The 52920-nt window shown below is 70.9% G+C and carries 58 protein-coding genes and 1 pseudogene; 29 read left to right on the top strand and 30 right to left on the bottom strand.

From position 1 onward, the window contains the following. The 7 genes from K4G64_RS13040 to K4G64_RS13010 all read right to left on the bottom strand — a co-directional run. On the bottom strand, window positions 1-1104 hold a 1104-nt coding region (locus tag K4G64_RS13040; RefSeq protein WP_221756191.1), incomplete at its 3' end, for a ricin-type beta-trefoil lectin domain protein. A gap of 491 nt (window positions 1105-1595) precedes the next feature. Beyond that, on the bottom strand, window positions 1596-2069 hold the full coding sequence (locus K4G64_RS13035; protein WP_221756190.1) for a hypothetical protein: 474 nt from the start codon (window positions 2067-2069) through the stop codon (window positions 1596-1598). A 437-nt stretch (window positions 2070-2506) separates the two neighbouring features. Beyond that, a complete protein-coding gene (locus K4G64_RS13030) occupies window positions 2507-3463 on the bottom strand; it encodes a transposase family protein (protein WP_221756189.1) in 957 nt (318 codons plus the stop codon). Window positions 3464-3554: 91 nt separating this feature from the next. Then, window positions 3555-3908, bottom strand: coding sequence for a VOC family protein (locus tag K4G64_RS13025; RefSeq protein WP_260460393.1), 354 nt, complete (start codon window positions 3906-3908; stop codon window positions 3555-3557). A gap of 206 nt (window positions 3909-4114) precedes the next feature. Further along, a complete protein-coding gene (locus K4G64_RS13020; RefSeq protein WP_221756188.1) occupies window positions 4115-5383 on the bottom strand; it encodes a hypothetical protein in 1269 nt (422 codons plus the stop codon). Window positions 5384-5532: 149 nt separating this feature from the next. After that, a complete protein-coding gene (locus tag K4G64_RS13015) occupies window positions 5533-6102 on the bottom strand; it encodes a GNAT family N-acetyltransferase (protein WP_221756187.1) in 570 nt (189 codons plus the stop codon). After that, window positions 6099-6866 (bottom strand): GntR family transcriptional regulator, encoded by a 768-nt coding sequence (locus tag K4G64_RS13010; protein WP_221756186.1) that lies wholly within the window; start codon window positions 6864-6866, stop codon window positions 6099-6101. Before K4G64_RS13010 ends, K4G64_RS13015 begins: the two co-directional genes overlap by 4 nt. Before the next feature lie 456 nt (window positions 6867-7322). On the opposite strand from K4G64_RS13010, the gene K4G64_RS13005 reads away from it, so the two are divergent. From K4G64_RS13005 to K4G64_RS12950, 12 genes are all read left to right on the top strand, one after another. Beyond that, the gene (locus K4G64_RS13005) at window positions 7323-7589 is read left to right on the top strand and encodes a DUF6284 family protein (RefSeq protein ID WP_221756185.1); all 267 of its coding nucleotides are present in this window, start codon (window positions 7323-7325) and stop codon (window positions 7587-7589) included. After that, entirely contained in the window at window positions 7586-7915 is a 330-nt protein-coding gene (locus K4G64_RS13000) for a hypothetical protein (RefSeq protein WP_221756184.1), read from the top strand. The genes K4G64_RS13005 and K4G64_RS13000 overlap by 4 nt, the downstream gene beginning before the upstream one ends. Then, complete coding sequence (locus K4G64_RS12995) at window positions 7912-8442, top strand: hypothetical protein (protein ID WP_221756183.1); 531 nt, start codon at window positions 7912-7914, stop codon at window positions 8440-8442. The genes K4G64_RS13000 and K4G64_RS12995 overlap by 4 nt, the downstream gene beginning before the upstream one ends. Next, window positions 8439-9449, top strand: a complete 1011-nt coding sequence (locus K4G64_RS12990; protein ID WP_221756182.1) for a DUF2637 domain-containing protein — start codon at window positions 8439-8441, stop codon at window positions 9447-9449. Before K4G64_RS12995 ends, K4G64_RS12990 begins: the two co-directional genes overlap by 4 nt. Further along, complete coding sequence (locus K4G64_RS12985) at window positions 9449-9787, top strand: RRQRL motif-containing zinc-binding protein (RefSeq protein WP_221756181.1); 339 nt, start codon at window positions 9449-9451, stop codon at window positions 9785-9787. The genes K4G64_RS12990 and K4G64_RS12985 overlap by 1 nt, the downstream gene beginning before the upstream one ends. 76 nt (window positions 9788-9863) lie before the next feature. Continuing rightward, window positions 9864-11474 carry a hypothetical protein gene (locus tag K4G64_RS12980; protein ID WP_221756180.1) on the top strand — a complete coding sequence of 537 codons (1611 nt, stop codon included), beginning with the start codon at window positions 9864-9866 and terminating at the stop codon, window positions 11472-11474. Window position 11475: 1 nt separating this feature from the next. Beyond that, window positions 11476-13590 (top strand): hypothetical protein, encoded by a 2115-nt coding sequence (locus K4G64_RS12975; RefSeq protein ID WP_221756179.1) that lies wholly within the window; start codon window positions 11476-11478, stop codon window positions 13588-13590. Window positions 13591-13824: 234 nt separating this feature from the next. After that, window positions 13825-14133, top strand: a complete 309-nt coding sequence (locus K4G64_RS12970; protein WP_221756178.1) for a hypothetical protein — start codon at window positions 13825-13827, stop codon at window positions 14131-14133. Window positions 14134-14221: 88 nt separating this feature from the next. Beyond that, window positions 14222-15085: a bifunctional DNA primase/polymerase gene (locus tag K4G64_RS12965; RefSeq protein ID WP_221756177.1), complete on the top strand. Its 864-nt coding sequence runs from the start codon at window positions 14222-14224 to the stop codon at window positions 15083-15085. Window positions 15086-15087: 2 nt separating this feature from the next. Continuing rightward, window positions 15088-16563, top strand: a complete 1476-nt coding sequence (locus K4G64_RS12960) for a virulence-associated E family protein (RefSeq protein WP_221756176.1) — start codon at window positions 15088-15090, stop codon at window positions 16561-16563. 489 nt (window positions 16564-17052) lie between these two features. Next, the gene (locus K4G64_RS12955) at window positions 17053-17304 is read left to right on the top strand and encodes an AlpA family transcriptional regulator (protein ID WP_221756175.1); all 252 of its coding nucleotides are present in this window, start codon (window positions 17053-17055) and stop codon (window positions 17302-17304) included. An 85-nt stretch (window positions 17305-17389) separates the two neighbouring features. Further along, window positions 17390-18625 (top strand): tyrosine-type recombinase/integrase, encoded by a 1236-nt coding sequence (locus tag K4G64_RS12950; protein ID WP_221756174.1) that lies wholly within the window; start codon window positions 17390-17392, stop codon window positions 18623-18625. A gap of 78 nt (window positions 18626-18703) precedes the next feature. Here the strand turns inward: K4G64_RS12950 and K4G64_RS12945 are convergent, their stop codons facing one another. Beyond that, a complete protein-coding gene (locus K4G64_RS12945; RefSeq protein ID WP_221756173.1) occupies window positions 18704-19465 on the bottom strand; it encodes a phosphoglyceromutase in 762 nt (253 codons plus the stop codon). A gap of 194 nt (window positions 19466-19659) precedes the next feature. Here K4G64_RS12945 and K4G64_RS12940 point away from each other — a divergent pair, with 194 nt between their 5' ends. Then, window positions 19660-20925: an MFS transporter gene (locus K4G64_RS12940; RefSeq protein WP_221756172.1), complete on the top strand. Its 1266-nt coding sequence runs from the start codon at window positions 19660-19662 to the stop codon at window positions 20923-20925. On the opposite strand, the gene K4G64_RS12935 is transcribed toward K4G64_RS12940, so the two are convergent. Beyond that, window positions 20888-21424, bottom strand: a complete 537-nt coding sequence (locus K4G64_RS12935) for a GNAT family N-acetyltransferase (RefSeq protein WP_221756171.1) — start codon at window positions 21422-21424, stop codon at window positions 20888-20890. The genes K4G64_RS12940 and K4G64_RS12935 overlap by 38 nt on opposite strands. Window positions 21425-21641: 217 nt before the next feature. After that, a pseudogene (locus K4G64_RS12930) lies at window positions 21642-21893 on the bottom strand (DUF6233 domain-containing protein); the annotation flags it as partial. Between the two features lie 184 nt (window positions 21894-22077). Between K4G64_RS12930 and K4G64_RS12925 the strand changes: the two are divergent. Further along, window positions 22078-22509, top strand: coding sequence for a nuclear transport factor 2 family protein (locus tag K4G64_RS12925; RefSeq protein WP_221756170.1), 432 nt, complete (start codon window positions 22078-22080; stop codon window positions 22507-22509). Window positions 22510-22576: 67 nt separating this feature from the next. Here K4G64_RS12925 and K4G64_RS12920 read toward each other — a convergent pair whose 3' ends face one another. Together K4G64_RS12920 and K4G64_RS12915 are read right to left on the bottom strand one after the other, a co-directional pair. After that, complete coding sequence (locus K4G64_RS12920; RefSeq protein ID WP_260460392.1) at window positions 22577-23275, bottom strand: hypothetical protein; 699 nt, start codon at window positions 23273-23275, stop codon at window positions 22577-22579. Between the two features lie 136 nt (window positions 23276-23411). Next, window positions 23412-23849 (bottom strand): DUF2000 domain-containing protein, encoded by a 438-nt coding sequence (locus K4G64_RS12915; protein ID WP_221756168.1) that lies wholly within the window; start codon window positions 23847-23849, stop codon window positions 23412-23414. Between the two features lie 49 nt (window positions 23850-23898). Between K4G64_RS12915 and K4G64_RS12910 the strand changes: the two genes are divergently transcribed. Beyond that, window positions 23899-24708 (top strand): AraC family transcriptional regulator, encoded by an 810-nt coding sequence (locus K4G64_RS12910; RefSeq protein ID WP_221756167.1) that lies wholly within the window; start codon window positions 23899-23901, stop codon window positions 24706-24708. A gap of 25 nt (window positions 24709-24733) precedes the next feature. Here K4G64_RS12910 and K4G64_RS12905 read toward each other — a convergent pair whose 3' ends face one another. Together K4G64_RS12905 and mshA are read right to left on the bottom strand one after the other, a co-directional pair. After that, window positions 24734-25246 (bottom strand): YbjN domain-containing protein, encoded by a 513-nt coding sequence (locus K4G64_RS12905; protein ID WP_221756166.1) that lies wholly within the window; start codon window positions 25244-25246, stop codon window positions 24734-24736. Continuing rightward, window positions 25239-26576, bottom strand: a complete 1338-nt coding sequence (gene mshA / locus K4G64_RS12900; protein WP_221756165.1) for a D-inositol-3-phosphate glycosyltransferase — start codon at window positions 26574-26576, stop codon at window positions 25239-25241. The genes K4G64_RS12905 and mshA overlap by 8 nt, the downstream gene beginning before the upstream one ends. A gap of 356 nt (window positions 26577-26932) precedes the next feature. Here mshA and K4G64_RS12895 point away from each other — a divergent pair, with 356 nt between their 5' ends. The 4 genes from K4G64_RS12895 to K4G64_RS12880 all read left to right on the top strand — a co-directional run bounded on the left by K4G64_RS12895 (window position 26933) and on the right by K4G64_RS12880 (window position 31166). After that, entirely contained in the window at window positions 26933-27361 is a 429-nt protein-coding gene (locus tag K4G64_RS12895) for a CPCC family cysteine-rich protein (RefSeq protein WP_221756164.1), read from the top strand. A gap of 30 nt (window positions 27362-27391) precedes the next feature. Continuing rightward, a complete protein-coding gene (locus K4G64_RS12890) occupies window positions 27392-28210 on the top strand; it encodes a class I SAM-dependent methyltransferase (RefSeq protein WP_221756163.1) in 819 nt (272 codons plus the stop codon). Window positions 28211-28440: 230 nt separating this feature from the next. After that, window positions 28441-29529 (top strand): C40 family peptidase, encoded by a 1089-nt coding sequence (locus K4G64_RS12885; RefSeq protein WP_221756162.1) that lies wholly within the window; start codon window positions 28441-28443, stop codon window positions 29527-29529. A 290-nt stretch (window positions 29530-29819) separates the two neighbouring features. Next, a complete protein-coding gene (locus tag K4G64_RS12880; RefSeq protein ID WP_221756161.1) occupies window positions 29820-31166 on the top strand; it encodes a PP2C family protein-serine/threonine phosphatase in 1347 nt (448 codons plus the stop codon). Window positions 31167-31199: 33 nt separating this feature from the next. Here K4G64_RS12880 and K4G64_RS12875 read toward each other — a convergent pair whose 3' ends face one another. The 3 genes from K4G64_RS12875 to K4G64_RS12865 all read right to left on the bottom strand — a co-directional run bounded on the left by K4G64_RS12875 (window position 31200) and on the right by K4G64_RS12865 (window position 33046). After that, a complete protein-coding gene (locus K4G64_RS12875) occupies window positions 31200-31532 on the bottom strand; it encodes a DUF2516 family protein (RefSeq protein ID WP_221756195.1) in 333 nt (110 codons plus the stop codon). 107 nt (window positions 31533-31639) lie between these two features. Continuing rightward, complete coding sequence (locus K4G64_RS12870) at window positions 31640-32308, bottom strand: hypothetical protein (protein ID WP_221756160.1); 669 nt, start codon at window positions 32306-32308, stop codon at window positions 31640-31642. Window positions 32309-32395: 87 nt separating this feature from the next. Continuing rightward, window positions 32396-33046: a helix-turn-helix domain-containing protein gene (locus K4G64_RS12865; protein ID WP_221756159.1), complete on the bottom strand. Its 651-nt coding sequence runs from the start codon at window positions 33044-33046 to the stop codon at window positions 32396-32398. Window positions 33047-33302: 256 nt separating this feature from the next. Here K4G64_RS12865 and K4G64_RS12860 point away from each other — a divergent pair, with 256 nt between their 5' ends. Beyond that, complete coding sequence (locus K4G64_RS12860; protein ID WP_221756158.1) at window positions 33303-34199, top strand: aminoglycoside phosphotransferase family protein; 897 nt, start codon at window positions 33303-33305, stop codon at window positions 34197-34199. Window positions 34200-34335: 136 nt separating this feature from the next. On the opposite strand, the gene K4G64_RS12855 is transcribed toward K4G64_RS12860, so the two are convergent. Continuing rightward, the gene (locus K4G64_RS12855) at window positions 34336-35454 is read right to left on the bottom strand and encodes an NAD(P)/FAD-dependent oxidoreductase (protein ID WP_221756157.1); all 1119 of its coding nucleotides are present in this window, start codon (window positions 35452-35454) and stop codon (window positions 34336-34338) included. A 53-nt stretch (window positions 35455-35507) separates the two neighbouring features. Here K4G64_RS12855 and K4G64_RS12850 point away from each other — a divergent pair, with 53 nt between their 5' ends. Continuing rightward, entirely contained in the window at window positions 35508-36200 is a 693-nt protein-coding gene (locus K4G64_RS12850; protein ID WP_221756156.1) for a TetR/AcrR family transcriptional regulator, read from the top strand. Window positions 36201-36385: 185 nt separating this feature from the next. After that, window positions 36386-36922, top strand: coding sequence for an MFS transporter (locus tag K4G64_RS12845; RefSeq protein ID WP_221756194.1), 537 nt, complete (start codon window positions 36386-36388; stop codon window positions 36920-36922). Window positions 36923-37321: 399 nt separating this feature from the next. Here K4G64_RS12845 and K4G64_RS12840 read toward each other — a convergent pair whose 3' ends face one another. Further along, complete coding sequence (locus K4G64_RS12840) at window positions 37322-38263, bottom strand: aromatic alcohol reductase (protein WP_221756155.1); 942 nt, start codon at window positions 38261-38263, stop codon at window positions 37322-37324. 15 nt (window positions 38264-38278) lie between these two features. Here K4G64_RS12840 and K4G64_RS12835 point away from each other — a divergent pair, with 15 nt between their 5' ends. Together K4G64_RS12835 and K4G64_RS12830 are read left to right on the top strand one after the other, a co-directional pair. After that, window positions 38279-38764: a MerR family transcriptional regulator gene (locus tag K4G64_RS12835; RefSeq protein ID WP_221756154.1), complete on the top strand. Its 486-nt coding sequence runs from the start codon at window positions 38279-38281 to the stop codon at window positions 38762-38764. 190 nt (window positions 38765-38954) lie between these two features. After that, window positions 38955-39737 (top strand): class I SAM-dependent methyltransferase, encoded by a 783-nt coding sequence (locus K4G64_RS12830; protein WP_221756153.1) that lies wholly within the window; start codon window positions 38955-38957, stop codon window positions 39735-39737. A gap of 5 nt (window positions 39738-39742) precedes the next feature. Here the strand turns inward: K4G64_RS12830 and K4G64_RS41045 are convergent, their stop codons facing one another. From K4G64_RS41045 to K4G64_RS12810, 4 genes are all read right to left on the bottom strand, one after another. Then, window positions 39743-40282, bottom strand: coding sequence for a helix-turn-helix transcriptional regulator (locus K4G64_RS41045; RefSeq protein WP_221756152.1), 540 nt, complete (start codon window positions 40280-40282; stop codon window positions 39743-39745). A 168-nt stretch (window positions 40283-40450) separates the two neighbouring features. Then, entirely contained in the window at window positions 40451-41047 is a 597-nt protein-coding gene (locus tag K4G64_RS12820; protein WP_221756151.1) for a GNAT family N-acetyltransferase, read from the bottom strand. Window positions 41048-41113: 66 nt separating this feature from the next. Then, window positions 41114-41485 carry a VOC family protein gene (locus K4G64_RS12815; protein ID WP_221756150.1) on the bottom strand — a complete coding sequence of 124 codons (372 nt, stop codon included), beginning with the start codon at window positions 41483-41485 and terminating at the stop codon, window positions 41114-41116. Next, window positions 41482-42030: a DUF6817 domain-containing protein gene (locus K4G64_RS12810; protein WP_221756149.1), complete on the bottom strand. Its 549-nt coding sequence runs from the start codon at window positions 42028-42030 to the stop codon at window positions 41482-41484. Before K4G64_RS12810 ends, K4G64_RS12815 begins: the two co-directional genes overlap by 4 nt. A gap of 84 nt (window positions 42031-42114) precedes the next feature. Here K4G64_RS12810 and K4G64_RS12805 point away from each other — a divergent pair, with 84 nt between their 5' ends. Beyond that, window positions 42115-42837 carry a hypothetical protein gene (locus K4G64_RS12805; RefSeq protein WP_221756148.1) on the top strand — a complete coding sequence of 241 codons (723 nt, stop codon included), beginning with the start codon at window positions 42115-42117 and terminating at the stop codon, window positions 42835-42837. Window positions 42838-42860: 23 nt separating this feature from the next. Here K4G64_RS12805 and K4G64_RS12800 read toward each other — a convergent pair whose 3' ends face one another. Next, window positions 42861-43205 (bottom strand): hypothetical protein, encoded by a 345-nt coding sequence (locus K4G64_RS12800; RefSeq protein ID WP_221756147.1) that lies wholly within the window; start codon window positions 43203-43205, stop codon window positions 42861-42863. Beyond that, the gene (locus K4G64_RS12795) at window positions 43205-43543 is read right to left on the bottom strand and encodes a hypothetical protein (RefSeq protein ID WP_221756146.1); all 339 of its coding nucleotides are present in this window, start codon (window positions 43541-43543) and stop codon (window positions 43205-43207) included. Before K4G64_RS12795 ends, K4G64_RS12800 begins: the two co-directional genes overlap by 1 nt. Before the next feature lie 158 nt (window positions 43544-43701). On the opposite strand from K4G64_RS12795, the gene K4G64_RS12790 reads away from it, so the two are divergent. Next, entirely contained in the window at window positions 43702-43998 is a 297-nt protein-coding gene (locus K4G64_RS12790) for a GntR family transcriptional regulator (protein ID WP_260460389.1), read from the top strand. Window positions 43999-44017: 19 nt separating this feature from the next. Here K4G64_RS12790 and K4G64_RS12785 read toward each other — a convergent pair whose 3' ends face one another. After that, a complete protein-coding gene (locus K4G64_RS12785) occupies window positions 44018-44665 on the bottom strand; it encodes a class I SAM-dependent methyltransferase (RefSeq protein WP_221756145.1) in 648 nt (215 codons plus the stop codon). 110 nt (window positions 44666-44775) lie between these two features. Here K4G64_RS12785 and K4G64_RS12780 point away from each other — a divergent pair, with 110 nt between their 5' ends. The 3 genes from K4G64_RS12780 to K4G64_RS12770 are packed head-to-tail and all read left to right on the top strand — an operon-like array spanning window position 44776 to window position 47108. Next, the gene (locus K4G64_RS12780) at window positions 44776-45288 is read left to right on the top strand and encodes a DUF2269 domain-containing protein (protein WP_221756144.1); all 513 of its coding nucleotides are present in this window, start codon (window positions 44776-44778) and stop codon (window positions 45286-45288) included. 48 nt (window positions 45289-45336) lie between these two features. After that, complete coding sequence (locus tag K4G64_RS12775) at window positions 45337-45924, top strand: TetR/AcrR family transcriptional regulator (protein ID WP_097217427.1); 588 nt, start codon at window positions 45337-45339, stop codon at window positions 45922-45924. A 5-nt stretch (window positions 45925-45929) separates the two neighbouring features. Continuing rightward, window positions 45930-47108: a GDSL-type esterase/lipase family protein gene (locus K4G64_RS12770; RefSeq protein WP_221756143.1), complete on the top strand. Its 1179-nt coding sequence runs from the start codon at window positions 45930-45932 to the stop codon at window positions 47106-47108. Window positions 47109-47133: 25 nt separating this feature from the next. On the opposite strand, the gene K4G64_RS12765 is transcribed toward K4G64_RS12770, so the two are convergent. The 4 genes from K4G64_RS12765 to K4G64_RS12750 are packed head-to-tail and all read right to left on the bottom strand — an operon-like array spanning window position 47134 to window position 52690. Further along, window positions 47134-47760, bottom strand: a complete 627-nt coding sequence (locus tag K4G64_RS12765) for an RraA family protein (RefSeq protein ID WP_221756142.1) — start codon at window positions 47758-47760, stop codon at window positions 47134-47136. A gap of 31 nt (window positions 47761-47791) precedes the next feature. Continuing rightward, window positions 47792-49810 carry an AAA family ATPase gene (locus K4G64_RS12760; protein WP_221756141.1) on the bottom strand — a complete coding sequence of 673 codons (2019 nt, stop codon included), beginning with the start codon at window positions 49808-49810 and terminating at the stop codon, window positions 47792-47794. Window positions 49811-49850: 40 nt separating this feature from the next. Next, on the bottom strand, window positions 49851-50474 hold the full coding sequence (locus K4G64_RS12755; RefSeq protein ID WP_221756140.1) for a TetR family transcriptional regulator: 624 nt from the start codon (window positions 50472-50474) through the stop codon (window positions 49851-49853). Beyond that, window positions 50471-52690 carry an aminoglycoside phosphotransferase family protein gene (locus K4G64_RS12750; protein ID WP_308122348.1) on the bottom strand — a complete coding sequence of 740 codons (2220 nt, stop codon included), beginning with the start codon at window positions 52688-52690 and terminating at the stop codon, window positions 50471-50473. Before K4G64_RS12750 ends, K4G64_RS12755 begins: the two co-directional genes overlap by 4 nt. Between the last annotated feature and the right edge of the window lie 230 nt (window positions 52691-52920).

The raw sequence follows: 52920 nt of genomic DNA, 5'->3' as shown, positions 1-52920 counted from the left end.
CGGGTGGGGGCTGCGGCTCGGGGGCCGTGTCGTCGGGCTCGGGCTCCGCGTGGGAGACGGGGACCTGGAGGTCCCAGACGGCGACGGTGTCGCGGACACCGTCGCCGTGACCGTGACCGGCGGCGCGGTCGTGGGCGTGCCGACGGCGCCCGCTGAGCGGTGGTCCGCGGAGTCGCCCGAGGGCAGCATGAGGATCGCCAGGGGGACCAGGGCCACGCCGAAGGCCGCGGAGGCCAGCAGTAAGCGGCGGGACGGAGGGCGCCGCGGCCCCGTGCCGTCGGCGACGACGCGAGGCTCGGGGTCTTGACGGGTCGTGTACGCCGAACCGGACCAGGGCAGCAGGCCCTCCGCCAGGGCCGCGCGCGGGGTGTCCCGCAGGCTCGTCAGCTCCTCGTGTGCGGCCGTGCAATGCGGGCATTGCGCCATGTGCGCGTGCAGGTCGGCACTGTGGCGGGGGGCGTCCGCCCGTGTCGACTCCTCGATCAGGCGGCGGAAGTCCGCGCAGCGCGGGTCGTCGGAGGCGGCCAGGCGCGACCTGAGACAGGCCTGGGACATCGCCTGGAGGGCCTGCGTCGTGCCGTACACCACGTCCTGGGGGGCGAGGTCGAGGAAGGCGGCCGTGCGGCCCTCGGGCTCCTCGTCCACGACGGCGTACCAGAGCAGGCCCTGGGTGCGGGAGGGCAGGGCGTGGAACGCGGCCAGCAGGGGCGGCAGCGGGCCCCCCGGGGTGCCGGTGGTGTTCAGGACCAGCAGCAGGCCGGGGTCCAGGCCCGCGGAGCGGTCGTCGCGGGCCCAGGAGGCGGCCAGCCGGGCGGTCAGCAGCAGGAGGTGGTGGCGGAGCGGGACGCGGGGTTCCACACCGTGTGCCGTCTCGCGGGCCGCCACCGTGAAGGTCTCGGCCACCAGCCGCCGGGCCGCCGACTCGCTAGCGGTGCACAGCCGGGCGTAGCCGAGGGCCGCCGGGCGGTGCCGTCGGTGGAGCTCCCGCAGCGCCGCGTAGGCGGTGGCGGTGTCGCCGCGCAGCAGGACGGTCAGCCGCGCGTCCGGCGCCTCGTCGTACGGCCCGTGGCCCGCGTCCCCGGCAGTGTCGCCGCCCTGAGCCATCCTCGCCCCTCCTCGCCCGCCACCCATCCCCTGTCCTGACGTACCAGCCAGTTTGGGGTGCCCACATGGTGGCGGAGGCGGCCCTTTCGGAAAAGGGAGTTACCTGGGGTAACTGATCGGGGCTTCGGTAACCGGGAAGCGGACCTCCGAAAAGCGGAGCGGTCCGGCGTCGTGGGCCGGACCGCAACCGCTCGCGGAGGTCACCCGGAGAAGCCGGAAACCCGTACGGGTTCGTGCGGACTTACTTCTTCTTGCCCTGGGTCTGGCGGGCCCGATTTTTGGCCCTGGTCAGAGGGGTGGCCACCCCAACTGACCAGCAGTCGGGTGGTCGTTAGTGATCGTTGTCTGTCGTCGTTGGTCGTCCTCGGAGGGCCCAGAGTGGGCCCGGAGGCGCCGTCCTGGGTCTCATTGACGAAGAGGAGCAGCGGCCGCGGCCGGCCTGCGAGCGCAGTCGTCACTGCGCAGGCAGGTCCGGCACCAGCGCCTCTGCGTCAATAGTTGCGGTCCACAGCAAGGTCACGCTTGTCGTTTGTCTCTCCCTGGATAGTCAGGAAGACTGCCGGCGGCTCGTCGTCTTCGCTCCGGGCCGTCTCTTCCAGAAGAGTTAGCAATCGCTCTGCCGCGTTCAGCTCGAACCACTCGCTAGTACCTGTGGCGACGGTCAACCACCTATCAGCAGTGGACAGGCCAGGAACGAAAACCTCTAGGACGAACTGTCCATCCGCATCGTCGTCAGCCTCGCGCACGCGGGCGCTCACGATGTCCTCGCCCCGAACCCACGTGCTGACTGATGAGCCTCGCGTGTCCAACCAGACACGTGGCCTCTGGGCCAAGAATGCGCCCCGTAGCACTGCGTACGTCACGGCAGCGAGGCCCTCTCCAACCGCGTCTGTCAACTGGCCGTCGCCCGTCCGGTTCTCGGCCCGCTTGGCCTGCGCTGCAGCCTTCTGCTCCCATGCCGACACGAATCGTCCCCTCCGTTGTTTGCCTGTCGGTCCTGCTCTCCCCACCGACACGACCGACACACCTGCCGGGGGCGGCGATTCCCCAGAGACCCGACACCACAGCCGTTTTCAAGACCAGCCACCTTCTGGGGCCGATAAGGCCTCTGACCTGGTCGCCCTCCGCCAGCTAGAGGCCGGCTGGCGGGCTTCTGGCCACAAGATGGCCGCACTCCACACGCCCGCGAGATCGAGCCTCGCCCTTGTCAGGTTGATCGCTGCCCCCTCTTCGGGGAAGCCATGGGCGAGGGCGGGCGTGACGGCCGCCCCCAACGACCTTCCGCTTCTCAAGCCGTGTCCTGCCGAGGAGGTGCCCAGTGGGGGACGGTGCCCGGGGCTCTTACGGCCTGACCCGCGATTGATGACGGACCGTGCTGGCCTGGTGGTCCGGCTGGTGGTGATTAGCAGGCCGTAGTGCGGGCCAGTACGAGTTCGGTGCTCGGCTTGTGACGGGTGGCCCGCTTCGCAGCGCGATCAGAGACCAGCCCGGCGATGGCCCGGTGGGTCTGCTCGTACTCTTCGCGACGGCCGGTGTACCGCTGTAGGGGGCGCCACTGCCGGTGCTCGGCGTTGGCGTGTTCGACACAGATCCGACGGGAAGACTGGCGGCGGCGCATCTCGCGCCATCCGAACCGTTCGGTCAGCGGCGCGTTGTCGATGTCCTTCGGTTTCCTCGGTGGGGCGCTGATCTGGTCTGGGAACTCGTTTCCCAGGCCCCGGTAGCCCTCGTCGACCTCAGCCTCCACGGTGGGGTGCTGGTGGAACTGCTCGGCGATGCCCTCGGTGCGCACGGCGGTCTGGTCGTGCATCCGCCCAGGACGGGCGGCGCCGGACCACAGGGTGCGGCCCTGGTGATCGCTGATCGTGGTGGTCTTGATCGTGTTCTGCTTACGTTTGCCGGAGATGAAGGCCCGCCGGCCGGGGCGGTGCGCCTGGGGCCGGCGGACCTGGGTCTCGGTTCCGTCGATCCGCAGCGTGACGTTCTCGGCCGCGGCGTAGGCGAACACGTCCTCCAGGGTCCGGAGCCGCAGGCCGGGTCGGTCGGGTACCGCGAATCCGCGCTGGGCAAGCAGCGGGCGGATCTCCCTGATTGCACGGCCGATGGTGGAGGACCCCACCTCGTAGATCACTGCCAGTGCCTCGTGGGTCAGCCCGGTACGCAGGTGGACCAGGGTTGCCAATACCCGGTCGATAAAGGCCAGTTCGTACTTCGGCCCGGCTCCGGCCTGCCGTCGGCGAGCGCTCTGCCGCCGCTCGTGCCGTCCAGACTCGCAGCGCGCCTCCCAGCGGGGTGCAAGTTCTTCGATCAACTCGCCGAGATGCGGGCGTGTGACGCCGCAGAAGGCAGGATGTGACATGGCCGTGCGGGCTTGCTTGATCTTCACATCTCAAGAACCCGCGCGGCCGTCGTCATGTCACGGCCTGCGATCAATTGCGGTGGCCGCGGGTTCAGGGACCGACGTACTCGAAGACCCCGCCGTACGGGTGTCGCAGCACGGCGCGGTGGCCATTCGGTGTTGGGGAGGTAGCAACGATCACCTCGGCGCCTGCTGTCACCGCTTCCTTCACCGCTGCGTCCAGGTCTGCGACCGCCAGGGTGGCCGTCACGCCGGCAATTCGCTGCGCGGCCTCGTCAGGACCGCTGAACAGCAGGAAGGGGCCGACGCTTGCCAGGGTGACCCCGGCGAAGGCGAAACGGGATGCGGTGCTTCCGGTCAGTTTCTCGTAGAAGGGCACAGCCGCGTCCAGGTCCTCGACGCGCTGCCGCACGACCACTGATTCGATAGCCATGACCGACATCATCACACCATCGCATCGTCCGGCCTGGCTTGGGTGCTGTCCGTGCTCGTGTACATCGACTCTGCGTCGACCAGGGTGCTGCTCGACGTGATGTCAATTGCCGTCGTGACCTGCGTACAAAATCAATCGCGGGTCAGCCCGTTAGCGCGTCGCAGACGTTTGCTGCTGTTGGCATCGGGCCGTCGGTCAGCACTCGCATTGGGTGACGGTCATTGCTCGCCCCTCTCATCCATCTGCTTCCACCTTTCGAAGATGGGCATGAAGGGCCCCAGTTGGGACATGTCTTCGTCCGCCGGATCTGAAATGATGGCGCCGAAAGAGATTTCCCCCGACTTAGCTCTACTGAAGGGGGCAAGTAGGGACAGGCGCTCGCCAGCTCTAGTAGCCGCTGCAACATGAAGCACTTCTTGCCTGTCCTCCCGTTCACGAGGCGGAATAGGCAGTCCTTGCGCGTCGCGTTTATCATCTGGCGCCCACCATGCCTCAATGGCTAGGACAATTCCGTCTGCTCGCAACGTTTCGACGCGATCCGCAAGCCGATGAAACATCAAATACTTCCCATTCTGGTCAAAGAAGGTGGGAGAGATCATGTCTACGATCTTTCCTCCTCTGTAGGACCACATCATGGGCATGTAGTGTTTATCCTTCTGCAGCACCATGCGCGCCGCCTCCATCAGTTGCGGCGCTGCTTCGATGGGGCTAGAGGCTGTCACGGCAAATGTTCCGTAGCGCTGCTTCGCCAGTTCGACCTGCCGGTCATTGCGATCAATCCGGTGGACTACTTCGTCAATACCGAAGCCCCCTTCAAGGTCAAGGTGCTCTTGTCTGAGGCTTGAGTTGATGTCCATGCAAGCTAGCGGTTGCACGCTGATGACCGGGGTGACACAGGCCGGTTCCCGTTCGTCAAGAGCACACGAGTTGGCGCCGGCGGCAGTGTGTCCGGCGTGAAGCAATCTACTTAACTCGATGAATACTTCCCTCGTCGCATGGAGCAATTCGTAGTCCGGGAGAGCCTTGTCCACCCACCTTCGGGAAACGCTGACGACTCCTACCCGAGGATTGCCGGGATTGGAGAATATTGCAGCAAGCATCTCGTGCGATGACATTCTGGGCGGAAAGGTGAACTTTCTCTCTTCTTTTGTACTCCAGTCAGCCACCCAACGAATTTTTGCTTCACTGAGCAACTCAAGGTCGGATTCCTTGACGATCCTGTTCCTGGATTTAACGGCCCACCGCATCAAGGGTCTGGGGGTGACATCCTTGACGAATCGCGTGTACCAGTCTTCATATCCAACAAGTTCGGCCTTCTGCTTTTGGACCATGAAGGTTACATTGCGCAATCCTTGAATTAGCGAGTTCAGGTGCATTCGAAAGCTGTCAGGCTGCATATACGCAGCCGACATTGCGTGCCACATCGCATGGCAATCCATCAGCCGTTTGTGTGCGGTTGGCATGGGGCACGGCCTGGCAGCAGTCATGCGCCGAGGATAGAGAAATGTGTGACCCATGGGTGCGCGTTTCGCCTTCCTGACCCTTATGTGAATATTTGTCCCACCATGGGTTCAGTTGCTTCGCGCAGACAGTGGTGATGTGGGCCTCTTGCTGTCCGCATGACCGCTTGGGCGGCTCAGGCGGCCCGTCGCAGTCGGGCTGGTGCAGGCGTCCTATCCGTGAAGCCGTGGTCTGTTGGTCGCGCCACCCGCTGCGCGAGCCACCCGGAGACCCGGGGCCCACCGTTTACTGCCGTTCCATCGCGGACCGTGCGAATGTACGTGAACCCGTGCTCAACGTAGTACTCCTGGAGCTTTTTGTTCGTCGTCCATGCATCCAGTCGAATCCACCGAGCACCGGCGCGGTAAGCACGGTCACCAGCCCAGTCGAGCAGGCGTCCGCCGAGGTCCTGGCCGGCGTACTCGCGGGCCACCGTGAGCTTATTGATGAACATCGACGGCTCGCCTAGTTCTTCGTCAGTCCAGAGACCCTCTTCCGCTTCCGGCGTAAGCGTGATGGTGCCGGCGGTCGTATGCCCGTCGCGGAGCATGAACACCGTGCCCGCTTCGATCGTGGCGAGCAGCTTGTCAGCCGGGTACGGACGGCTCCACTGGTCGGAACCAAGGCCGCGCAGCCAAGCTGCTGCCTCCTCGCGGAAGGCCAGCAGCTTGGACACGTCCTGCGGTTCTGCCGGGGTGATGATCACGGGCTCTCGCTTCGGGCGGCGATGTCGCCGATCTCGTAGTTCATCCTGTTCAGGTCCCCCCGGAAGGTAGTGATGGTGCACCGGATGGGGCGGTCTGCCGAGTAGCCCGTCCTCGTCCACAGCAGCACGGGCACGCCGGCGCCGACCTCCAGCAGCCGCGCCTCCTCCGGCGTAGGCATCCGCGTTGCGATTTCGTCGAAGTAGCCGATCTGCTCGATGCCGCTAGCGGCGAGATACCTAGTGGTGCCCTCTTCGATGTCCCCGGGCTCAGCCAGGCGCGGGCGCTCTTCGATCAGCCAGGCCGGGTAGTAGGTCGCCTGCGTGGACCACGGGACATCGTCGACGTACCGGTGACAGAACCGCAGAACGGTCTTGCTCCCTGCGTCCACCTTCAGCCGCTCTGCGATCTCTGCAGGAGCAGGCAGCATCTCGACTCGGAACGTCTGATGCGGCCGACGGCCGGCGTTCGTCACGTCGGTGTTGTAGGCGTCCCCGTTCTGGGGGAACGTCAGGTTCTCGAAGCGCGAAGCGTTGAGCTGGAAAACCTCGTGCGATCGGACCTCGTAGCCCAAGCCCTGGCTAGACGTGATCAGACCCTCGCTGACCAGCAGGGCAAGTCCCGACCGAACGGTGTTTCGAGAGGCATCGAAGCGGGCCGACAGCTCGCTCTCGGAAGGCAACCGGCGGTCATGGTCGAATGCGCCGTTCACGATCTCGCGGCGTAGCGCGTCGGCCACCTGTCGGTACTTCGGCTGCTTGCTCATGTGGCCATCATCGCGCACTCGACCAACTTGTTGGTACATGTGGGCCCCAATCCCTTGACGACTCACTGTCCGTGGGTGCAGCATCACTGCATCAGCTTGTACCAACAAGTTGAGCAAGCGGAGCAATTCCCTTGAGTTGGTCTTGCCTGCACTGAAAGCGCCCGGTGAGCCCCGTGAAGACGGGAGCCCCTGCCTGGGGTTACTGCGCTCACCGGTAGCGGTCGCTACTTGAGAACTGCATAAGTGGGCCCCGTCTCCCCGAGTCGAAAAGACGGACCGCGCGACTGGACTCGCGCATCAACCTTTGCGGCCATCGCCGCGCCGGTTGCCTCCGCTGCTCGTCTCGCACGAGCAGTGCCGAGGGGAGCCGGAACCGACTCCAACGGCGCGCGGCTCCCGGGGTGCCACCCGGGAGCCGCTGTTCGGGCCGTTCACCCTTCGAGAGGAACACGACCCATGAAGATTCTCCCCCTTCACCCGCTGTCCGACATCGACGCGACCGAGCAGGACCGCGAGCCGACGGACGCGGAGCTGGACGCCATCGACGCCGAGATGCCGCTGATCCGCGCGGAAGTCGAGGAGCTGGACGTTCGGATCAGCCTCATGGACCGGCCGGTGACCGAGCTGGACGCGCGGCGGCTGCGCCGGGCCCGCCGCAAGGTGCTGGCCACGCGTCGCGAGCTCACGAACCAGACCCGCACGGTAACGGAGGTGGGGGCGTGAGCGAGGACCTGACGCTGGACGGCCTGGCCGTGCCGCTGCGGGCGCTGCGCCTACTGGCCGTGGACTTCAGCCACCTTCCCGCGCCGGACGTGCATGTGTCCCCCATCTTCCCGGACCGGCTGGAGCTGAGCTTCCACCGCGGCCTGCCGGACTTCGAGGTCTGGCGGGAGGCGCTGGGCATCTCCCCGGACACGGTGGTCTACCGCGAGCAGGGCGACGGCCGGACGCGCGTGCTGAAGGCGTCCGCCGACTTCGCGGGAGCCGCGGTGGAGTTGACCGGCTACAGCGACGCATGGGCCCCGGAGCTCATTGGGGGTGCGGCGTGATCCGCATCGTGACCGCCGGCCGTCTTCGTCGGCTGGAGCGGGAGACCGGGCAGGCACGCACCCGCGCTCGGGAGACGCAGGCGCAGGCGGATGCAGCCTGGGGCCGCCACGTGCGGGAGCTCTTCGCTGTCACCGATCGCGGGGAGCGGGCGGAGGCTGCCACGGCCGAGGTGGACGAGATCCTGGCCGGCGCGGTGGCGGAGCTGTCCGCCGCGCAGCAGGAGCTGCTGTTGAAGGACATCGAGATCCGCCAGCTGCGGGAGCAGTTGGAGGGCGACTCGCTGGAGGGACGGTCGCTGACGGTGCTGTTGCACTACGGCGAGCCGCACACCGTGTACGCCTCCCGCGAGGATGCCTACGCCGACACCGCCACCCACGGCGCCGCTCCGGACCGGTGGGTGCCTTGTGGTGAACGCCCGGCGTCCGCGTCCATGTGGCGGTGTGAGGCGTTCATCTACAACGCCGCCTCCAACGGGTTCCGCCGCGCGCACATGCCCGACCGCAAGCCGATCGAGGGGGCAGCGTGAACAGTGTTCAGACGCGTTCAGCGGAGCGCGCCCTGTCGGGCGGTACGTGGCTGATCGTGTGCGGAGCGATGCTGTACTCCATCCTCACGGTCACGCCGTTGATGGCCGCGCACACGGCCGATGAGTGGGACTGGACGGCGCCAATCCTGCCGCTCGTCGTGGATGCCGCTGTGGTCATCGTGGTCAAGCTCGATGACGTGCTGGCCCGCCTGGGCGGCAACGGCGGACGCTGGCCCATCACCCTGCGCTGGATGACCGGTCTCATGACCCTCGCCCTCAACACGGCCGACTCCGCACTGAAGAAAGACCTGGTCGGCGTGGCCGTCCACTCCGTGGCGCCGCTGCTGCTGATCGTCACGGCGGAAACCAGCCTGGCCTACCGGCGGGCGATCGCCGCCGCCGTGGCGGCCCTGGAAGCTCAGCAGCGAGCCGAGCGGGAGCGGCAGGAGCAGGTGGCCCGTGAGCGTGCCGAGCAGGCCCGCGCTGAGGCCCGTGAGGAGCGCGAGCACGCCGCGCAGTTGGCGCGTGAACAGCGTGAACACGAAGCCGCTTTGGCCCGCGAGCAGGCGGAGCGGGAGGAGCGGCGGCGGCGCGAGGAGCGGGAGGCCCGGGAGCGGGCGGAGGCGGTCGAGCGGGAGGCTCGTGAACGCCGTGAACGCGAGCGTGAACAGCGTGAACAAGAGCGGTTGAGGCTTGAACAGCAGGCCCGGCAGCGGGCCGAGGCTGAGCAGCGCGAGCGTGCCGAGCAGGCGGAGCGTGAACGCCGTGAACGCGAGGAGCGTGTGGCCCGTGAACGCGCCGCGCTGCTGGAGCGCGGCCCGGCTGAGGACAAGCTGCCGGAGGTCGAGGCGCGCCGGATCGTGGCGGCTGCGTTCGAGTCGGGCCTGTCGGTGCGGCAGGCTGCGGAGCTGTGCGGCTGGTCGGTCGGCTGGGTCTCCCAGCGCTACGCCGAGCACCGCGACCCCGCCGACGGTGGCCGCGCTGAACTCGCCATCGCGGGTCAGTGATGGCCAGCATCCCCGTCTACCGGTGGCGCCTGGCGCCGGACGGGTTGGCCACGCGTCGCCAGCTGCGCGCCCTCGGGCTGCGGCCCGGTGGTCAGGAGGTGGCCGCGCAATTGAAGCGTCCGCGGCGCCGCCGTGACCCGCTGGTCGCTTACCTCTACCGCATCGACACGGCGAAGCCGGTGCGGCCGATGACGCCCGCGAAGTGGGCGGCCCTGGCCAAGGCCAACGCCGCCCGCCGTATCTGCCCTGAGTGCCGGCGGGATGCCGGATACGTGATCCCGCCTTCACTCGGCATGTGCACCTCGTGCGCCTTCCCCGATGAACAGCGCGCCGCATAAACCCTGTTGGCAGGCCCGGCCAGCAACCTCCTACAGCCCTGGCCGGGCCCTACTCCCCGTAAGGAGTGCTCACAGCATGACGGAACTCAGTACTGAGCCGGTAGCCGTCGAGGCTCCCGCACCCGCACCACCCCCGCCCGTATCTGCGCCGATCGAGAAGGCCCCGGCCGATTCCGAGGTGGAGCACACCCCCGGCGGCTGGCCGGTCGTCCCCCTCGCCCTGACCGGAGCGAACAGCACCGTGGGCATGGTCGCCACCGCCGCCCTGGCCGGCGGCCCCATCGCCGCCATGGTGGCCGCCACCGGCGCCGTGGTTCTCGGCACCGTCGCCGCCACCCGCAGCCGCAAGAGCGACCCCCGCAAGGAAGCCCGTCGGGCCGCCGCCCGCAGCGCCGGCCGGTCGGCTGCTCGCAGCGCGGGTCTGCGACGCGGCGGAACGGGGACGGCAACAGGCGGCAGTCGCGGCGGGGGCCGTTCGTCTGCTGCTCGTGGCGGCCGCTCCGGTGGACGGTCGGGCAGCGTGCCCGGCCAGCACCGCCGCGGCTCCGGCACGAGTGCCCGGCACGGCAGCACCACCCCGGCCGGGAAGACCCGCAGCAAGACCGGTCAGCGCACATCCAACCGCGCGGCCGGGGCGCTCAGGAAGGCTGCCGGCCGGGCGGGGCAGGTCAAGGCCCTGCGGTCGGCGCAGCAGGCTGCAGCCGGGTCCCGTGCCGGACAGCGGGCGCAGACCACCGCCGCCCGCCGCGCGGTCGCGGACGCCCGACGCAACGCCAAGGCCCGCGCTGCCGGTGGCGGCGCCGGGAGCACCTCCCGCGCCGGGCGCAAGGGTGGTCTGGCGGGCCGGATGCTCGGCGGCGCCGCCCGTAAGGCCCGCGCCGCGCGGGACAGGGCGGTCACCAAGAGCCGTCGGCAGCGGGACGCCAAGGCGGCCGGCACGGTCGCGTCCAAGCGGGCAGCGGTCCGTAAGGCCCCGGCCCGCCGGGCGGCCCGGCAGGCGTTGCGCCGGTCCGCGGCCCGCTTCCACGGCCGGCGCCTGCTCGCCGCCCTGCTCGCCCTGCCGGTCGGCCTGCTCGGGCTGGTCACCAGCCCGATCGGCCGGAAGCTCAACCTGCCGTGGCTGATCCACCCCGGACGCCGCCTGTACCGGCGGCTGGCCGGTGTCGCTGCCGAGCAGCGCGCCGCGCGGGATGAGTCGATCCGCCAGGAGCAGGCCGAGCAGGAAGCCGCCGCCGATGCGGAGGCCGCCGAAGACGGCACGGACGGCATCGCCGACGGCGTCGAGCGTCCCGCATCCACCGTTCCCACCAGCACGAACGACCCGTCGATTGAGGGAGAGCACGTGTCCGGTTTTCGGTTCGAAGAGGCCGCTGCCGAGATGGAGCAGGCCGCCAACTCCTACGACCCCGACAACGCCATGGAGATCCTCGCCATGGTCGAGGGCCTCCCCGCCGCCCTGACGTCGGTGGCGAACGTGATGAAGATCCTCGCCGAGCGGTCCGACTCGGAGTTCCCGCTGGAGAAGGCGGTCGCGGACGGCTTCAACGACATCTTCGGCGCCCTGATGGCCGCGGTCGCGGTCGCCGAGGACATGGGCCCGCTGTTCCGTGAGGTGCACGAGCAGGACATCGCCCGGCACGAGGACCCCCGCAACGGCACCGAGGCTGAGAAGGGCTGGAACGTCTGACATGAGCAGCACCGCCACCGCCAAACAGCAGAGCAGTGGCCCGGTGCTGGACTGGGCGGCCGGTCACGGACCCGTGACCGGCGCCCTGTCCGCCACCACCGGAGCCTTCGCCGTCGCCACCACCGGCGCCGCCACCGCCATGCCGCCCGGATGGGCCCTGGCCGTTGGCGCGGCCGGCGCCCTCGGACACACGATCGTCGGGCTGCGGGTGCGCAACGCCGGCCGCACGCTGGCCACCCGCGCCGCCTCCTGGCTCGTCGGCGCCGGATGGACCACCTGGGCCATGACCCACGGCCCCCTGACCTGGGCCGCCCTAGGCTCCCTGGCCACGATCGGCGTCGGCATCGGCGCCGCCGCCCGCTCCTCCGCCCTGTTCGAGGAGGCCCGGGAGGAAGAGGCCCTCGCCGCGGAACAGCGGCAGATCGCCGCCGACCTGTCCGCGGATCGCCGGGCGATCGCCGCGGAGTGGGTCGACCGCATTCAGCGGGTCTGCTCGATCACCGTGCGCGTGGTCGGAGTCGAGCAGTGGGCCACCGGCGCCGGTTACTCCATCGACGCCGAACTCCCCGCCGGTGGCGCAACCTGGAACAAGATTGCCGCCGAGTCCGCCCGGCTATCCGCGGATGCGCGTCTGCCGCACGGCTGCACCGCCACCGCCTCCCCCGGCATCGATCAGGGCCGGGTCATCATCGACGTCACCACCGTCAACGTGCTCGAGCAGGAACGCACCTACCCCAGTGACTACGGGCCTCTCTCGGTCCACACCGGCATCCCGTGGGGGTATCGGACCAACGCCGAGCAGATCCTTGCCTACCTGCGCGAGCAGTGCGCCCTCATCGTCGGCCCGACCGGATCGGGCAAGACCAACATGGTCCACTCGATCCTCGCCGGGTTCGCCCGCGCCGACGACATCCTGACCTGGGTCATCGACCTCAACGCCGGATCCGCGGGACTGCCGTGGGTGCTCCCGGCCCTCAACGGCGAGATCAGCGCCCCAGACGGAACACCGGTCCGGCCCGGCATCGACTGGCTCGCCGGGACCTACGACGAGGCCATGACCATGCTGGATGTGGCCGTGCGCGTGGCCAAGCAGCGCAAGATGGGCTACCAGGACGTGCTGGCCAAGGCCAACACCGATCTGCTGCCCATCAGCGCGAAGATCCCGCAGATCATGCTGGTCATCGACGAGGGCGCGGAGATCCTGGCCAGCCCGGACCGCCAAGTGCGCAAGCTCGGAGAGAAGATCCTGGAAGTGATCCGGATCGCCCGAGCCATGGGCATCCGCACCGTCCTGACCGCCCTCGGAGCGACCGGCAGCGTGCTCAGCAACCTCATGATCCGGCGGGAAGCCAAGGTCAGGGTCGCCCTGACCGGCGGTGAGACAGAGGGCATGGACCTGTCGAAGATGTTCCCCGGCTCCCGCGGACTGCGCGTCGACCAGGCCCCGCACAAGGGCGCCGGGTTCATGGGCACCCCGGAGTCCGCGGCCGCGCTGTTCAAGGCCTGGCGAATCCTGCCCAACCAGATCCGGGAGATCATCGCCGCCACCTCCGAGAGGCACCCCACCCTCGACGCCGTGTCCGCCAGGGCCGCCGGGCCCGCCTACACCCGCCGCTGGGATTCGGAGCGCATCGCGTGGATGCGCGACCAGGTCGACGGCGGCGCCGGCAGCACCGCCGACCCGGCGGGAGCGGGGCTGAAGCTGTCTGCCCTGAGCGGCCAGGAGCAGGCGCCGCTCTCGCCGGAAGACGAGATGCTGCGCAAGTTCCGGGAGCAGATCGACGCTCAGTTCGGCACCGCCACAGAGCCGCAGTCCCCCGCGGGGAGTGACGGGACGCCGTCCGCTGGCGGGTTGAACCTCTCCGCTCTGCGGGGCGAGCAGGACAACCCGGCGCAGCAGGCCGCCCTGGCGCTGCTGCTCGCGGCCGGACGGGAGGGCACCGGAGCTTCCGCGATTGCCCGCGCGCTCGCCGACGAGCACGGCACGTCCCGTCAGACGGTCGTCGGCTGGCTGCGCGACTGGGTTAAGGACGGCACCGCCGTCCGCGTCGGAGAGGGCACGAAAGCCCGCTACGTCCACCGCCAGCACGCCCCAGAACAGCCCCCCGAGAGCTGATCACTTGTCGCTTGTCGACCTAACGCCGAGTACCCCCCGCCTCACGCCTCCCTACATTGGGAAAGCCCCTCTGACCTGCAAGGCGACAAGCGACAAGACAAGACAAGCGACAAGCCACACGACAAGCACGCGACAAGGAAGACGACAAGCAACGCGACAAGCACACCCACCCATCCGAGCGGGCCCGCACCACCAGTTGGTGCGGGCCCGCGGCTCACCCGAGGGAGCCTCACCATGGACCACCGCACCCCGCCGGGGAACATCGCCCCGCATATACCGGCAGACGCCTACCGCCGCGCCGAGGCGACCGGGCAGCCGGTCGTCATCGTCGTCCACGACACCCCGCCGACCGGCATCCCGTGGCGGCGCTTACTGATCCCCTTCGCCATCGCCGGGGCCGTCGTCGCGGGCGGCTGGGGCCTGGTCGCCGCGCTGTGCCTCCTGCTCGACGCCGCGGCCCACACCGCCACCGTCATCGCCGGAGTCGCCGGGCCGATCGGTATCGGCGGCATCACCCTGCGCCTCGCCCGGAACAAGACCTAGCTACGCCAAGGGCGGCCCCCCACTCTCGCCAAAGAAGCGGGGCCGCCCTTGTCAGCCAGTCACCATCAAGGAACTGGAGACATCCAGAATGACCCAACCCACTGGCATCCGGCGAGTGCACGGCGTGAGCAACCACCTGAGCACCGCCCTTCAACTCGCGGCCGAAGGGCTGCCCGTGCTGCCGCTGCGCAAGGGCAAGGTGCCCTTCGCCAACTGCCCCGCGTGCCTGTACACCTCGTGCGGCGGGCGCCCACACATGAAGACTCCCGGCCCCTGCGTCTGCCCCGCCCCCTGCCACGGCTGGGCCGCCGCCACCACCGACACCAGCGTCATCATCTCGCCTGCATGGGCGAGCGCATGGCAGGGCGCCGCGGCGGTCGCCTACCACCCCGGCGGCGCCGGCCTGACGGTCGTCGACTGCGACAACGCCGACGCCATCGCGTGGGCCCGCGAGACCCTGCCCACCACCCGGACGGTCCCCACGACCCGCGGCGAGCACTGGCTCTACCGCGGCACGATGCCGTCGGCCAACGGCGTGCGGCCCGGCGTGGACATCAAGTCCACGATGTCCTACGCCCGCTGGCTCGGGCCCGGCACCGGCACCATGGCCGCGCTGCCCGATGTCGTGCGCGCGCTCACCGCAGCCAAGCCCGCGGCCCCCGTACCCGTCAGGGTTCCCGCGCCGGTCGGGGACAGGGAATGCCGCCACCGCACCCCCGCCTACCTCGAACGCGGGATCGCCATGGCGGAGCAGCGCATCACCGAGACGTCCAGCGGCGTGCACACGGCCGTGTACCGGACGTTCCTGGCCGTGCTCTCCACACACGGCCGGTGCGGCTGCCTCACCGAGGATCACATCGCCCGCCTGTTCACCGCCGCTCAGGCCAAGGGCGAGACGCCACGGCACTGCACGGACGCGTGGACCAACGCACGCACTCGGTTGGGGCTTTGAGCATGGAAGACGACGACAAGAACCCGGCCCGGAAGGTCATCGCGGACTACGCGCAAGAGCGCTTCCGCTACTTCCGCACCGCGGACGGCACCGTCTACGCACAGCGCAAGGGCCACCCCGTGGCCCGCCCGATCCGCTCCCAGGGCACCACCGGAAGCCACCGCCAAGAACTCATGGTCGGCCTGTTCAAGGACGGACTCGGCACGTTCAACGGCACCGCGATGAAGGAGGCACTCGACTTGATCGAAGCACTCGCCCTCACCGAGCAGGTCCAGCCCGTCCACATCCGCGTCGCCCCCGGCCTGGACGGGGCCACCTGGCTGGACCTGGGCCGCAACGACGGCCAGTCCGTCCGCATCCACCCCACCGGCTGGGACATCCGCACCCCCGACCCGAGCGAAGTGTGCTGGCGGCGCACCCAGCTCACCGGCGAACTGCCCCTGCCTGCCAAGGACACCAACGGCAAGGGCATCGACCTGCTCTTCAGGCTGTGCAACTTCGCAGGCGCCGAGACCGAGTGCCTGGCCATGGCCTGGCTGATCGGCTGCCTGGAACCCTCCGTGCCCGTCCCCGCCCCCTTCCTCACCGGCCCCCAAGGCGCGGGGAAGTCCACCGGCGGGCGGATGCTGATCCGGCTCATCGAGGGCATGACCGGGGACCTGCGTCGCGCCCCGAAGGACGAGGACAACCTCATCGCCGCGGTCGCGGCCGGGTGGGTCACCGCGCTGGACAACCTCTCCCACATGACCCCGGACCTGTCCGACGCCATGTGCTGCATCGTCACCGGAGCCGAGAGCGTCAAGCGCGCCCTGTTCACCGACGGAGACGTCTTTCGCGCCCGCTACCGCCGCCCCCTGCTCCTGACCGGCATCGACGTCGGCGTCATCCGCCCCGACCTCGCCGAACGCCTCCTGCCGCTCCGGCTCGAACGCCCGAAGGTGCGGCGCACCGAAGCGGAGCTGTGGGCGGAGTACGCCGAAACCCTGCCCGTCATGCTCGGCTCCCTGCTGGACCTGACCGTCAAGGTCCGCGCCGCCACCGCTGAGACGCCGACGGACCTGCGGATGGCGGACTTCGCCCACCTGTGCGCGCAGCTCGATGCGGCCATGGGCCTGGGGGCGCTGGCGGCCTACCGGGCCGGGCTGGACGACCTCAACGACGACGTCATCGAGGGCGACCTGCTCGCGCAGACCGTGCTCCAGTACGCGGCCAGCATGCAACCCGGGGCACGGGAGCAGATGACGTCCGCGGAGTGGCTGCACCTGCTCACCCGGCTCTACAGCGGCGAGGACTGCCGTCCGCTGCCCAAGGGGTGGCCGACCACCGGAAAGGTCCTCTCCGACCGGCTCAAGCGCCTTCAGCCCACCCTCGCCGCCCGCGGCCTGGTCGTGGACTGGGGACGTACCCGCGAGGCCCGCTACATCGAGCTCAGCGAACCCGCGCCGGCACCCGGCCCGCAACAGGGGGCCGCGTTCTGAACGCGAGGTCACCGCACAACAGCAAGAAGAGCACCCGGGCCGACGCGGCGATGGGTGCTCCTCTTGCTGTTCGGTGCGCAGCACCGCCCAAACGACGTGCCGCGGAGCGGCTCCTTCTTCGCGCTCTGAGTCGCGCACAACAACAGACACCACCCCCTCTTTTTCCTAAGTAGGGGAACGCTGCGTCACCTGCGTCACACACGACGGAAAACGGCCCCTGACCAGCCGGAAGGAGCGTGACGCAGAGCCGATCCGTCTGCGTCATCCTGCGTCACCTGCGTCACGCCACCGTGACGCAGGTGACGCGGCAGTGACGCACCCCCGCCGCGCTGTGTCACGCATTCCCCCAGGTCAGGGCCCTGGATGACGCACGTGACGCTGTGACGCAGAAATCCCAACCTCGGACAGACGAGCCCTCCGGGCTCGCGCGCCCGCGATCGCAGAAGACCTCACCCCACCCCGCGACGGACATGAGGAGTCACAGAACCCATGGCCACCGAAGAGCCGACCGACCTGATTGGCGTCCTGCTCGCTCTCCTGCGCGGCGGCGTCCCGGACCGCTACCTGACCCCCGAGGACCTGGTCACCATGTTCAGCCTCCCGAGCGTCGAAACCGTCTACCAGTGGCGCCGCAAGCGCATCGGGCCGCCCGGCTTCCGCGTTGGCCGCTACCTCCGCTTCAACCCCGCCGCCGTCAGGGCGTGGGAGGCCGAACGAACCGCCCTCGCCGACGCGGCCTGAGCCTGCCGCACCCCGAACCCAACACCCCGGGGAGGGCCACACCGTGGCCCTCCCCGGCCCATGTCCAGAAGGGATCGCGCCCCACATGGCAGGCAGCATCCAAGACCGCTGGTTCAAGACCGAAATCAACTCCGCAGGCAAGAGCAGCAAGGTCAAGACAGCCCGGTACGGAGCCGGCATGCGCTACCGGGCCCGCTACTTCGCACCCGACGGCAAGCGCAAAAGCAAGTCGTTCGCCGACGGACAGAAGCGCCTCGCCGAGCAGTGGCTGACCAAGATGGCGGCGGACGTGGCTCGCGGCGACTACATCGACCCGAACGCGTCCCGGACGTCGTTTCAGGATTTCGCGGAAGGGTGGTTGGCGAGCCAGAGCGGCGACCCGAACACTCGAGCGTCGATGCAATCTCAGCTCAGCCTGCACGCCTTTCCGCGCATCGGGTCACGCGCGCTGGGATCGTTCCAGCCGAGCCACATCCGCGAGTTCGTGACCCAACTCGAAGCCTCCGGCATGTCTGGCGCCTACGCCCGCGTGATTTTCTCCAACGTCCGCGCTGTCCTTTCCGCGGCAGTAGAGGACGGCTACCTGCGCCGGAACCCGTGCAACTCGCGCACGGTGACGCTCCCCGAGATGGGTACCCGCCGTGTCGTCCCCTGGCAGCCTGACCGCGTTTTCGCCGTACGTGACGCCATGGTCGAGCGCTTCCGGACCATGGTCGACATGGGCGCCGGTTGCGGACTGCGACAGGGCGAGATCCTGGGACTGTGCGTCGATGAGCTGGACTTCGACAGCGGCACGCTGCACGTCGTGCAGCAACTTAAGCTGAGCCTGAGTAAGCCGGTGTTCGCGCCCCCCAAGGGCGGCAAGCTCCGGGACGTGCCTTTGCCCGAGCCGGTAGCGGAGGCGCTGAAAGAGCACATGAAGCGCTTCCCGCCGGTCGAAGTCACCCTGCCGTGGATGCGCGCGAGCGGTCAGCCCGTGACCAAGCGACTCATCTTCAGCGGGCCGCGCGGCGGGCACGTCTGGCGTACTTCGCTGAATGAGGACCACTGGAAGCCTGCCCTCGCGAAGGTGGGCGTCATCCCCAAGGCCAAGAGCCGAGAGCACGAGGCCGCTCGCGAACACGGCATGCACGCGCTCCGGCACTTCTACGCGTCCGTTCTCCTGGACGCCGGCGAGAGCATCAAGGCCGTCAGCGAGTACCTCGGACACTCCGACCCGGGGCTGACGCTGAAGGTGTACGCGCACCTCATGCCGAGCAGCCGGGACCGGGCCCGGAACGCCATCGGTCGCGCGCTCCGGCCGCACGATCCGGGGCACTGAGGGCCCACAGTGGGCCCAGGCTGTGAAAACGCCCCTGACTTGCGCCGTGTGCGCAGGTCAGGGGCGTGATCACGAAACCTACTTCTTCTTGCCCTGGTTCTTGACCGCCTCGATGGCCGCTGCCGCCGCCTCGGGGTCCAGGTACGTGCCGCCCGGGTTCAGGGGCTTGAAGTCGGCGTCGAGCTCGTAGGAGAGCGGGATGCCCGTGGGGATGTTGAGGCCCGCGATGTCCGCGTCGGAGATGCCGTCCAGGTGCTTGACCAGGGCGCGGAGCGAGTTGCCGTGGGCCGCGACCAGGACCGTGCGACCGGTCAGCAGGTCGGGGACGATCGCGTCGAACCAGTACGGGAGCATGCGGACGACGACGTCCTTCAGGCACTCCGTGCGGGGGCGCAGCTCCGGCGGGAGGGTCGCGTAGCGCGGGTCGTGGAACTGGGAGTACTCGGCGTCGATGCCGAGCGGCGGGGGCGGGGTGTCGTAGGACCGGCGCCACAGCATGAACTGCTCCTCGCCGAACTCGGCGAGCGTCTGGGCCTTGTCCTTGCCCTGGAGGGCGCCGTAGTGGCGCTCGTTGAGGCGCCAGCTGCGGTGGACGGGGATCCAGAGGCGGTCCGCGGCCTCCAGGGCCAGCTGCGCGGTGCGGATCGCGCGCTTCTGGAGGGACGTGTGGACCACGTCGGGCAGGAGATCGGCGTCCTTCAGGAGCTCGCCACCGCGGACTGCCTCCTTCTCGCCCTTCTCGTTGAGATTGACGTCCACCCAGCCGGTGAACAGGTTCTTCGCGTTCCACTCGCTCTCGCCGTGGCGGAGGAGGATCAGCTTGTACGGTGCGTCGGCCATGCCTCAGAGCGTAATCCACGCTTTCGCCCGTTCGCGTGGCTGCCCGCCAGGCGGACGTTTGACCGGATCTGCTAATCGAGTGGCCCCTGACAACCGGCGGATTGTAATTTGCGCATGCTGTCGGCGCCGCTTACAGGCGCCGTGAGCGCCGCTCATCCGGCGCCGCCGACGTCTCGTTGCCTCCGGGGGGATCCATGCCGTACGCCCTGCGTGCCCGACGCGCCGTCCGGGAGACGGTCTCCGGTCTCCCCCGCGAGTTCTGGTGGCTGTGGACCAGCACGCTGGTCAACCGGCTCGGCGCCTTCGTCGCCACGTTCATGGCGCTGTACCTGACCCTCGACCGCGGCTACTCCGCCACCTACGCCGGTCTCGTCGCCGCGCTGCACGGGCTCGGCGGGGTGGTCTCCTCGCTGGGCGGCGGGGTGATGACCGACCGGCTGGGCCGGCGGCCGACCCTGCTGATCGCGCAGTCCTCGACCGCCGCGTCCGTGGCGCTGCTGGGGTTCGTGCGCGACCCGGTGGCGATCGCCGGCGTCGCCTTCCTCGTCGGCATGGCGAGCAACGCCTCGCGGCCGGCCGTGCAGGCGATGATGGCCGACATCGTCAGGCCCGAGGACCGCATCCGCGCCTTCTCCCTCAACTACTGGGCCATCAACCTCGGCTTCGCCGTCTCCTCCATGGCCGCCGGGTTCATCGCCGAGGTCAGCTACCGCGCCGGGTTCCTGATCGAGGCGGGCATGACGATGGTCTGCGCGGTCCTCGTCTTCCTGCGGCTGCCGGAGTCCAAGCCCACCGCGACCGTGACGGAGGCGGCTCCCCGGGACGACTCCGTGAGCCTGCGCACCGTCCTGCGCGACGGGCCGTTCATGAGTGTCGTCGGGCTGTCCTTCCTGGTCGCGCTGATCTTCCAGCAGGGGGCGGTGGGACTGCCGGTGGCGATGGGCGAGGCCGGATTCACCCCGGCCGAGTACGGCATGGCCATCGCCGTCAACGGCGTGCTGATCGTGATCCTCCAGATCCCGGTCACCCGCTTCATCGAGCACCGGGATCCCCGCCGGCTGCTGGTCGTCTCGTCCGTCCTCGCGGGGTACGGCTTCGCGCTCACCGCCTTCGCGGGGTCCCTGGGGGTCATCGCGCTCACCGTGTGCGTGTGGACGCTGGCGGAGATCGTCAACGCGCCCACGCAGACGAGTCTCGTCGTACGGCTGTCCCCGGTGCACGGGCGTGGGCGCTACCAGGGCATGTACACGATGTCCTGGTCCGTGGCCGCCCTGGTCGCTCCGCTGCTGTCCGGGTTCGTCATCGACCGGTTCGGGGCGGAGTGGCTGTGGGGGTTGTGCGCGGTGGTGGGGACGGTGGCCGGGGCGGGGTACGCCGTGCTGATGCGGCGGGTGTCGGACGACGCGGAGAAGAAGGAGCCCGTCACATCGGCAGGGAGTACAGCCGTACCCGCCCCGTAGGCAGGCGCGCGGTGTCGTGCAGGGGCGTCACCATCGTGCACAACGGCATGGTCACCACAGCGGATCCGGGTTGCTCGACGAGCACCTCCGTGTCGAGCGGGTGCCATCCGAGGCGCTGGTAGAGCGGGACGAGCGGCGCCCGGCAGAACAGGAGCGCGTGCGCCGGGCCCTGCGTACGAGCGTGGTCGAGAGCCGCCGCGAGCACGAGCCGGGCCAGGCCCCGCCCCCGTACGTCGGGCGCCACGGCCACTCCGCCCACTCCCATGACCTCCGTCTCCACGTCCCCGATGGCGACCGGCAGCCGGAGCAGCCCGGCGTGTGCCACCAGCCGGCCGTCGAGCCGGACACCGAAGTGGTCCTCCTTGGGGAGCCAGGTCAGACCGGTCCCGGCGACACCGAAGGGGTCGTCGCCGGTGCCGAGGATCTCCTCCAGGTCGGCCTTCGTGTAGCGGGCGAGCCGGGTGACGGCCGGGGTCGCGGAGGGCTGGTTCGCAGACATACCGGAATGATGATCCGGCCTGCCGAAACCATGCTCCCCGGGGTGCGCGGCCGGCGCTGGCAGGTCTCCTCCTGGCCATCGACGAAGCCCGACCGTCGGTTGGGTCCCGGACGACTTCTCCGGGCCGCCCCCGGACAGATCGGGGATGCAACCATTCCCTGCGGAGCTGGAACCCCCGGAAGCCGGCCGCGCGATGGGGACCATAGCGCCGGGCGTGGTCGCGGTCGACGCCCTTGCCGCGCCGGCCCGCGTTCCAGCAGCCGCCGACATGGACGTACACCGCTTCCTGGCCGGACAGGCCGCGCTCGATCACCCAGTCCGGTGCGGGCGGCCGGGCGAGGAGGCCGCGGCGGTGTTCGGCCTGGCGGCGTTCCTCGTCCGCGATCCATCGGCGGGTGCGTGCCAGGTCGCGCTCCTGCACGCGCTCCAGGAAGCGGAGCAGCGCGAGCCGCGACTCTGGGTCGTTCATGCGTTCGATTCTAGGATCAGGTTCGCCGTACTCCCACCCCGGAGCCCGTCGCGCACCGCGCACCACGTCGGCACCGGCCGTGCACGGAGCCCACTCCGGCGGTGCGCGGAGGCGACTCCGGGGGTGGCGGACGCTACCTCCGAGGTAATCGACGCCCCTCGGGCCCCCCGGCAGGCTGGGTCCCATGACGCCCACCGACAGCGACACCACCACCGCCGAAGCCACCCGCTCCACCGTCCGCAGGTTCCTCGAACTCCGCCTCGCCGGTGACACCGAGGGGCTCACGGCCCTCTTCGCCGACACCGTCGACTGGATGCTCGCCGAGAACCCCGTCGTGCCCTGGATCCGGCCCCGGTCCACCGCCGCCGAATGCGCGGCGCAGGCCGGTGACCTGGCCCGCTACACCGTCCCCGAGGACGCCCGCGCGTCCGTGGACACGATCCTCGTCGACGGGAAGGACGCCGTGCTGACCGGGCACGTCTCCGGGACCGTCCGGGCGACCGGCAAGTCCTTCTCGGGGCCCTTCGCGCTGCGGCTCACCGTCGAGGACGGGCGCATCACCCGCCACCACCTGTACGAGAACAGCGTGTCGATCGCCGCGGCCTGTACGCCCTGACACCCTCACCGTGGCCCACCGGGGCCGCCGCGACGAGGGGCCGTCGGGCTGACGAGGGACCGTCGCGCTACGGGGCGGTGGCGACCCTGACGTACTGGCGCCCGTCCTCGTCCCGTACGACCACGCCCAGCCGCAGCAGTTCGCCGCGCAGCTCCCGGGCCTCCTCGGCGTGGTCCTCGCCCTTGCGGGCCTGGGCGCGGGCCCGCAGCAGGGCGTTCGCGCCCGGGGGCAGGCCGGGGGTGCCGGGGACCCAGCGGCGGAACTCGGCGCGGTGCGGGTCCTGCTCGGCCCACGTGTAGCCGTGGGCGGTGAGGGCGTCCGCGAGGCGCCGCCGGTTCAGGCCGCAGTGCTCCCGGGCCAGTTCGAGACCGCTCGGGCCGAGCAGCACGAGCTGCTTGCCGTCGCGGAAGAACACGGAGATCTCCTCGCGGGTGAACTCCCGGGCGCTGCCCCGGATCGTCAGGGTCACGTGGGTGTCGGTGACACGGACGGACAGCGACTCGTGCACCGCCGTGAAGCCGAGCAGCAGGCCCCCGAGGATGCCCACCGTGATCGTGCCGAGGGTGAGGGCGGGCTCCGGTACCGAGGTCAGCAGCTCGGCCAGGCCTTCGAGCGGCGCCCAGGGCAGGGCCAGAAGCAGACGGGCGAGGAGCGGGAGCAGGGCGCCGGCCACGGCACCGCAGGCGACGCAGAACAGCACCATGGCCCAGGCCGACTCGGCGAGTTCGGTGGCGCCGCCCGCCCGCGGCCGTGGACTCTTGCGCATGGGAACGTTCCTGGCTTCCTCCATGCGGTCAGTCTCCTGAGGCGCCGTGTGCCCTGTCGTCAGCCGTTGGTCTACCCGCCCGCGACTTTGGTCGCCCGCGGGCCCGCTCGACTTTGGTCGCCCGCGGGCTCCCCGCTCAGGGATGCATCCGCGCCCCCTTCACCACCTTGTCCACCGCGTTCCTCGGGCCGTACACGGCGAGCCCCACGAGGTCCAGGTCCGCGGTCGGCACGGCCCGTACGGCGGCCCGGTTGTCGCGGTCGTTGCCCGTGGCGAAGAGGTCGGAGGTGAAGACCGCGCGGGGCAGGGCGCGGGAGAGGGCACGGGCGTGGGCGGTGGTCAGGGTTTCCTTGGTGGCCTCGAAGACCATGACCGGCTGGCGGAACATGGGGAGGTAGGGCACGCCGTCCGCGTCCTCGTACGGCTCGCCGATCACCTCGGGAAGCTGTGTTCCCAGGCCGCTGACCAGGAACGACGTCACATTGAGGCGCTGCCACGGCTCCAGGTCGGCGCGCAGCAGTACGGCGATCTTCGTGTCGAAGCGGATCGGCTCCGGGGAGGGTGCGGTGTCCATGGTCCGAGCGTGCCCGGCAGCCCTCGCCGGGGTCTTGTACGTTCTTTGCATGGCCTCCGAGTCCTCCCGGATCGTCTCCGCCTGGCGGCCCGCCGTCCCGGGTGTCGTCGAGGTCTTCCACGCGCGGTTCACCGAGTACGCGTATCCGATGCACGTCCACGACGCCTGGACCCTGCTGATCGTCGACACCGGCGCCGTCCGGTACGACCTCGACCGGCACGAGCACGGCACCCCGCACGACACCGTGTCGCTGCTGCCGCCGCACGTGCCGCACAACGGCTCCCCCGTCACCCCGGAGGGCTTCCGCAAGCGGGTGCTGTATCTGGACGGGACGCATCTCGGGGACGAGTTCATCGGGGCGGCCGTCGACCGGCCCGATGTGCGGGATCCGCTGCTGCGGCGCCGGGTGGGGCAGTTGCACGGCGCGCTGGGGCGGCCCGGTGAGGAACTGGAGGCCGAGAGCAGGCTGTTGTTCGTCGGGGAGCGGCTGCGCGGGCACCTGCGCGGCGACTCCGCCTCCCCGCGGCCGGCCGATCCCGTTCTCGCGCGGCGGCTGCGCGAGTTGCTGGACGAGCGGATCGTCGAGGGCGTCGCCCTGCGGGAGGCGGCCGGGCTGCTCGGCGCCCATCCCGCCCATCTGGTACGGGCGTTCAGCGCGGCCTACGGCATCGCCCCGCACCAGTACCTGACGTCCCTGCGCGTGGGGCGCGCCCGGCGGCTGCTCCTGGAGGGGCGCTCACCGGGCGATACGGCGGTGGCGGCCGGGTTCTACGACCAGTCGCACCTCACCCGGCACTTCCGCAGGCTGGTGGGGGTGCCGCCAGGGCGCTACAAGGCGGGTCAGCGCTCGGGGCGCTAGGGCCGCTCATGGCCGCTCATGGCCGCTAAGGCTGCTCGGGGCGCTGGGTGAGGTGGGCGAAGGCGTCCAGGTTGCGGGTCGACTCCCCCCGCGAGACCCGCCACGCGTACTCCTTGCGGATCGCCGAGGCGAAGCCCAGCTCCAGCAGGGTGTTGAAGGCGCCGTCGGATGCCTCGAGGACCTGGCCGAGCAGCCGGTCGAGCTCGTCGGGGGTGACGGAGGGCAGGGAGAGGCGGCCGGTGACGTAGACGTCGCCGTGCTGGTCGACGGCGTAACTCACGCCGTAGAGCTTGAGGTTGCGTTCCAGCAGCCAGCGGTGGAAGCCCTGCTCGTTCTCGTCGGGGTGGCGGATGACGAAGGCGTTCAGCGACAGGGAGTGGCGGCCGATGATCAGGGAGACGGTCGTCTTGAGCTTGCGGGTGCCGGGGAGCTGCGCGACGTAGGTGCCGGGCCGGGGGCTCTCCCATTCCAGGTCGGCGTCCTTCAGCGCTCCCTCGACGACCTGTGCCGCGCGCTGTTCCTGATCGGTTTCACCCATGCAGCGAGCGTACGCGACGGCGGTGCGCCTGCATCGCGGCCGTGTAGACGTCCGCCGTGGCGGCGGCCGCGGTGTCCCAGCCGAAGGACTGGGCGTGCCGGGCGGCCTGCCCGCCGAGCCGGTCCGTCAGCCGCGGGTCGTCGGCGAAGTCGCCCAGCACGCGCGCGTAGTCGGCCGGGTCGTGGCCGTGGACGAGGAAGCCGGTGTGCCCGTCGCGCACGGCGACCGGCAGGCCGCCGACCGACGCCGCGAGCACCGGCGTGCCGGCCGCCTGCGCCTCTATGGCTACCAGGCCGAAGGACTCGCTGTAGGAGGGCATGACCAGCACGGACGCGGCGCGGAACCAGTCCGCGAGCTGCTCCTGGCCGACCGGCGGGCGGAACCGTACGACGTCCGCGACGCCGAGGCGCGCGGCCAGCTTCTGCAGGCCCTCGGGCTTGGCGAGGCCGCTGCCGGAGGGGCCGCCGACGACGGGCACGAGCATGCGTGAGCGCAGTTCGGGGCGTTCGTCGAGGAGGACGGCGACGGCGCGCAGCAGCACGTCGGGGGCCTTCAGGGGCTGGATACGGCCGACGAAGAGCGGGATCAGCGCGTCCTGGGGGAGACCCAGGCGGGCCCGGGCGGCGGCGCGGCCGTCGGCGGGCGAGAAGCGGCTGAGGTTCACGCCCGGGTGGACCACGGCGACCTTGTCCGTCTCGGCCGCGTAGTGCCGGACGAGTTCGTCGGCCTCTTCGGTGGTGTTGGCGATGAGACGGTCGGCGGCGGAGACGATCTGGGTCTCGCCGATGACGCGGGCGGCCGGTTCGGGGGTGTCGCCGGCGGCCAGGTTGGCGTTCTTGACCTTGGCCATGGTGTGCATGGCGTGCACAAGGGGGACGCCCCAGCGCTGTGCGGCGAGCCAGCCCACGTGGCCGGAGAGCCAGTAGTGCGAGTGGACCAGGTCGTAGTGGCCGGGGCGATGGTGGGCCCAGGCCTGCATCACGCCGTGGGTGAAGGCGCACAGCTGGGCGGGGAGGTCCTCCTTGTTGAGGCCCTCGTAGGGCCCGGCGTCGATGTGCCGGACGAGGACGCCGGGGGCCAGCTCGACGGTCGGCGGGAGGGCGGCCGCGGTCGCGCGCGTGAAGATCTCGACCTCGATGCCGTGCGCGGCGAGGCGCTGGGCGAGCTCCACGATGTAGACGTTCATGCCGCCGGCGTCGCCGGTGCCCGGCTGGTGGAGCGGGGAGGTGTGCACGGAGAGCATCGCGACGCGGCGGGGCCTGCGGTGCAGCCGCAGGCGCGCGGACGGCGACGTGGAGCGCCGACCGAGCCTGCCGATGTACTGGCTCACGTGGCGTTCCTCCTCGCCTCGGGCATGCCTGTCGCAGGGCGCACGGCGCCCTTCGACGGGGTCCAACACCGGAGGGAGGTGCTCCATTTCCGGATTCGGGAGTTTTACCGAATCATTACCGCTTGTCGCTCAACCGTTCGAGGGATGGAGGGGCGGGTTGGTTCCCGCGCCTGCAATGTCTGCGGACGTGACGTGACAAGCGGGAAGAGGGTGGCGCGTGATGAAACTGGTGGTGCAGGAGTTCCTGTCGCTCGACGGTGCCTCCCAGGGGCCGGGCGCCCCGGACGAGGACACCAGCGACGGCTTCGAGCGAAAAGGCGAGGCGGAGCGCCCCCGCCACCCCTACCCTCACCGGCATGACAGGCCCACGGCACCACCCCGCACCGCCGCCTCAGCCTCAGCCTCCGCCCGAGGAGCTCCTCCCCTGCCCGTGCTGCGGCCACCGCACCCTCGGCGAGCTGTGGGCCTACGAGATCTGCCCGGTCTGCTACTGGGAGGAGGATCCCTCACAGCTCCGCCACCCCACGGCCGGCTTCGGCCCCAACCACGGGCTGAGCCTGATCGAGGCACAGGCCAACTACCGGCGGATCGGCGCGGTCACCGAGGAGATGCGGCGCCACGTACGGCCCGCACGGGACGACGAGCCCGTCGACCCGGGCTTCCGGCCCGCCGACCCGGACCGGGACCCGTTCGAGCAAGGTCCGGCCCACGACCCGATGCCCGGCGACCTCACCACCCTCTACTACTGGCGCCCCACCTACTGGCGGCGGCACCTCGCGCCCTGACAGCGCCGGCGGCCGCTTAACCTCGTACGCATGACACCCCGCGCAGCCGCCCGCCCCTTCGGCACGGTGACGCGCGGGACGACCAACCCCAACCGGCTGCGCCGCATGGACCGCTGGATCGCGGCCACGCACGGCGCCGAGCTGCGCCGTGCCGCCGACCCCGTGGCGGTCGACCTCGGCTACGGTGCCGCCCCCTGGACCGCCGTCGAGCTGCTTCAGCGCCTGCGCACGGTCGCGCCCCGCACGCGCGTGGTGGGCGTCGAGATCGAACCGGCCCGGGTCGCGGCGGCGCTGCCCTACGCACGGGCGGGGCTCGTCTTCCGGCACGGCGGCTTCGAGATCCCGATCCCCCAGCGGCCCTTGCTCGTCCGCGCGGCGAACGTCCTTCGGCAGTACGACGAGGGCGAGGTCGCGGCCGTGTGGGAGCGGCTGTGCGCGCGGCTCGCCCCGGCCGACCCGGTGACCGGGTCGCGCGGCGGGCTGCTGGTCGAGGGGACCTGCGACGAGATCGGGCGCCGCCACGTGTGGGTGGCGCTCGGGCCGGAGGGACCGCGCACGGTCACCTTCGCGACCCGGCTGGGCTCCCTGGAACGCCCCTCGGACCTGGCCGAACGCCTGCCTAAGGCGCTCATCCACCGCAACGTCCCGGGCGAGCCGGTGCACGCCTTCCTGCGTGACTTCGACCGCGCTTGGGCGGCGGCAGCGCCCTACGCCTCCTACGGCGCCCGCCAGCGCTGGATCCGGGCGGTGCGGGATCTGACGGCGGACTGGCCGGTGACGGACGGGCCGGTGCGGTGGCGGCAGGGCGAAGTGACGGTGCGGTGGGAGGCGTTGGCCCCGGGCGGCTGAGCTCTCGGGTCCGGACAGGGGCCGGTCAGGGATCGGACGACGAACCGGTCAGGGCCCGTTGGAACGATCTCTTTGAGTCGTTCGTCACACTGACGGGGAGATCGTATTGCCGGGGCATATCGGCGAGGGAGTGGCGGGAAGTACTACCCCTGTCGCTTTCCGAGCCGACATGGCAGCATCCCCAGGCGAACCGCAAGTTACTGACGGTTAATCAGTTTGGGGGCTGAGGTATGGGAACGGGCAAGCGTGGCCTGATGGCGACGGCGGTGGCCGTGGTCTGCGCGGTCACGGTACTGGCCGCACCGGGCACGGCGTTCGCGAACCCCACCCCCTCGCCCACCCCGAGCACGGGAGCGACCCTCGCGCCCGCCAAGGACCTCGAGGCCGTCCGCAAGAAGCTCGACAAGCTGTACCGCGCCGCGGCCCGCGCCACCGACGAGTACAACGCCGCCGACGAGAAGGCGGACAAACAGTCCACCCAGGTCGTCGAACTGGCCAAGAAAATCGTCAAGGGCCAGGAGAAGCTCAGGAAGCTGAAGGACCGCGCGGGCGCCGCGGCCGCCGCCCAGTACCGCGGTGGCGGACTGCCCCCGGAGGCCCATCTGGTGCTGAGCGACGATCCGCAGGACTTTCTCGACGGCGCGGGCCGGGTCCGCGAGGGCCACCATGCGACGAAGGGCCTGCTCGGCGAACTGACGCGTACGCAGGATGACTTGGAGCAGTACGCCAAGGACGCCTCCGCGCAGCTGAAGAAGCTGGAGGCGGGCCGCAAGGCCAAGGCCGCGGCGCAGAAGAAGATCGAGAAGCAGATCGCGCAGGCGGAGAAGCTCGAGTCCGCGCTGCAGAAGGAGGAGCAGGACCGCCTCGCCGAGCTGGAGAAGGAGGCCGCGAACAAGGCGCAGACCGCCTGGCTCGACTCCGGCATCCTCGACGAGATCGACGGAAAGGCCTCGGAGCAGGGCAAGAAGGCCGTGAAGTACGCCACGGCCCAGATCGGCAAGCCGTATCAGTGGGGCGCCGAGGGCCCGAGGACCTACGACTGCTCGGGACTGACGTCACAGGCCTGGATATCCGCCGGCCGCGGCATACCCCGCACTTCGCAGGAGCAGTGGAAGCAGCTGCGGCACATCGATGTCCAGGACATGCGGCCCGGCGACCTCATCATCTACTTCGGCGACGCCAGCCACGTCGCGATGTACATCGGCGACGGGGCGATCGTGCACGCCCCGCGTCCCGGCCGGACCGTGACGATTGCGGGGGCGGGATCCATGCCCATCCTCGGGGTGGTACGCCCGGACCCCGGCACCGGCTCCAACTGACCGCGGACGGCGGCACACCGAATACCGGACACCCGCGGTGACCTGGCCCACGTGACCCACCGCACGCTCCACGACGAGCAATCCGTGCGCTGACGTGACGTTCGTCATCCCCGCAGCATCTCCGAGCTGTCCAACTGAGGGGCATATCGCGGCATATGACACCGGCCGGTGGCACAGCGGCGTGGCTCACACCATTCCAATGCGGCGCCGACACCCGCTATGGTCCCGCTCGGTGGGTCGAGGTCCCTCGCCCCACCATGCCCTCGGGGGGAGGGAAGGAACCCAAGACGATGCCCGTACCCATACCGCGGCAGAGAGCGATCCCGGCCGCGGAGAGTGGTCAGGCGCAGGCCGCGTCCCCGCGCGGCGGCTCGGCCGAGGAGTCCGTGAAGGACGCCTCGCCCGTGAGCCGCACGCCGGACACCGCCGGAAACACCACGAACAAGGTGGAGAACAACACCGCCCACACCAACCTGACGCTGCTGCTGATCGAGGACGACCCGGCCGGTTCGCCGATCGTGCCGGACATGCTCGACCAGGCAGGCAAGCCGATCCGCATCCGCACGGCCCGCAATCTGACGGAGGCCGGGCGGCTGCTGACCGACGACGTCCACTGCATCCTGCTGGACCTGGCGCTGCCCGCACCGGGCCACGCCGACTCCGAGGACGAGCTCGCCGTGCTAAAGCACGTGCTGGAGCTCGCGCCCCGGCACGCCGTCCTGGCGCTGACCGCGTCCGGCGACGCCGAGCGCGGCGCCGAGGCGGTGCGGGTGGGCGCCCAGGACTACCTCTTCCGCGACGAGCTGGACGGCAGGCTGCTGAGCCGCGCGATCCGCTACGCGGTGGAGCGCAAGCGCTCCGAGTCGGCCGAGCGCCGGCTCGCCGAGGGCCGGCTGCGCGCGCAGGAGAACCGCCGCCTGGAACGCGGCCTGCTGCCGACGCCGCTGCTGGAGGGCTCCCCGCTGCGGTTCGCCGCCCGCTACCGCCCCGGCCGCTCGCGCGCGCTGCTCGGCGGCGACTTCTACGACGTCGTCCGCACGCCGGACGGCACCGTCCACGCCATGATCGGCGACGTCTGCGGCCACGGCCCGGACGAAGCGGCCCTCGGTGTGGAGCTGCGGATCGCATGGCGCGCGCTGACCCTGGCGGGCCTGTGCGGCGACCAGCTGCTGGGCACGCTGCAGCAGGTGCTGGAGCACGAGCGGGCCGACGACGAGATCTTCGCGACCCTCTGCACGGTGGACATCGCGCCGGACGGCCGCCGCGCCGGGCTCTGCCTGGCGGGCCACCCGTCGCCGCTGCTGGCCCGCCCCGGCACACCGGCCCGGCTGCTGCCGTACGACAACAACGGTCCGGCCCTCGGGCTGCTGCCCGGCGCCCGCTGGCCGCGGATGCAGGTGGAGCTGGGGGCCGAGTGGAGCCTGATGCTCTACACCGACGGCCTGATCGAGGGCCACATCGGCCAGGGCCGGGAGCGGCTCGGCCAGGACGGCATGACGGAGATGGTCCGCCGCCAGATCGCCGAGGGCCTGCGGGGCGAGCAGCTGCTGCGGGCGGCGGTGAACGAGGTGCGCGACCTCAACGGTGGCGAGCTGACGGACGACGTGGCGGTACTGCTGCTGGACCGGGTGCCGTAGCCCCGGCTCCGCAGCTCCGAGAGCCGACAGCCCTTACCGGCCGCCGTTCCACGGGCCGTAGGGGCCGTCGCTGCTCGAGCCGCGGTTGCTGCGGCCGCCGCCCGGGAGCGCGCGGATCGCGGGCCGTACGTCGACCATGTACACGATCGTCGCGATGAGGCCGATGATCGGCAGGAACGACAGGATCGGGAAGAGCAGGTTCACCACGAAGGCGATCCCGAGGACGATCAGCCAGAAGGGCTTGGTCTTCTTGTCGGCCGCGCGGTAGGCATCCTCCCGGCGCACCGCCGCGTCGAACAACGCGAAGCCGCTGAAAACGATCAGGGCCATGCTCAGAAGCCACATAAACCCTGCGAAGCCCTGCATCAGCACAACGTCCACCACCCGACTCGGCTCGTCCTACGCGGTCACCGTACCCGTACAACGGGCCGGACACCCCCAGGGTGCCCGGCCCGTGTGATCGCTGCGCCGTCCTACTTGGCGGGCGGGGTGGGCTTCTTCGCGGTGGTGGTCTTGCGCGCCGGGGCCTTCTTGGCGGCGGGGGCCGTCTTCGCGGGGGCGGCGGCGGCCGGCTTGGCCGGCTCCTCCTTGACCTCGACCGGCTGCGGCTTCGGCTTCGGCTCCACGGCCACGGCCAGCTCCTCGACGCCCTCGGCGACGTCCTCGATGCTGTCGGCGGCCTCGCCGCGCCAGGTGCGCACGGCCTGCTCGCCGTGCTCGGCGACCTTCTCGTAGGCCTCGCGGGCCTTGACGGCGTACTCGGCGGCCACGCCGACGCCGCGCAGCGCGAGGTCCTGGGCGTTCTCACCGAACTTCTTCAGGTCCGCGTCGAGGTTGCTGCCGAGCTTCTTGAAGTCGGAGTCGAGGGAGCCGATGAACGCCGTGACCTTGGTCTGAAGGGTCTCCTGCGTCTCCTTGACGCGGGCGGAGGCCTCCTTGGCCCGGGCGGACGCCTTCTCCTGGACCGCCTTGGTGTCGGTGTTGCGCACGGCCTCGAACCGCGCGGGGGCCTCGGAGCGCAGCTGCTCCACCAGGGCCGGCACCTTCTTGGCCTGCTGAAGGGCGAGGTCGGCGGTGCCTGCGGCGAAGTAGAGCGGCGTCGGGTCGCTGAAGGTCTTGCGCAGGTCGTCGGTGATGGCCATGGTGAGGGTCCTCCCGGATTCTGTATCGCTTGAGGGTTCGGCTGAGGGTTGTGTGATCCGCGGCGGGCGGCCCATGCCCTGGTCCGGCTAGCCGGCCGTCTGCTGCGGATCGGTGTCGCTGCCGCCGGTGCTCTTGCGGGTCCGACGGGTGGCGGTCGTACCGCCGTCGCTCGTGCTGTCGCTCCCGCCGGCGCCCTTGCCGGCGGTCTTGCGGCTGCGGCGCCGGGCGGGCTGACCGTCGGCCGCGCCGGCGGCGGGTATCCCGGTGCCGGGCGCGTCCCCGTCGACGCTCACCGCACCGTCAGCGGTGACGACACCGACGACGCCGGCACCGCCCGCCCCGCCCGAGCCGTCCGCACCACCCGAGCCGTCCGGGCCGTCGCCGATCCCGAACCCGTTCTCCTTGCGGAAGGACTCGTAGATCTGCAGCAGCACCTGCTTCTGCCGCTCGTTCAGCGTCGGGTCGGCGAGGATGACGGCCCGCGTCTCCACCTCGTCCCGGTCCCGCTCGGCGTCGAGGATGCCGGCCCGGACGTACAGCGTCTCGGCGGAGATCCGCAGCGCCTTGGCGACCTGCTGCAGCACCTCCGCGCTCGGCTTGCGCAGGCCGCGCTCGATCTGGCTCAGATACGGATTGGACACCCCGGCGGCATCGGCGAGCTGCCTGAGCGACAGCTGCGCAGTGCGCCGCTGCTCGCGCAGATAGTCACCGAGATTGCCGACGTTGAGCGATGCCATGCCTCCACAGTGCAGCACTCCGCTAACTATTGCAAGCACCCGCTTGCAAAAGTGCGCCACAGCACTCGACTGGCCCTGCGCTCGCTTGTCCTGCCTCCGTGCCGCGAGTACGCCGCCGCGGCTGCGCGAGACCGAGGCCACCTGAAGCGGAACCCGGCTGAGCATGGGCGACCTCCAGCTCGGGAGGTCCAGCCGAGGAGCTGGGACTGCCAAAACGCAAGGTGGCCTCCGACTGCCTCAAGTACGGTGACGCGACATGATCGAGTCCGAGATCGAGATCAGCGAGGATCTGGTACGCGACCTGCTTCGGGAGCAGCATCCGGACCTCGCCGAGCTGCCCATCCGAGAGGTGGCGGGCGGCTGGGGAAACCAAATGTGGCGCCTCGGTGACGAGTTGGCCGTCCGGATGCAGCGGATGGACACGAGCCCCGATCTCCAGCTCAAGGAGCGCCGGTGGCTGCCGACTCTGGCCTCGCGCCTGCCGCTGCCGATTCCTGTCCCCCTGCGGGACGGTGCGCCGTCCGAGCGCTTCCCCAACATCTGGACCGTCATGACATGGGTCGAGGGCACGCCGCTGGACCATGGCTCGATCACTCGCGGCGACCACGCGGCCGAGACGCTGTCGGGCTTCCTCAGGGCGCTGCACGTGGAGACGCCCGCCGACGCACCGACCGCTTCGGACTTCGGCGCTCACCCCAAGGACTGCACGGACGGCTTCGAGCACTTCTTCCAGGACGTCGCCCCTGCCGACCTCGCCGACGAGATCCGTGACGTCTGGGGTGAAGCGGTGGCGGCCCCGGAGTGGGAGGGCCCACCGGTGTGGGTGCACTGCGACCTGCATCCCGCGAACGTCGTCGTCACGGACGGGACCCTGGCGGGTGTCGTCGACTTCGGCGCACTGGTCGCCGGCGACCCGGCGTGGGACCTCGCGGCCGCCTGGCTGCTACTCCCCGCGGGCGGCGCCTCACGGTTCTTCGACAGCTACGCGCAGGCGGACGAGGCAGCGGTGCGACGGGCACGCGGACTGGCCGCGATGAAGAGCCTGTTCCTGATGGCGATGGGCCAAGCCGGGGATCGCGGCCTGCCCGGAGGCAAGTCGAACTGGGGGCCCGTAGGCCGGTCCGCACTTGATCGTGTCCTGAAGGGCCTTTGACGCCAAGCATGGATCGACTGGGCCTCCCCGGCGGCCATGCGCTCGCCGACAGGAATCGATGCCGCCCGGCCAGTGCGACCGCGGTCTGAGAATCTCGGCGACGGTACGGGCTGTCTCGGTGCCGGCGCGCTTGCCGTCAGGACGGCTGGACTTGGTCGAACAGGGCAAGGGCCTCGGCGGGGTCCGGGCTCACGAGGCGTTCCAGACCGGCCGTCGTGATCTTCGCCCACCTGCCGGCCCGCGCCCACATCTGATCCTCGAAGGCTCGGACGGTCTCGTCCAGATCTTCAGGGCCGGTGGCGATGGACTCGGCGAGTTCGGCGCCTTCCAGCATCGCGAGGTTCGCACCCGCCCCCAAGGGGGGCATCAGATGGGCGGCGTCGCCCAGTAACGTCACCCCGATGACGTGGGTCCAGGTGTGGGACACGGGCAGTGCGTAAAGCGGGCGGTGGACGAAAGCGGCGCCGTGGCGGAGGAGGTCGAGGACGGGCGCGGCCCAGCCGTCGAACAAGGCCAGCAGGCTCGATCGCACGGCCTCGACGTCGGCCACGTCCAGGTTCGTGTGCCAGTCCAGCGGCGCGCGGAACTGGGCGTACACCTTGACGTGGCCGCCGCTGTTGCGCTGGGCGACGAGAGCTCGGTTCACGCCGTACACAGCCACGGAACCGTCGCCGATCAGCCGGGCGAGGTCGGGGTGGCGGGTGTCGACGTCGTCGAGGGAGGTCTCGACATAGGTGACGCCGGTGTAGTGCGGTGTCGCTGGCGAGACTGCCGGGCGGATCCGGGACCAGGCGCCGTCCGCGCCGACTACGAGGTCGAACGTCTCCTGTCGTCCGTCCGCAAAGTGGACCAGTACGCCGTCCCGGGTCCCCGGCACCACCTGCGTCACGCCCCGACCCCACTGGACGTCGAGAGGGCCGAGCAGCAGGTCGCGGAGTTGTCCGCGGTCGATCTCGGGATTGGCCCGGTCGTCCGGGCGGGGTCGCCAATCGCGCAGGACGGTCCCGGCCGTGTCCAGGATGCGCATGGCCTGCCCCTCGGGGCGGGACAGCGCGTGGAACTCCGCCAGCAGCCCCGCCTTGTCCAGCGCGAGCTGGCCCATCCCCTCGTGCAAGTCCAGCGTGCCGCCCGGAGGACGGGCATCGGGGGCGGGATCGCGTTCGAGGACGGCCACGGGGTGGCCATGGCGGTGCAGTACGCGGGCGAAGGCAAGGCCGGCAGGACCGCTCCCGACCACTGCGATGCGATGTCTCATGGCGATACACTGTATTGCTCGGATACGGCGTATCGCAACGGTACGGTGTGAGCATGACTGTGTGGGACCGGCCCGAGCCGCCGACTCGCCCCGTGCCGCTCGACCGGGAACGGATCGTCGCCGCCGCCATCGCACTGGCCGACGAGGGCGGGCTCGAGGCGGTATCCGTGCGCAAGGTCGCGGCCCGCCTGGACGCCGGTCCGATGCGGCTGTACAGGTACATCTCCACCAAGGAAGAGCTGTTCGACCTCATGGTGGACGAGGTCCAGGCCGAGATCCTCCCCGAGGAGCCGCCCGGCGACTGGCGGGAGGCACTGCGCGTCCTCGCCCAACGCACCAGGCAGGCCGCCCTCCGGCACGAATGGCTGGCCGACCTGCTCGGCGGCCGCCCGACCCTGGGTCCGAACGGCCTCGCCGTGACCGAGGCCACGCTGGCCGCCTTCGACGGCCTCACCGATATCGACACCGTCCTGCGCGCCGTGGAGACTGTCAGCGCCTACTTCATCGGCGCGATCAGGCGCGAGATCGCGAACCTGCGGGCCGAGCGCGCCACTGGCCTGTCCAAGGACGACTGGCAGCGTGCCCACGGCCCGCATGTGACGAGAATGCTGGCCACAGGCCGCTTCCCGGCGCTGGCCAAGGCCGTGTACGACGGCACGGACGTAGACGCCCAGACATCCTTCGCAACCGGCCTGGACTGGGTCCTCGATGCCGTGGCCGCCAAACTCACCGGGCCGTCGGCGTGAACTCCTCGCCGGAGGGGCGGTGTTCGTGGTCGCCGGCGTGATCCTGCTCGCGCTTCCCGCACTGCCGCCGGTGCCCACGGAACCGGGCGGGCCCCGATGGGCGGTGCTGCGCGACCGGCCGTACGTCGCGGTGGGACTGCTCAACGCGGTATGCATCACCAACTCCGGCATCCTCAAACGTCGCCCTGCCCCTGTGGATCGCCGAACGCACCGACGCCCCCACGTCCGTCTACGCGGGATTGCTGCTGATCAACACCGCGCTGGTGGTGCTGGGACAGGTCCCGGTGAGCCGGGGCGCCGAGGACATCAGGGGCGGCGCCAGGGCGATGCGCCGGTCCGGGCTGTGGCTCGGCGCGTGCTGTGTGCTGTTCGCGTCCGCCGCCGGGCGTCAGTCGTGGCTCGCCGTGGGTGTGCTCGCCGTGGGCGTCGCCGTCCACACGATGGGAGAGCCGCTCCACAGCGCGGGCTCGTGGGCCCTGTCGTACGAACTGGCTCCCGAGCACGCCCACGGGCAGTACCAGGGCCTGTTCGGGCTGACTACGCAGCTGGGCACCGCCATCACCCCCGCCCTCACGACCTTGTTGATCATCGACCACGGCATGGCAGGCTGGGCCGTACTGGCCGCCCTGCCGGCCACCGCGGGGCTGGCCGCCCCGGCCGTGGCCGGGTGGGCGGAACGGACCCGTCCGCACCCGGTGACTCCGGTGCCGGCGGACACGTAGCCACCCCTTTCACGCCCTCCCAGAGCGGTACCGGTGGGCAGGCGTGTGGCAGTTGGGTGGTCAGCGATGCCGTGTCGGGCATCTTCGGGTGCATCGCCCGCAGCGGAGAGCCGGTGGGCGTGGATCTGGCGGCGTGCAAGAAGTCATCGACCGCTCGTGTGCTTCGGGTCGGGCGGGGCGGGGTGTGTGCCGTCTCGGCTCTTGCACCCGGGTGTCCTCGTGAGCTGCCAAGAGCTACAGGTGGGCGGTGATACCGAACGGGTGCATCAGATCGGTGAGCGTCTCTGCCGCGGTCGCGCGGAGGTACTCCTCGATGCCGTCCGAGTCATGGCTGCCCTGGGGGTCGCCGGTGAGGAACTGCAGGCCGACACTGCCCGCGCGCAGGGGCTGGGGGATGCGTCAGCCGGCGAGGTTCTCCTCGACCCACTGGCGGAGTCCAGTCACGGGGATCGCGTGGCGTGCGTTGTAGGTGTCGTCCTTCGCCCACGCGACGCCGCGGCCCTGCGCGAAGACCGCCCGGTACTTCCGCGTCATGTTGTCCGGGTCGGCGGCCAGCTCGTCGAGCAGCGATGGAACCGTCCACACCTCACGGCGGAACGGACGCTTCAGCACGGTCTCGAGCGTCTCGGCCAGTTCGCCGTAGGTGATGGTGTCACCGGCGAGGTAGACGATCTCGTTGCGGATGCGAGGTTCGGCGAAGAGGATGTCCGCGGTGAGGACGCCGATGTCTTCGGGCGTCGTCACGGTGACCGCCGTCTCGAGACTTCCCAGCGCGTTGACGGTGTCGTCGGGCAGGTCCACCATCCCCGAGCCGGGCTCGAAGAGGTAGTTCATGAACATGCCGGTGGAGATGATGACCCACTCGGTCTGGTCCTGGGACCGGAGCAGGTCACGGACGTCCAGCTGGGAGTCGAAGATGTCCTGCGGGCTTCCTCGGCCGATGATGTCGAAGTCGACGCCGAACTGCCACGGGAAGTACCGCGGGACCCTCGCCTGGAGGGCGGCTTGGGCGACCTTCATGGGGGTCTCGAGGCCGGCGGTGATGCCCGTGCACCCGATGACCGTGTCGTAGTCGGCGAAGATGGAGGCGAGCTCGTCGATGGTGTTCTTCACGAGGTCCCCTTCGGCGATCTTCACGCCCAGGTTCTTGATCTCAGCGACGTCGCGCTGCTTGTCGGGTGCCGTGGACGCGGTGGCGCTGGCCCGCAGGAGCACGCTGACGGACGAGCCTGCCACGTCCTTCGCTCGTCGGACGACGTTGCGGATGACGGGCATGCCGAGCTCCCCGGCTCCGATGATGAGGATGTCCCGGGAGGTGGGGATCGAGCTGTCGTTGGTCATCTGGAGGTCACTCTCGTGTTCGTCTTTCCCCAGTGTGTTCTGGTCGCTGGGGTCTCGAGAAGCACCGTAGACTTTGACATCAGTGTCAAGGTCAAGTGGTCGGCTGACGAGGAGGAGCGAGTGATGAAGATCAGTGAGGCCGCCCAGAAGACAGGAACCCCGGCTCGGATGCTCCGCTACTACGAGCAGCAGGGGCTCATCGAGTCGTCGCGGTCGACCAACGGTTACCGCGACTACTCCGAGGACCAGGTCGAGCATGCACGTCACGTCCGGGCGCTCGTCGAGGCTGGTCTGTCGACGAGGATGATCAAGATCGTGCTGGACATCGAGGCTCCCTCGAACCAGGACGCAGCAGGCGCGTGCACCCAGACCCTGGCAAAGGAGCTCGCTCACGAGCTGCGCGTCGTCGAGAACAGGATCGTGTGCCTGGAGAAGAGCCGAGACGCGGTGATCGACTACCTCCGGCGAACGGGCCACGCAGACCTGCTTACCTCAGCGTGACTCGCACCCCCGGGACCCGAGGGCGGAGGGGCATGACCCCCGGCCTGTGGGCGACGTCGGCCTCAACAGCATCGACGCCGGCCACCTGGCCAGCGCCCATGCGTTGTGGATTGGTGCAGCGGGTGAGACACCGCAACCTCTGGGAGGGCGTCTTAGCCCCCGTCCCCGTTCCGCCCCTAGGAGACCTGCCATGACCAGCACGTTCCGTCCTGACTTCGGGCTCACCGCGCAGGACTACGGCCGCCACCGCGCCGGATTCCCACCGCAGATCGTCACGCACCTGTACCGGCACGGCATCGCCTTCCCCGGCAAGGACGTGCTCGACATCGGGACCGGCACCGGCACCCTGGCCCGGCTGTTCGCGCAGGCGGGGGCGCGGGTGACCGGCCTCGACCCGGCGGCGCCGCTGCTCGAGCAGGCCCGGGAGCTCGACAGGGAGGCCGGGGTGCGGACCGACTACCGGGTGGGCACCGCAGAGTCGACGGGACTGCCGGACGGGTCGTACGACGTGGTGGCGGCCGGCCAGTGCTGGCACTGGTTCGACGCGTCGAAGGCCGCGGCCGAGATCACGCGGCTGCTGCGTCCCGGTGGCCGGGTGGTCATCGCCCACTTCGACTGGCTGCCTCTGCCGGGCAACGTGGTCGAGGCGACCGAGGAGCTGATCCTCTCCTTCAACCCGGCCTGGACGATGGGCGGTGGCACCGGCCTGTACCCGCGCTGGCTGACCGACCTGGCCACCGTGGGTTTCACCGGCATCGAGACCTTCTCCTTCGACCTGGCCGTGCCGTACCCGCCCGAGGCGTGGCGGGGCCGGATCCGGGCCAGTGCCGGGGTCGGCGCCAGTCTGCCGCCGGACGAGGTGGAACGCTTCGACGACGCCCTCGGCCGGGTGCTGCGCGAGCGTTTCCCCGGCGAGGTGATCGAAGTCCCGCACCGTACCTGGGCCGTTGTGGCCACGAGGGGCGACGGCTGACACGGTCACCAGGCGTCCGTCAGGGCAGCCCGAGTGAGTTCGGCCTTGTTCCCCAGGCCGAGTTTGCCCTTGGCCCGCTTGACGTACGTGTTGATGGTGTGCGGGCTCAACCCCAGTCGGCGGGCGGTCTGGTCGTGGGTGTAGCTGTCCGCGATCAGCCGCAGCACCTGTCGCTCCCGCGCGGACAGGGGGAAGCCGCCCTTGTCGGGTGGCACCGGCGTGTCCGGGGCCGCCGCGTCACGGATCGCGGCGACCAGTTCGGCGGCGGTGCAGCGTTCGGAGAGGTGACCCGCAAAGCCGGAGGCCGCCATGTCGAGGTCCGGCGGCGGATCGTTGGGGAACATCAGCAGCATCCGGGTGGCTCGGGCGCCGATCGCGGGGTCGCGCGGCTGGTGGTCGGTGACCAGGACGTCCATATGGCTCGGGGTGTTCTCGCCACCGTCCTCGGGGGCGCTGTGAACCTGGAGTCCGGGCACCGCCGACAGCGCCGTGCGCACCGCCCATGCGGTGAACTGACGGTCGTACAGCAAACCGATCTGGTACACCGCTCACTGCCAGCCCACGTCGGAGGCGTCCGCGGAGCTCGCCGTGACGGTGGTGTCGAGACCGCCGCTCACCCCGTCAACTCCTCCCTCTTCCGGAGGTACGCGCGGGGTAGCTGCGGTCCGTGAGGCCGAACGCGGGGGGAAGCCGAGCTGTCGGCGCATCGGTTCTCAGACCGAGAACGTGTGCAGGCCGGCCACCGCCAGGGTCTGTTCGGCTTCGTAGGCCTCGAAAGTGCCGACGCGCCGGAAGCCGAGGCGGGAGGCCAGGCCGAGGGAGCGGGTGTTGGCCGTCTGGGTCACGATCAGGACCGGCTGGTCGGGCAGTTCGGACGCGGCGGTGCGCAGCGCGGCGGTGGCTGCCTCGAAGGCCAGCCCCGCGCCCCAGGCGGCGCGTCGCAGGACGTAGGTCAGTTCCAGTTCCCCGCCCTCCTCGGAGACGTGTCCGGGGAGGTCGGCGGGGCGTCGGTTAATCAGGAGCACCCCGAGGAGGTCGTCGGTCGTCCGGTCGGCGATGACGAACGTGCCGGGCTGGTCGGTGACGTGTGCGACGTCCCTCGCGTCGAAGTACTGCTCGACCGCACTCCGCGGCCTCGGGCCGCCGAGGTGTAACCGGACCTGGGGGTCGGTCTGCAGCTCGATGAGCCCGGCGCGGTCGGCGTCGTGCGCTGCGCGCAGCCGGAGCCGGGGCGTGGTGATCTCCGTGGCGGACAGGGTGGGTGAGGCGGCCGCCGGGGCCGGGGAGTTCGGTGTGTTCGACGAGGTCATGGAGCCCATCCTGACCGAGCCGCCGCCCGTCGGCCGGGGACTCGTTCCCGGGACGGGCGGACCGCCTCATTCAGGCTCGGTGAAACCCCCGACGATGCAGAAGGGGTGCCCCGCCGGATCCGTGAGCACCCGCCATCTGTCCGCGTTCGGCTGGCGTTCCGGCCTGCCGGCGCCCAGCTTCAGCAGCCGTGTCTCCGTCTCGTCCAGGTCCGCGACCCGGAAACAGCAGTGCAGCTGCTGGGGAACGGCGGGGTCGGGCCAGCTCGGTGCCCGATGGCCGTCGATCCGCTGGAAGGCGAGGGAGAGGCCGTTCTCGCCCTCCAGCGCGGCGAAGTCGGCGTCCGACTTGGGATGCAGCTCCAGTCCCGTGGCCTGCTGGTAGAACGCCGCCAGGGCGAGTGGATCGGCGCAGTCCAGAGTGATCGCGCTCAGTATCATCCGGCGAGCACCTCCCGACAGTCCGCCCAGGCGGGTTGGCTCAGCAGGGGACGGATGCGGGTGAAGAGGCTGAGCAGCTCGGAGCCCCACCGGTCGCGGAAGTCGGGGTCGAGGCGAGCGAGGTCGATCTCGTTGGCGGCGGACAACTCGGCGAAGTCCCGCCGCCACTGCGGCTCCGGGATGTGGCTCAGGCCGGTGAACCGATCGTGAAAGGGTCCGTCGGCATCCGCGAGGGTCGGATAGGTGGCCCCGCGATCGCACGCGGCGTACAGATACACCAGAGCCTCGGCCTCGGCACCGACCGCCGCCGCAAGTACGCCACGGCGGTCCAGGGGCAGCAGGGCGCCCGGAAAGCCGTCCGTGCCGTAGAACGCGTGGCACAAGCCCGCCAGTCGGAGGGCCGGGCGGGCGCCCCACGCGGTGAGTTGCCTCTGCACCCGCGTGAGGTGGGCGAGGAGGGTCCCGCCCGGGTGGGCGATGTCCGCCGCGCCGAGTCCGCTCAGGAGCGCGACGGCCGCTCCGGACTCGGTAGGGGAAGCAGTCACAGGGTGGAGTCCTTTCAGCAGCGGTCGGGGCGGCACCATCAAATCGGTGGACGGGCCGGGCCGGCCATCGGTTTGATCCGCGTCATGACGACTCCTCAGCAAGCCCTGATCCGGGCCGCCGCCCGGAACAACGCCGAGTGGTGTGCGGCGGTGTGCCGGGCGCACGGGGTGGCGGGCGCGTTCGGGGCCGACGCCTGGGCCGCCCCGGTGCGGACGCCGCTCTTCTACCCCGACGCCGTGACGCTGGGGCCGGACGCCGACCCCGACGCGCTCACGACACGGATCGACACGGCCTCGCCCGGCGCCTCGGTCAAGGACAGCTTCGCCGACCTCGACCTGGCGGCAGCCGGGTTCCGGGTGCCTTTCGAGGCGCAGTGGATACACCGGCCCGCCGGGTCGGCACCGGCTGCACCGGGTCTCGAATGGGACGTGGTGGGCGACCCGGACACACTGCGTGCCTGGGCCCTGGCCTGGGACGACGGGGCGGGCAACGCCGACCTGTTCCGGCCCGGGCTACTCACCGAACCGGAGACCTTCCTGATCCTTGGGCGGCCCGCCGGCGACACCGAGGGCAGAGTGGCCGCCGGAGCGGTCGCGAGCCGCAGCGAGCACGTGGTCGGCGTCTCCAACGTCTTCGGGCCGGACGGCGCGTCCGACGCGGCCTGGCCGGTCGTCCTGCACGCGCTCGCCCGGCTCTTCCCGACCCTGCCCGTCGTCGGCTACGAGCAGGGTGCCGACCTGGCAGCCGCCCTCCGGCACGGCTTCGAGCCACTCGGCCCGCTGCGGGTGTGGACGTATGCCGGGTAGCCGGGCGGGCAGTCCCCTGCCTCCTACTTCGGGTCGCGCGCCTGGACTGTGTCCGCGATGTCCGGCACCGGCACGCGCATCCCCCGGGACTCGGCGACCCTCAGCGCGTCGGTCAGGCACTCTGCGAGACGGAGGCCGGCGAAACGGATCTCCCTGTACGGCGAGGCCGGGTCGTCCAGCACCTTGCGGGCGAGGCCCAAGACGTCGGTGGCGGTGGCGAGCTGGACGGCTTCCAAGTCGTCGGCGAGACGGGAGAGGTAACCGCCGTTGTCGTCGGTCACCAGGTAGCAGGGGTTGCCCTCCGCGGACAGCCAGGGCAGGAGCCGGGGTGGTGACGTGACGTGTGTCCGACCGGCGGGGCGTTCCATCAGGCGGCCACCGTCCGCGCGCCGATCAGGTGCTGGTCGAGATCGATCCCGAAGTCGGCGGCGAGCACGAGGGCCAGGCGGCGGCGTTCCTGTAGAGCGGCCTCACTCTCGTGGGCGGCGAGGTAAGGGCGGACGAGGGGGGAGGCGGCCCCGTCGAGAGGACCGTGCAGGCCGTACGGGGAGCGGTGGCGGGGAAGCTGCGGCGGCTGGGATGCGGAGGGGCAGCTGACGACGGTGAGGTGTACGTGGAGGTGCCGGCGGGGCCGACGCCGTTTCCCGGTGCCGGGTGCGAAGAGGAGGCGCAGCCATTGGAGGGCGCGGGGGATAAGGTCATGCATGTCGACGCTCCAGTAAGCGTTGGCCGTGCCCCGGGAGGTCTAGTCCACCTCGCCGGGGTCTTTCTGTCTTCGACCGTACACCTGCATACAGCCCTCTACATACAAGTACAGAGGGATCCACACGATCGTGCAGGTCGCTACAGCTCTACGTTGGACGTATGAGCGATACCGAAGCGTCGAAGCCCACTCTGGACCCGATGAGCGCGAGACCGCTCTACATGCAACTGGCCGACGTCATCGCCGGGAAGATCGCGTCCGGAGAGCTGGCGCCGGACAGGCCCATCCCTTCCGAGAACCACCTCGCCGACGAGTACGGCGTAGCGCGACTCACCGCGCGACGGGCCGCACAGGAACTCCGTGAGCGCGGCCTGATCGTCACCGTGCGAGGCAAGGGATCCTTCGTCGTCGAACAACCGGTCGGCGAGGCCTCCGAAGAGGGCGAACCGAACGGCTGAAGCCCCCGGCCCCGTCCCGCTACCGCGGCTTGTACGCCAGAAACGTCCCCGCCCTCCGCTTCAACCGTCCCTCCGGTTCCTGCACCACCCGCGTCGTGACCACCAGCCCGGCCCGGGTGAGCAGTTCCGCGATCCGGTCCGGCGGCAGCAGGTGTGACTCGTAGGACACCGGATGGTCGCCGTAGGCCCGCGTGGGACGCAGGTGCTCGCCGTCGCCCACATGACCCGCGAGCATCAGCCGGCCCCCGGGCGCGAGGGTGCGACGGAACTCGGCGAACACGGTCGGCAGCCACTGCGGCGGGGTGTGGTGGGTGGAGTAGTACGCCAGGACGCCCCCGAGTTCACCGTCGGCGATGTCCAGTGCGGTCATCGAGCCGACGGTGAAGCGGAGCTCCGGGTACGCCGCCCGGGCCAGTTCGATCATCTTCGGCGACACGTCCACGCCGAAGACCGGAACCCCCAGGGCGGCCAGGTGTGCCGTCACCTTGCCGGGGCCGCAGCCCAGGTCGGCGACCGGCCCGAGGGAAGCGGTGAGTTCGGCGAAGGCGGCCAGCAGGGTGCGGGAGACGGGGTCCAACTCGGCCGGCTCCGGCACGCGTCGGGCGTAGTCGGCGGCGACGGTGTCGTAGGACTCGCGGACGGCGGTGACGTACGAGGGCTCGGTCATGCCGCGAAGGTAGGTGACGGCACTGACACGCCCCGTACTCCGAGGCCAGTACGCCGGTTTACTCCCGCCGCCAGACGCCCGCGCCGCCCCTCCCCCGGCACCGTGACACCGTGAAGCCGAACCGGAAACTCAGCCGCCGCGCCCGCCGGGCCGTACTGGTCGTCCACGTCACCGCCTCCGCGAGCTGGCTCGGGCTCTCGCTCGGGCTGCTCGCCCTCGGGACCACCGCGGCCTCCACCGGGTCCGCCGAGACCGTGGAGGCGTCCGTCCGGGCCATGAAGCTCTTCGCCGACTGGCTCCTGCTCCCCGTCGCGTTCCTCACGCTTCTCAGCGGCCTGCTGCTGTCGCTGGGCACGAAGTGGGGCCTGGCCAGGTACCGGTGGGTCTACACGAAGTTCTGGCTGACCCTCGCCACCACCACCGCCACCGTCTTCGCCCTGCGCCCCGGCGTGAACTCCGCTGTCACGGCCGTCGCCGCCGGCGGACCGCTGCCGGACGCCGGTGACGTGCTGTTCGGGCCGGCCGTGTCGCTGTCCGCCTATGTGTTCATGACCGTGATCTCCGTCCTCAAGCCCTGGGGGAAGACCCGCCGCGGCAACAGAAGGATACAGAGATTTGCCTAAAGGTTTTAGGCAGGGGCACACTCGCTTCAGGTAGAAGGGAGAGCCCTCATGGCACGCGTAGGACTGACGCCCGAGCGTCTGACCGAGGCCGGCGCCGAGCTCGCCGACGAGGTCGGCTTCGAGCAGGTCACCGTCTCGGCACTCGCCCGGCGGTTCGACGTCAAGGTCGCGAGCCTGTACTCGCACGTGCGGAACTCCCACGACCTGAAGACGAGGATCGCCCTGCTCGCCCTCGCGGAACTCGCCGACCGGGCCGCCGAGGCCCTGGCCGGACGGGCCGGCAAGGACGCCCTGTCCGCCCTGGCGAACGTGTACCGCGACTACGCCCGGGAACACCCGGGCCGCTACGCCGCGGCCCAACTGCGGCTCGACCCGCAGACCGCGGCCGCGAGCGCCGGTGTCCGGCACGCGCGGATGACCCGGGCGCTGCTGCGGGGCTACGACCTGACGGAACCGGACCAGACCCACGCGGTCCGGCTGCTCGGCAGCGTCTTCCACGGCTACGTCAGCCTGGAGCTCGGCGGCGGTTTCAGCCACAGCGCGCCGGACACCGAGGAGACCTGGGCCCGGATCCTCGACGCCCTCGACACGCTGCTGCGGAACTGGCCCGCGGCCCCTACCGATCCCCGAGGCTGACACCCATGCACACCGAGCACGACTGGATCACCACGCCCCTCACGGCGGACCTGCTGCGCGGCGCCCTCGACCTGGAGCGCACCGAGCACGGCCTGCTCCCTCACCGGCTGCCCGCCCGGGCCCGCGCGCAGAACACCAGCCCGCAGCTGGCGATGGCCGAGGCCCAGCCCTCGGGCGTACGCCTGGCGCTGCGCACGGCCGCCACCGTCATCGAGCTGGACACCCTGCGCACCAAGCGCGACTACGCCGGCTTCCCGCCGCGCCCGGACGGGCTGTACGACCTGCTCGTCGACGGCGTCCCGGCCGGCCAGGCCACCGGGACCGACGGCAACGTCCTCACCGTCGACCTCGCCACCTGGGACGGCGAGGTCACGCCCGGCCCGGTCGGCACGGTCCGTTTCACCGGTCTGCCCGCGCGGGACAAGGACGTCGAGATCTGGCTGCCGCACAACGAGACCACCGAGCTGGTCGCCCTGCGCACGGACGCCCCCGTCGCACCCGCCCCGGACCGGGGCCGCCGGGTCTGGCTGCACCACGGCAGCTCGATCAGTCACGGATCGGACGCCGCGAGCCCCACGGCCATCTGGCCCGCGATCGCCGCGCTGCGGGGCGGGGCCGAGCTCGTCAACCTCGGCTTCGGCGGCAGCGCGATGCTCGACCCGTTCACCGCGCGCGCCATGCGGGACACCCCGGCCGACCTGATCAGCGTCAAGACGGGCATCAACCTCGTCAACCAGGACGCGATGCACCTGCGCACCTTCGGCCCCGCCGTGCACGGCTTCCTCGACACGATCCGCGACGGGCACCCGGACACCCCGCTGCTGCTCGTCTCCCCCATCCACTGCGCCATCCACGAGGACACGCCCGGCCCCACCGCCCCCGACCGGGACGAGATGAGCAAGGGCCGTATGGTCTTCGCCGCCATGGGCGACCCGGCGCAGACGGCCGCCGGCAAGCTCACGCTCACCGTCATCCGCGAGGAACTGGCCCGCATCGTCGAACAGCGCGCCGCCGACGACCCGAACCTCCACTACCTCGACGGCCTCGACCTCTACGGCCCGAAGGACGCCGCCGCCCACCCCCTGCCGGACAACGTCCACCCGGACGCGGCCACCCACCGGCACATCGGCGACCGTTTCCACGAGCTGGCCTTCGGAGACGGAGGCCCCTTCGCCGCGGCGTAGCGACCGGCGGACCGAGACCGGTCGCTCAGGCCTCCTGGTATCCCTGGTCCGCGAGGATCGCCGCGATGCGGGCGCGGTGGGCCGACTCCCAGTCGTCCAGGGACTGAGCGGCCTCCTTCGCGAGCTTGGCCCGGGCCGCCGCCAGTACCTCCTCGCGGCGGGCCCCGGGCACGACCACGACGCCCTCCTCGTCGGCGACGACCGTGTCACCCGCCTCGACCGCGACCCCGCCGCAGCGCACCCGCTCGTTCAGCGGCCGGACGGCCGACTTGGCGCCCGGGATGGGGATGACGCCGCGTGCGAACACCGGGAAGCGCATGTCCCGGACCTCGGCGAGATCGCGGATCAGCCCGTCGGCGACGAACGCGGTGATGCCCCGGCGCCGGGCGACGGCGCAGACGTTGCCGCCGGCCAGGGCGTAGTCCAGGTCGCCCGACTCCACGACGACGACCGAGCCGGGGCCGGCCCGGTGGATCGCGGCGTGCAGCATCAGGTTGTCGCCGGGCGGGCACCGTACGGTGAAGGCCGGTCCGGCCACCCGGGGCACCGGCTCCCACAGCGGCCGGATCCCGATGTCCATGACCTGCTCGCGGCCCAGCAGATCGGCCAGCGTGGTCGTGGGTATGTCCGTGAACGCGTCGACGTCAGCCATGGCAGGGGACCCTAGCCGCCAATGGCGGTTCCTAGAACGGCAGTTCCCTCCCCCGCACCACCTCCAGCCGCGACACCGCCCGGGTCAGCACCACGTACAGCCGGTGCAGCCCCCGTTCCTCCGCCTCGGCGATCGCCGCCGGCTCAACGGCCACGACATGGTCGTACTCCAGGCCCTTGACCACGCTCGCCGGCACCAGGGCGACCCGCGCGCCGAGTTCGTCCGGGCCCGCCGCCCCGATGCCGGCCGCGTCGAGGGCCGCCCGCACCCGGGGGACCTCCGCGTCCGCCGCGACGATCCCGACCGAGCCCTCCCGTCCGAGCGCGTCCCGTACAGCCGCCACGACGGCCCCGGGCACGCCGTCGACGGTCGTCTCCCGCATCCGCAACTCCCCGTCCCCGCGCAGCGAACGGGCCGGCGGCACGTCCACGTCGAGACGCTCCAGCAGTCGGTTGGCGAGCCCGACCACGGCCTGCGGCACCCGGAACCCGGTGGTCAGGGCGACCTCGGCCGCGTCCGGTTTCCCCAGGTGCGCGAGGACCGTACGCCAGGACCGGGCCGCCCACGGCGTCGTCCCCTGCGCCAGATCACCCAGCACCGTCAGCGAACCGAAGCGGGCCCGGCGGGCGATGGCCCGGCACTCCATCGGGGACAGGTCCTGCGCCTCGTCGACGACGACGTGCCCATACCCCTCCGGATGACCGATCAGCCCGGCCACCTCGTCGAGCAGCACCAGATCGGCGGCCGACCAGCGCGCCGACTTCCACGACCGGGGCGGCCGCTCCCACAGCAGCGCCCGCTGCTCACCGGCGTCGAGCAGCCCCTCGGCGGCCGCCGCCAGCACCTCCGCATCGCCGAGCAGTCCGGCCACGACCTCCTCCGGTCGCACCCCAGGCCACACGGCATCGACGTACGCCGACACCGGCCGCGCCCGCTCGATGCGCCGCACCCAGGAGTTCGGCGGCGGCCCGGCCCGCCGCTCGACCTGTTCGCGCAGACACCGCACGATCCGCGCCCGCACCCGCTCCCGCCCGACCCCGTAGGGCGGTTCCTCCTCCCGCACTTCGGCCACGATCCGCGCGAGCTCCCCCGCCGGCACCCGCCACCGGTAGGCCCCGTCCGGCAGGGCGATCCCCGCGCCGTTCCCCTCGGCGCGCACGCGCGCGTACAGCGCCCGACGCAGCACCTCGGCCATCCGGGCGTCGTGCTTCACGACGGCGGCCGGCTCGTCGTCGACGCGGCGGACCGGGCCGCGCGCGATCTCCTCCCCCAGGGTCGACTGCCGCACCCCGGTCTCGCCGAGGGCCGGCAGCACCTCGGCGATGTACGACAGGAAGGTGTGGTTCGGCCCGAGGATCAGCAGGCCGCCGCGCCGGATGCGCTGCGGGTGCGTGTAGAGCAGATACGCGGCCCGGTGCAGCCCGACGGCGGTCTTGCCGGTGCCCGGCGCGCCCTGCACACACACCGACACCGCCAGGTCCGCCCGTACGAGGTCGTCCTGCTCGGGCTGGATCGTGGCGGCGATGTCCCGCATGGGCCCGACCCGGGGCCGTTCGATCTCCCGGGCGACGATCTCGCTGCCGCGCGACTCCCCCTGCTCCAGGTGCTCGTCCTCCAGGCCGGTGAGGTCCCCGGAGTCGCCCCGGCTGCCGGGCGCCCACCCGAACCGCCTGCGCACCGCCACGCCCTGGGGGTCACGGGCCGATGCCTGGTAGAAGGCGCGCGAGACCGGCGCACGCCAGTCGACGACCAGGGGCGGTTCGGCCGGATGCTCGGAGATCCGCAGCCGCCCGATGTGCAGCGTGCCGTCCCCGCCCTGAAGCGCCCCGAAGAACAACGGCCCCTCCGGCAGCTCCCGCAGCGCCTTCGCCCAGCTGCGCAGCTGGTACCCGAGGACCTCGGCGTCGGCCCCGGACGCGGACACGTCCTCCCCGACGACCACCTGTTCACCGGCGCCCTCGACCATCGCGGCGAGGGCGGTCCGGCAGCGCTCGTGGTGGGCGCGTTCCCGGTCGAGGACGTACTGGGGGGCAGGCTCGGTCGAGGTCATTTCACCGAGCGTACGCGAAAACGTGATCGAGTTAAATAACTTACCGAGTCTCACCCCGGAGGCGCGGCGGCAGCCCGGCCGCGAGCCGGTCGAACGCCCGCTGCGCCGCCGCGACCGCGTCCGGCCGCACGTCCTCAGCCCGCTCCCCCGCAGCGATCCGCCGCCAGTTCTCCAGCGCGAGCACCCGCAGTACGGCCATGATCTGCCCGGCCGCCAGCCGCGCGTCCAGATCGCCCCCGAGCACCTCGGCCAGCGCGGCCTCCGACCGCTCCTGGTGCGTGTACGCCCGGGCGACCAGGGAGGGCGTCCCGTAGAGCAGGGCGTGAAAGGCGAGCACATCGGGATGGTCGCTGAGCCCGGTCACCGGGTCCCCCCGCTCCAGCCCCGCCACGAAGTGCCGCCGCAGCACCTCGACGGCCGGCCCCTCGGCCCCCGCCACCACCCGGGCGGCCTCCCCCTCGTGATCGGCGATCCGGTACAGCACCAGATCCTCCTTGGCGGGGAAGTACCGGAACAGCGTCGGCTTCGAGATCTCGGCAGCCGCCGCCACCTCGGCGACGGACACCGCGTCGAATCCCTTCTCCATGAAGAGCCGCACGGCGATGTCCGACACGGTCTCGTACATCCGCCGCTTCTTGCGCTCACGCAGGCCGGGGTCGCTCATGAGGGCGAGACTACGCAGGGGCGGGATCGGGCCAGGGCGCGGGCGAGGCAGGGGTTGGCCGTGGAGCGCACCGGGAGGCCGAGCGAGCCGGTGGCGACGGCCAGCGTCACCGCGTAGGAGTCCACCGCCCGCCGGACGTTCGGAGCGTCCAGACCCGCGCCGGTCACGATGCGGTCCAGGTCGACGTAGGCGGACCGCACGATCTCCAGCCGGCGGTACACCCGCCAGTCCTTGCGCCAGTCGCGGGTGTACGCGGCGGGCAGCAGGCGCTCCCAGCGGCGGAACATGCGCTCCCTGATCTCCGGCCGGGTCGGCGTGAGGTGCATGTGCCGGACGAGGTCGTAGAGGGGGTCGCCGACGACGGCCATCTCCCAGTCGATGATGGTCACCGCCAGATCGTCGTCACGGCGTACGAGGTTCCAGGGGTTCAGGTCGCCGTGCAGGAGCGCGGGCTCCCGGTCGCTCACGCCGTGCCGGGACAGGATCAGCTGCAACCGGTCCGGGTCGGGCAGCCCGAGGTGCCGTGCCAACTGCTGGGACGCCTTCGGCAGGTCCCGTACCAGGGAGATCAGCTGTTCCCGCAGCCAGCCGTGGAACGCGCCCTGGCCGGCGAGCGGGTCGACCTGCTCGTATCTGACCTGCGTCAGGGCGCACAGCTGGTCCACCAGGCCGTCCGCCTCGTGCGGCAGCAGACCGTGGACCGGGTGATTGGGGGGCCGGCCGACGTCCCGCGGCCCGCCGTAGGTGTGCAGGGCGATGGTGTCGCCCTGATAGGCCTCGCCCAGGGCGAGCACCCGCGGCGCCGCCACCCGGGCGGACGACTCCTCGATCGCGCGCAGGACGGCGTGCTCGCTGAGGAAGCCGCGCTCCCGGCGGCATACGTCGGGCAGCTTCCGCCGTACGACCACGGGCGAGCCGAAGCCCGGCACCGCCACCACGGTGTTCAGGTGCGCGGTGCCCTTGAACACCCGGCCCGCGGGCGCGGCACCCTCCGCCAGCAGTGCCTCCCGGACCGCAGCGGAGGGGAAGTCGGAGCGCGCGGGCACCCGCGGGTCGGGCCGCCACTCGAACGCCTCCGCGATCCACGCCCGGCCGCCGATGTCCCCGTTCCTCCGCGACACCAGCCACCGGAACAGGGCCCGCCGGATCTCGCCCTCCCGCGGCACAGCGACGAGCCGCAGCGGTTCCGCCGCCGCCTCCAGAGCCCGGCGCACCTCGGCCGTCGCCTCGTCCAGGCTCGTCTGCGTGAACGATTCCTCCAGCGACCGGGCGGCCCTCATCACGTCCGGGAAGACGGACTGCGCCCGCTCGAACGCCAGATAGTGCCGCAGATCCCGCGCCAGACCGCTCACCGCGGCCGGACGGACCTGCTGCATGGCCTCGCCCCAGGCGTCGACGACTTCGGCCCACTGGTGCGCCGGGTACCGCATCCGCACGAGGTGCGTCGCGAGGTCATGCAGGGGGTCGCCGTAGGTGGCGAGCTCCCAGTCGACGCAGATCAGGGGCGGGTCGCCCGCGTACGACACGATCACGTTGTCGCGGTGCAGATCGGCGTGGAGCAGGCTGTACGGCCGCCGGGCCATGGCGGGCACCCGCCCGGCCAGCCCGGCGAGCGCGTCCTCCGGGATGCCGAGCGCCGCGAACAGCCCACCGAATGCAGTCCAGTTGGGCTGCCTGATCTGCCGGTCGGCCAAGTGGACCAGCGTCCTGAGGAAACCCTGACTGTCCGTGTCGTTGCGGGGCCAGCCGGACGGCAGGGCCGGCAGCGCACCCCTGCGCACGTGTGCCATCCGGGCGAGCAGACCGGCCAGGGCCCGGATGAGCAGGGTGTCGACGGGTTTGCCGTTGGCGCAGACGCTGGACAGCGGAACGCCCTCCACAAAGCTGTGGACGGCGAAGTCCTCGCCTTTGACCAGGCATTCCGGCGTGTGCGGAAGGACCCCCCGGACCGCGCGGAGGATCTCCGCCTCGTCCTGCCACGTCCGGATGACGACGGGCAGCGCGTCCGGACGCCGGATCCGAACCGTCACCGACGTCCCCGCCTCACGCCCGGCCAGGCGGGCCATGCCCTCCGTGAGCGCGATGACGTAGTTCCGGTTGTGGTGGCCGCTGGTCGCCACACCCAGCTCGGCGGCCCGTTGCACGAAGGCCCGGCAGGTGACGTCGTGCGAGGCGCGCTCCCCGAGAAGAGGACGGGAAGGAGTGGGTGCGCCCACGGGCCGCTCCGGAAGGGACGAGAAGGGGGGACGGTCAGGCAAACGGTAGGTTCGCGGTCGGTGCCGCGCACGATGGAGTGCGCCATCACGGGTGGTTTGCCACTCATCCGCATGAGCGTGCGCGAGCTTGTTCGATGGCGGCCGGTCGGCCCCTTCCCATACGAACGCGGACGAGCGTTTGACTCAATCGCCGCACGGTGCCGGAATGCTACACCCGCCCGCCCCGGCCC

Origin of the sequence: Streptomyces sp. WAC04114 (assembly GCF_019733245.1) — a bacterium.
GTDB lineage: Bacteria > Actinomycetota > Actinomycetes > Streptomycetales > Streptomycetaceae > Streptomyces > Streptomyces massasporeus_A.
Note: the sequence above shows the minus strand (reverse complement) of the source record. Positions and strands in the feature narration are given on the sequence as shown.

Excerpts from the sequence above, each read along its gene's own strand:
- K4G64_RS12805 (WP_221756148.1), top strand. The coding sequence starts at position 42,115 with ATGACGACTCCTCAGCAAGCCCTGATCCGGGCCGCCGCCCGGAACAAC.
- K4G64_RS12910 (WP_221756167.1), top strand. The coding sequence starts at position 23,899 with ATGGCCTCCGAGTCCTCCCGGATCGTCTCCGCCTGGCGGCCCGCCGTC.
- K4G64_RS12830 (WP_221756153.1), top strand. The coding sequence starts at position 38,955 with ATGACCAGCACGTTCCGTCCTGACTTCGGGCTCACCGCGCAGGACTAC.
- K4G64_RS13025 (WP_260460393.1), bottom strand. The coding sequence starts at position 3,908 with ATGATGTCGGTCATGGCTATCGAATCAGTGGTCGTGCGGCAGCGCGTC.
- K4G64_RS12925 (WP_221756170.1), top strand. The coding sequence starts at position 22,078 with ATGACGCCCACCGACAGCGACACCACCACCGCCGAAGCCACCCGCTCC.
- K4G64_RS12880 (WP_221756161.1), top strand. The coding sequence starts at position 29,820 with ATGCCCGTACCCATACCGCGGCAGAGAGCGATCCCGGCCGCGGAGAGT.
- K4G64_RS12795 (WP_221756146.1), bottom strand. The coding sequence starts at position 43,543 with ATGCATGACCTTATCCCCCGCGCCCTCCAATGGCTGCGCCTCCTCTTC.
- K4G64_RS12975 (WP_221756179.1), top strand. The coding sequence starts at position 11,476 with ATGAGCAGCACCGCCACCGCCAAACAGCAGAGCAGTGGCCCGGTGCTG.
- K4G64_RS12950 (WP_221756174.1), top strand. The coding sequence starts at position 17,390 with ATGGCAGGCAGCATCCAAGACCGCTGGTTCAAGACCGAAATCAACTCC.
- K4G64_RS12850 (WP_221756156.1), top strand. The coding sequence starts at position 35,508 with ATGACTGTGTGGGACCGGCCCGAGCCGCCGACTCGCCCCGTGCCGCTC.
- K4G64_RS12760 (WP_221756141.1), bottom strand. The coding sequence starts at position 49,810 with ATGACCTCGACCGAGCCTGCCCCCCAGTACGTCCTCGACCGGGAACGC.
- K4G64_RS12905 (WP_221756166.1), bottom strand. The coding sequence starts at position 25,246 with ATGGGTGAAACCGATCAGGAACAGCGCGCGGCACAGGTCGTCGAGGGA.
- K4G64_RS12815 (WP_221756150.1), bottom strand. The coding sequence starts at position 41,485 with ATGATACTGAGCGCGATCACTCTGGACTGCGCCGATCCACTCGCCCTG.
- K4G64_RS12985 (WP_221756181.1), top strand. The coding sequence starts at position 9,449 with ATGGCCAGCATCCCCGTCTACCGGTGGCGCCTGGCGCCGGACGGGTTG.
- K4G64_RS12890 (WP_221756163.1), top strand. The coding sequence starts at position 27,392 with ATGACACCCCGCGCAGCCGCCCGCCCCTTCGGCACGGTGACGCGCGGG.
- K4G64_RS12785 (WP_221756145.1), bottom strand. The coding sequence starts at position 44,665 with ATGACCGAGCCCTCGTACGTCACCGCCGTCCGCGAGTCCTACGACACC.
- K4G64_RS13010 (WP_221756186.1), bottom strand. The coding sequence starts at position 6,866 with ATGAGCAAGCAGCCGAAGTACCGACAGGTGGCCGACGCGCTACGCCGC.
- K4G64_RS12790 (WP_260460389.1), top strand. The coding sequence starts at position 43,702 with ATGAGCGATACCGAAGCGTCGAAGCCCACTCTGGACCCGATGAGCGCG.
- K4G64_RS12960 (WP_221756176.1), top strand. The coding sequence starts at position 15,088 with ATGGAAGACGACGACAAGAACCCGGCCCGGAAGGTCATCGCGGACTAC.
- K4G64_RS12940 (WP_221756172.1), top strand. The coding sequence starts at position 19,660 with ATGCCGTACGCCCTGCGTGCCCGACGCGCCGTCCGGGAGACGGTCTCC.
- K4G64_RS12895 (WP_221756164.1), top strand. The coding sequence starts at position 26,933 with ATGACAGGCCCACGGCACCACCCCGCACCGCCGCCTCAGCCTCAGCCT.
- K4G64_RS12755 (WP_221756140.1), bottom strand. The coding sequence starts at position 50,474 with ATGAGCGACCCCGGCCTGCGTGAGCGCAAGAAGCGGCGGATGTACGAG.
- K4G64_RS13005 (WP_221756185.1), top strand. The coding sequence starts at position 7,323 with ATGAAGATTCTCCCCCTTCACCCGCTGTCCGACATCGACGCGACCGAG.
- K4G64_RS12945 (WP_221756173.1), bottom strand. The coding sequence starts at position 19,465 with ATGGCCGACGCACCGTACAAGCTGATCCTCCTCCGCCACGGCGAGAGC.
- K4G64_RS12765 (WP_221756142.1), bottom strand. The coding sequence starts at position 47,760 with ATGGCTGACGTCGACGCGTTCACGGACATACCCACGACCACGCTGGCC.
- K4G64_RS12955 (WP_221756175.1), top strand. The coding sequence starts at position 17,053 with ATGGCCACCGAAGAGCCGACCGACCTGATTGGCGTCCTGCTCGCTCTC.
- K4G64_RS13030 (WP_221756189.1), bottom strand. The coding sequence starts at position 3,463 with ATGTCACATCCTGCCTTCTGCGGCGTCACACGCCCGCATCTCGGCGAG.
- K4G64_RS12870 (WP_221756160.1), bottom strand. The coding sequence starts at position 32,308 with ATGGCCATCACCGACGACCTGCGCAAGACCTTCAGCGACCCGACGCCG.
- K4G64_RS12775 (WP_097217427.1), top strand. The coding sequence starts at position 45,337 with ATGGCACGCGTAGGACTGACGCCCGAGCGTCTGACCGAGGCCGGCGCC.
- K4G64_RS12800 (WP_221756147.1), bottom strand. The coding sequence starts at position 43,205 with ATGGAACGCCCCGCCGGTCGGACACACGTCACGTCACCACCCCGGCTC.
- K4G64_RS12865 (WP_221756159.1), bottom strand. The coding sequence starts at position 33,046 with ATGGCATCGCTCAACGTCGGCAATCTCGGTGACTATCTGCGCGAGCAG.
- K4G64_RS12885 (WP_221756162.1), top strand. The coding sequence starts at position 28,441 with ATGGGAACGGGCAAGCGTGGCCTGATGGCGACGGCGGTGGCCGTGGTC.
- K4G64_RS12970 (WP_221756178.1), top strand. The coding sequence starts at position 13,825 with ATGGACCACCGCACCCCGCCGGGGAACATCGCCCCGCATATACCGGCA.
- K4G64_RS13020 (WP_221756188.1), bottom strand. The coding sequence starts at position 5,383 with ATGACTGCTGCCAGGCCGTGCCCCATGCCAACCGCACACAAACGGCTG.
- K4G64_RS12965 (WP_221756177.1), top strand. The coding sequence starts at position 14,222 with ATGACCCAACCCACTGGCATCCGGCGAGTGCACGGCGTGAGCAACCAC.
- K4G64_RS12855 (WP_221756157.1), bottom strand. The coding sequence starts at position 35,454 with ATGAGACATCGCATCGCAGTGGTCGGGAGCGGTCCTGCCGGCCTTGCC.
- K4G64_RS12840 (WP_221756155.1), bottom strand. The coding sequence starts at position 38,263 with ATGACCAACGACAGCTCGATCCCCACCTCCCGGGACATCCTCATCATC.
- K4G64_RS12770 (WP_221756143.1), top strand. The coding sequence starts at position 45,930 with ATGCACACCGAGCACGACTGGATCACCACGCCCCTCACGGCGGACCTG.
- K4G64_RS12875 (WP_221756195.1), bottom strand. The coding sequence starts at position 31,532 with ATGCAGGGCTTCGCAGGGTTTATGTGGCTTCTGAGCATGGCCCTGATC.
- K4G64_RS12860 (WP_221756158.1), top strand. The coding sequence starts at position 33,303 with ATGATCGAGTCCGAGATCGAGATCAGCGAGGATCTGGTACGCGACCTG.
- K4G64_RS12935 (WP_221756171.1), bottom strand. The coding sequence starts at position 21,424 with ATGTCTGCGAACCAGCCCTCCGCGACCCCGGCCGTCACCCGGCTCGCC.
- K4G64_RS12820 (WP_221756151.1), bottom strand. The coding sequence starts at position 41,047 with ATGACCTCGTCGAACACACCGAACTCCCCGGCCCCGGCGGCCGCCTCA.
- K4G64_RS12920 (WP_260460392.1), bottom strand. The coding sequence starts at position 23,275 with ATGCGCAAGAGTCCACGGCCGCGGGCGGGCGGCGCCACCGAACTCGCC.
- K4G64_RS12980 (WP_221756180.1), top strand. The coding sequence starts at position 9,864 with ATGACGGAACTCAGTACTGAGCCGGTAGCCGTCGAGGCTCCCGCACCC.
- K4G64_RS12915 (WP_221756168.1), bottom strand. The coding sequence starts at position 23,849 with ATGGACACCGCACCCTCCCCGGAGCCGATCCGCTTCGACACGAAGATC.